Genomic DNA, 57,187 nt, shown 5'->3' with positions numbered 1-57,187 from the left:
GCTCCGTGAGACGGTCGTCGCCGATGATGTCGGCCGCGTGCGCCGCCAGCTCCGACACGTTGCCCCCGGGATCCGCCTCGTACTGATCGACGGACCACTCGTGGTTGGCCTGCACGACGAGCAGCGACTCGCCGTCCGGAACGTGCCCGGGCTTGCACTCCTCGCGGGAGATCCAGCCGACCGCGTGCTCTTTGTCCGTGTTCACGAGCCCGTAGTACGGCACGTCGAGCGTGAACGGGTAGCGGAGAACGGCGGTCCAGACGCTCCGATACGCCACGTCGGCGGCGGCCGCCCGGAGCGTCTCCCGAACCGGAGAGTCCCACGCCGCGCTCGCGAGCAGCTCGGCGGTCTGCGGGGCCGGCGGGTTCAAAAGCACCGCGTCGAACGCCCCCCACGTCTCGCCGTCGGTATCTGTGACGGTCCATCCGTCGTCGGTCCGCGCGAGGCGCTCGACCCGCGTTCGGCGATGGACGGTCGCGTCGGTTCGTCCGAACAGTCGCTTGGCGATCTGGGTGAGACCGCCGCGGTAGCTCCACTTGTGGTCGTCCGCGTCGCGTCCGGGCGACACCTCGCCGGACGCGTCGAACGTGTACACCGGCTCTGTGACGTCGACCATTCCGTCGGCGTCGAGGGTGTCCGTGACCAGCTCGACGACTCGCTCGTCGTCGGATTTGAGGTAGTTCGCGCCGTAGTCGTACGTCAGCTCGTCGTGTCTGCGGGTCGCCGCACGGCCACAGACGCCGCCGGATTTCTCGAGGACCGTCACGTCGGCGTCGGGCACGGTGCGGTCGACCACGAACGTCGCCGCCGCGGCCGCCGCTCCGGCACCGACGACCCCGATTTCTGTCATGCGATCCGTTGGGGACGGATCCACTTAACCGGAGAGCCGAACGAGTCGCATGCGCGCGGTGTCGAAACGCTTTGTGCCGCGGGGGCCTACGGACGCGTATGAGTTCGGTTCCCGAGCGGTCCGCGATCGACGAGGCGTACAAGTGGGAGTTAGAGAGCGTGTTCGAGAGCGACGAGGCGTGGGCGGCGGCGTACGAGGCCGCCACCGAACGGATCGAGGAACTGCGCGCGTACGAGGGCCGCATCACCGAGGGACCGGAGACGCTGCTGGAGCTCCTCGAGCTTCGCGAGGAGGTGTTCCGGGAGCTGAGCGAGATCGTCGTGTACGCGCAGCTTCGCAGCGCGGAGGACACCCGAAATCAGGAGTATCAAGCGATGTCCGCCAAGGCATCCTCGTTGCAGTCGGAAGCGTCGAGCGCGATCTCGTATCTCGAACCCGAGCTGCAGTCGCTTTCGGAGGCAGATATCGAGGCGTTCGTCGAGGAGGAGCCCGAACTCGCGACGTACGAGCACTACTTCGACGACGCGTTACGGATGAAACCGCACACGCGCTCGGCGGAGGTCGAGGAGGTGCTCGCGGAGCTGTCGGAGGTGACCTCCGCACCCGACGACATCTACTCGATGCTGACGAACGCCGACCTCACCTACGGCGTCGTCGAGGACCCTGACGGCGAGGAAGTGGAGATCACACAGGCGAACTTCACCAAGCTCCAGACGAATCCGGACCGCGAGTTCCGGCGGCGAGTCCACGAGCGGTTCTACGAGGAGTGGGCGTCCGTGCGAAACACGGTCGGGACGTCCCTCGAGAAGGCGGTCCGCAAGCACGTCGCGAGCGCCGGCATCCGGAACTACGACTCCGCGCGCGAGGCCGCACTTGACGGCTCGAACGTTCCCGTAGCGGTGTACGACACGCTCGTCGACGCGGTCGATGAGAATCTCGACGTGCTCCACCGGCATGCCCGACTCAAGCAGGCAGCGCTCGGCGTCGAGCAGCTCGAGAGCCACGACCTGTACATGTCGCTGACCGGCGACCAGGGACCGGATGTCGCGTACGACCAGGCGGTCGAGTGGACGATCGAGGCGGTCGCACCGCTCGGGGAGACGTATCAGGATCGGATGGCCGAGGGGCTCGACAGTCGCTGGGTCGACGTGTACGAGAACCGCGGGAAACGCTCCGGCGCGTTCTCCTCGGGCACCTACGACACCCAGCCGTTCATCATGATGAACTACCAGGACGACGTCGCCTCGATGTACACGCTGGCCCACGAGCTCGGCCACTCGATGCACTCGGAGCTCGCTGGCGACGCCCAGCCGTGGCACGACGCGAGCTACGACATCTTCGTCGCCGAGATCGCCTCGACGGTGAACGAGACGCTCCTCACCCACCACCTGCTCGAGACCGTCGAGGACGACGAGCTTCGCACGCACGTGCTCGACGAGTATCTCGAGCGCTTCCGGTCGACGCTGTTCCGTCAGACGATGTTCGCCACCTTCGAGCAGCGGATTCACGAGCACGTCGAGGAGGGAGGCGCGCTCACGCCCGACGCGTTCGACGATATGTACGCGGAACTGAAAGGGTCGTACTACGAGCCCGCCGAGCTCACCGGCGGGATCGAACGCGAGTGGGAGCGGATTCCACATTTCTACTACAACTTCTACGTGTACCAGTACGCGACCGGCATCTCCGCGGCGGCGGCGATCGTCGAACGCGTGCTCGAGGAGGGCGAGCCCGCCGCGGCCGACTACCGAGAGATGCTCCGGGCGGGCGGCTCCGACTACCCGCTGAACGTCGTCGAACTCGCCGGCATCGACATGGCCACTCCCGAGCCGATCGAGGCCGCCGTCGGGATCTACGACGAGTATCTCGACGAGGTGGCGGCGCTGCTCGGTCTGGAGTGACGCCACCCACGAAGGAAGCCTTTACCGCGTGGACCGCTTATGGACCCGCAAATGGTACTCGACGACCTCGGTAGCTCCCTGCGGGGCACGCTCGACAAGCTCCAGGGGAAAGCCCGGCTCGACGAGGACGACGTCGAGGAGATCGTCAAGGAGATCCAGCGGTCGCTGCTCTCCGCCGACGTCGACGTCTCCCTCGTCATGGATCTGTCCGACTCGATCAAAACGCGGGCGGTCGAGGAGGAGCCGCCCGGCGGCACCACGGCACGCGACCACGTCCTCAAGATCGTGTACGAGGAGATGGTTGCGCTCGTCGGCGACTCCACGGAGCTACCACTGGAGTCACAGACGATCCTGCTGGCCGGCCTGCAGGGGTCGGGGAAAACCACCTCCGCCGCGAAGATGGCGTGGTGGTTCTCGAAGAAGGGGCTTCGTCCCGCGGTCATCCAGACTGACACGTTCCGGCCCGGCGCGTACGATCAGGCGAAACAGATGTGCGAGCGCGCGGAGGTCGACTTCTACGGGGACCCGGATGGTGACGACCCCGTCACGATCGCCCGCGAGGGGATGGAAGCGACCGCCGATGCCGACGTGCACATCGTCGACACCGCCGGCCGACACGCGCTCGAAGACGATCTCATCGCGGAGATCGAGGAGATCGAGCGCGCGGTCGACCCCGACCGCTCGCTGCTCGTGCTCGACGCCGCGATCGGCCAGGGCGCGAAAGATCAGGCACAGCAGTTCGAGGAGTCGATCGGCATCGAGGGCGTCGTCATCACCAAGCTCGACGGGACGGCGAAAGGCGGCGGGGCGCTCACCGCCGTCAACGAGACCGACTCCTCGATCGCGTTCCTCGGCACCGGCGAGACGGTGCAGGATATCGAGCGGTTCGAGCCGTCCGGATTCATCTCCCGGCTGCTCGGGATGGGCGATCTCAAGCAGCTCTCCGAGCGCGTCGAGCGGGCGATGGCGGAAACCCAGGCGGAGGACGAAGACTGGGATCCCGAGCAGCTCCTGCAGGGCGAGTTCACCCTGAAGGACATGAAAAAGCAGATGGACGCGATGAACCGCATGGGGCCGCTCGACCAGGTGATGGATATGATCCCCGGGATGGGTGGTGGGATGATGGACCAGCTCCCCGACGACGCGATGGACGTCACCCAAGACCGGATGCGCAAGTTCGAGCGCATCATGGACTCGATGACCGAGGAGGAGCTGGAGAATCCGAAGATCGTCGGCCAGTCCAGAACCGAGCGGATCGCCCGCGGCTCCGGTACGGACGTCGAGACGGTCCGACAGCTGCTCGAACAGCACGGGATGATGGAGCAGACCATCAACCAGTTCCAGGGTATGGGCGACGGCGACATGCAGCGGATGATGAAGAAGATGGGTGGCGGTGGCGGCGGCCTCGGCGACATGATGGGCGGCGGCAAAGGTCCGTTCGGATAAGCCGGGCCGCTTCGTCCCCGCGAGCACTGCGCTAGTTGGTGCCGCGCTGCCGATTTCCACTCTTTTAACACTCCGAACGGTCAACACCCGCCGATGAACCTCCGGCGGCTCGCCGACTACGACGTTCTCGTTCTCGTCTCTCTCATCTGGTTTCTCGGGAAGTTCGTCCGATACGCGTTCCCGCCGCTGTTCGAGCCGCTGCAGGCCGCGTACGGCGTCAGCAACGCGGTGATCGGTGGCGCGTTCACCGGGTTCATGGTCGTGTACGCGCTGATGCAGTTTCCCAGCGGAGTGGTCGCCGACCGGGTCGGCGCGGTCCGGGTCGTCGTCGCGGGTGCGACGATCGCCGGCGTGGGTGCGCTCGCGCTCGTCGTCGACTCACCGTTCGTCGTGCTCGTCGCGGCGATGCTCGTCATCGGTGCCGGAACGGGGCTGCACAAGACCGTGGCGGTTCGACTGATAGCCCGCGTGTATCCCGCCCGGACGGGACGGGCGCTCGGCGCACACGACACGCTGGGCGCGTTCGGCGGGGTGGCCGCCCCGACGGCGGTCGTCGTCTTTCTGTCCGCGCCGCCCGCGCTTGCGTGGCTGCTCGACCGACTGCCCGGCGCGGACTGGCGCGGGGTGTTTCTGCTGACGGGAGTTGCCGCGCTCGTGCTCGCGGCCGCGTTCTGGCTCCGACTCCGCGGGCGGCTCTCCGGCACGGACGACGATGGGGACCGCGTCGGGGCTGAATCGGACGCCCCGCGCACGCGCGAGTACATCGCGCTGTTCGGCGACCGACGGTTCACGGCGTTCGTCCTGGTCACCGTCGGATTCTCCTTTGCCCACAACGGGCTGGTCGCGTTCCTTCCGCTGTATCTCTCCCGCGTGTCGGGGGTCGCGACGACGACGGCGAGCCTGCTGTACTCGCTGTTCTTCTGGGTGACGTTCGTCCAGCTCGTCACGGGCGACCTCTCGGACCGTCTCGGTCGGTTCCCGGTGATGGTCGCGACGCTCGGACTCGCCGGGGTCGCGCTTTTCGGGCTCGTGTTCACGCCGGGAGCGAGCCCGGTCGTCCTCGCCGCGCTGATCGCGGCGGCCGGCGTCGGCGGACACGGGTTTCAGCCGGTTCGGGGCGCGTACCTGCTTGAGCTGCTCCCCGAGCGGCTCGCCGGGGGTGGGCTCGGCGTCGTTCGGACCCTACTGATGGGCGCGGGTGCACTCGCGCCGGGCATCGTCGGAGTGATCGCCGACGTCTCGGATCTCGGCGTCTCGTTCGGGCTGCTCGCGGTGTCGATGTCGGTCGCGGCGATAGGCGCGGCGGTACTGTGGCTGACGGAGCCGTGAGCGAATCCGGGCCGTGAGCGAATCCGGGATCAGGGCCGGGAGGTACGGGCGTCCGACGGGAAGACCTCTTTCTGACCGATCAAAACCGCCTTATGTAACCTCTCCGTAAGCGCTCGTATGTACGACCCACTGGCGATCGCGCTCGCGGCGATCGCGACGCTGACCGTCGTCCTCGTCAGCTCCCTGAGGGGGACTGGGTGGGAGCCCAGGGCCGACATCTCGGACGAGATCATGGAAAAGCGTGCGGCCGCAGTGCCGGAAACCGAGTTCCCGGAGCCCGGAAACCGCGCCATCGGCGGCGGTGGCGGCGGTGCCGGCGCGATTCCCGCCGGCGGCGACGACGACGAGGGTGAACTCGAGGAGGGCGGCGGCGCATCCGCCGGTCCCGGCGACATCCCGGACGACGAGATCGAGTACTACGAGGTCGAGTTCCTCAAGGAAGGGGAGACGATCGAGCTCGCGAACAACGAGACGATCCTCGACCAGGGCGAGGAGAAGGGCTGGGACCTGCCGTACGCCTGCCGACAGGGACAGTGTGTCTCCTGTGCCGGCCACATCACGGACGGCCCCTCCGAGGAGTACATCGAACACGACAACCAGCAGATGTTAGAGGAGGCCGAACTCGAGGACGGCTACACGCTCACCTGCGTGGCGTACCCGCGCGACTCGTTCAGCATCGAGACCGGCGAAGCACCCTGACCTCACGCGCTCTTTTATAACCGCTCGGACGCGCTCCCGGCACCTCCCGTCTCGCTTGACCCAATGTATGCACTCGTACCACACGCTGACGAGTTGATCTTCACCGTCTCACAGTCGTCCGGCGTTCCCGCCGTGCCGATCGAGGAACCGGTGATAATCTTCGCTATCGCGTTGACGACGTTTCTCCTCGCACCGATGCTCATAGAGCGTGCGGGGCTTCCCGGTATCGTCGGGATCGTGCTCGTCGGGGCGGTGCTCGGACCGAACGGGGCGGGCGTCCTCGCGGAGACGGACGCGATCGTCTTACTCGGCAACGTCGGGCTCGTGTATCTGCTGTTCACTGTGGGGCTGGAGCTCGACCTCCGTGGGTTCCTCGCTGCACCAGAGAACGCGGCGCTTTTCGGGTTGACGAGCTTCTTCGTTCCGTTCACAATCGGCTCCACGGTCGGGATCTACGTCCTCGAACTCGACCCGTGGGCGTCGTTCCTGCTCGCGGCGGTGTTCTCCTCACACACCCTCCTCGCATACCCCGTCGCCAACCGGCTCGACGTGACGAAAAACCGGGCTGTCACCGCCGTGTTCGGCGGGATCCTCTTTACGGACACGCTCGCGCTCGTCGTCCTCGCGATCGTGCTCGGACAGGCGGACGGAGAGCTGACGCTGCTGCTTTTCGGCCAGGTGTTCGCGTCGATCGCCGTGCTGTTCGCGAGCGTCTGGTTTCTGCTCCCGCCCGTCGCGCGCTGGTTCTTCCGAAACACGAGCCAGGAGAGCTACTTCGAGTTCCTCCTCGTCGCGGCCGCCATCTTCGGAGCGGCGAGCTTCGCGGAGGTGCTGGGACTCTCCGACATCCTCGGGGCGTTCGTCGCCGGGATCGCGTTGAACCGGCTCGTCTCCCGTGGCGGGACGCTGATGAACCGGATCGAGTTCGTCGGCAACGCGCTGTTCGTCCCCTTCTTCCTCCTGTACGTCGGCATGCTCGTCGACCCTGGCGTCATCCTCGACGGGCCGCGGACCCTGTTCGTCGCTGGCGTGATCATCGGGACGATGGTCGTCACGAAAACTGGGGCAGCGGGGATCGTCTCCGCGATACAGGGGTACGACCGCAACGAGCTCGGCGTGGTCGTCGGGCTGTCGGTCGGACAGGCTGCGGCCGCGCTGGCGATCACGCTCGTCGGTTACGACGCGGGGCTGTTCGGCGCGGACGTGCTCAACGCGGTGGTCGTGATGATGCTCGTTGCGGCCGTCCTGAGTCCGTGGCTCACGGAGCGATACGGCACTCGGCTAGCGCTGGACGACGAGGTCGAGCCCGGCGAGACCGGTGCCGTCGACCCGCGGATCCTGTTACCGCTGTCGACGGACGCTGACCGCCAGCGACACCTGCTGGAGCTCGCGTTCGCGCTCAAAGACGACCGTCCGGAGAGTCCCGTCCATCTGCTCACCGTCGTCCAGCCGAGCGGATCGGGCGACGACGAGGACGCCGTCGGCGAGGCCGAGACGGGGCTGGAACGCGCCTCGGAGATCGCCGACGCGGCGGAGGTTCCGGTGCGGACGGAAACCCGCGTGAACCACAGCATCGCGTCCGGCGTCGTCCGGGCGAGCACCGAGACGCGAGCGGAGATGGTGGTGATGGGGTGGGACGCCCAGCGCTCGCTGAGCAACCGCGTGTTCGGCAGCATCATCGACCAGGTGCTCGGTCGGACGACCGCGCCCGTGCTCGTCGCGCGGCTCGGCCAGCCCATAAACACGACCGAGCGGATCTTCGTGGTGACGCCCCCGGGCGTCGACCATCACGAGGGGTTTTACGAGTCGGTGCACGTCGTGAAGCGGCTGGCGGAGCGCCTCGGCGCGGAGCTGCACGTGCTCGTCGTCGACGGCAACCCGCGGCAGTACGAGCGCCTGTTCGGGATGGTGGAGCCGGATATCGACGGGGGGTTCGAGAGCGTTCGGAGCTGGTCGGCGCTGGAATCGACGCTTCGCGACCGGACGACCGAGCACGATCTCGTGATGCCGATCTCACCGCGACAGGGAAGCGTCGGGTGGGATCGAGAGCTGTCGACGCTTCCGCAGCGACTCGACGAACTGTCGCCGCAGTCGTTCATCGTCGTGACGCCGCGGCAAGGGAAGCCGGGCTACGCCGCGAAGTTCCTCACGATCGAGTAAACCGCGGCGTCCCCGGTGGCTCCTCGACGCACCGCGACGACACGTTTTTTCACGGTCTCCGCTAACCCGTGGTATGTCCGTCCTCACGGCGCTCGTCGGGGGTATCGTGGTCGCCGCGGCCGTCGCCGTCGTGTATCTCGACGCGACCCGCGTCGGCGTCGACGCCGGAACCCCGGCGTTGTGGGCAGCCTTCGTCGGACTCACCGCCGGCTCGGGACTCCTTACGGCGCTCGTCGTTCCGGACGCACCGCTTCCGGGCGTGCTCGTGGTGGCCGCGCTCGGACCCCTCCTGTACGTTCTCGAGCGCGACGACAGCCGACACGGCGACGACGACCCGGACCCGACGCGACTCCCGTCCGCCGCGCGGACGGCATCCGACGACGGCGACTCGACCGGGGCGGCTGGCGACGATGCCGCCGAGAACCGATCACCGGATCGGTGAGAGCCGATCGCCGGGTCGGTGAGCGATAGCTAGGCGTCCAGTCGACGTCGAGTCGCGCCACGGGTGGCGAGTTTCACGCGTCGAGTCACACCACGACCGCACCGAACGGGCGGGCGGGCACCGCCTGCGTCCACACGGGTCCGGTTTCGAGGTCGACCAGGGACACCCGGTCGTCGTCGTAGTGAGAGACGAGCAGGCGGCCGTCGACGGGCGTCGCAGAGAGCCCCGGATCGCCGGCGTCGACGGCACGCCCGTCGAGCGAGCGGATCGCCGGATCGCTCGCGTCGAGCACCCACCAGGAGCCGTCGAGACGGAACAGGTCGACCGGTCGACCGAACCCGTCGTGCACTGCGTTGACCCCGAGCTGCGAGTCGAACTCGTGTACCGTCCCGTCCTCGCGGCCGGGGACGAGGACGCGATCGCCGGTCGCCACGAGGTCGTACGGGTCCGATCCCACCGCGGCAACCGCGCTCGGCGATGCGTCGCCGTCGACGTGCGGGTCGAACGCGACGACGCGGGGTCCGGACTGGTCGACCGCGTACCCTCGGTCCCCGTCGGAAGCGAGCGCGATCCCCTGTACCCGCGCGTCGGAACCGACGTCGACGGAGGCGAGGACGGCTCGGTCCCGGGGTGCGACCACGTCGACCGTCCCGTTCCGCCGCGTGCCGACCAGCACCGTCTCCCGGACCGGGTCGACCGCGAGTTCGTGCGGCTCCGCACCCACGGCGATCCGGTCGACGAGCGCCGGCTCGTCCGGGTCGATGACGGCGACCACGTCGCCGGCAGTACACGTGACAAACAGCTCGTCGCGGACGGCCGCGAAGTGCGAGGGACCGAGCACGCCGGTGTCGACCTGCTCGACTTCCCCGTCCGGTCGAACCGCTGTCACCGCCCGCTCGCCCATCGTGGCGACGAACGTGGTCCCGGCGGCGCTGGTCGCGTGCACCGGGTGGCCGCCGACCGGGATCGTTCCGAGGCGCTCGCCGGTTCCCACGTCGAGGAGTGCGAGGAGCCCGGCGGCCTGACACGGCACCGCCGCGATCCGGTTCGGGGATCGCCCGGCCGTCCCGTCGTCGCTCGCGGTCATCCCGTACAGGAGAAGTCGCCGCCGCCACCGTCGTCGACGGCTCCGTCCGTCTCGACGACCGCGGTCGTCCCCGTCTCGACCGGGTAGCGGCCGCGGTCCCCCTCGACGTTCGCCCACTCGCCGAAGCCGCCGTCGTACAGTCGAACGTCGTCGAACCCGATCGCCCGGAGCGTGAGCCACGTCGACGCCGGGTCGACGTTCTCGTCGCCGTACACGACGACGGTCCCGTTGCGGTCGAGCCCCGCTCGGCTCTCGTACAGCGTCACGAGCTCCCCCGGTTCGGGGAGCTGTCGCCCGGCGACGTTGCCGATCCAGTGGACGTTGACCGCTCCCGGGAGGTGGCCGTGCCGCTCGTGTGTCGGATCCATCGCGCCGGAGCCGGTCGCGGCGACGTACGCCTCCGTCACGCGGACGTCGACGAGCCCGGGTCCGTCATCGTTGAACGTCCCGACTCGGTCGGCGAGCCACCCGCGTGTCACCCACTGGTCGTCGTCCGGCTCCGCCTCGTACGTCACGGCGTCCGGGGTCGTTCGCGATCCGGTCCCGACGCGGCCGTTCCACGCGGGAAACCCGCCGTTGAGCACGTGGATCCCGCCGTCGTGACCCGCAGCCGTGAGCGCGAACGCGACCCGGGCGACCCGGGATCCGATGCTCGACCCGTACACGACGACGTCGTCGTCGTGCCGTACGCCGGCGTCGCCGAACGCCGCCGCGAACGCCTCGACGTCGGGGACGCGTCCGTCGTCAGCGTCCGCCCCGTCGTCAGCGTCGCGTCGAGCGGTGATCGCGTCGAGCGGGACGTGTCGTGCACCGTAGATCCGCTCGCGGCGGAACGCCTCCCGGCTCCGCGCGTCGACGACGACCACGTCGTCGCGGTTCCGTCCGAGCCAGTTCGCGCCGACGAAGTAGCCGACGTTGCCGCGGACCTCGCTCGCGGCGGCGACGTCCGCCGGCGTCGTCACGTCCAGACACCCGGCGACCGACACAGTGCCGGCGACCGACACAGTGCCGGCGACGCCTGCGCCCGCCGCGGCCTTCAGCAGCGCTCGACGGGTCGCGTCGCCGTCACCGGCGCGGTCGCGGGTGGCTGCCCCGGTCTCGCCGTCGGCGTCTCCCTCGTTGCGGCCCGTGCCGTCTTCCATACATGCGGGAGACGCCCCGTCGGGTAAAGTCACGTCCTTATCCGGTCTTTTGCCCCTGCACACGCGTTTCGGAAACACTTGCCCCTGACCCGGTCCGGATACAAACGGTACCTCCTTCGGCGGTCCTTTACGGTCCGGTCCGGACGTGATCGTAATGGCACTGTCCTCGACCGGCTACGTCCTCACGTCGGTGCTCGTCGGGCTCCTGTTCGGTGCGTTGTTACAGAAGTCGCGGTTCTGTTTCGTGAGCGCGTTCCGTGATTTCGTCGCGTTCAAGGACACGCGCGTGCTCAAAGGCGTGCTCGCGGGCGTCGCGGTGATGACGGTGTTCTGGAGCGTGCAGGCGACGTTCGGCTACTTCCGCGGATTCTGGACCCCGGCGTGGGGGGTCGGCTCCGTCCTCGGCGGCCTCGTCTTCGGGCTCGGGATGACGCTCGCGGGGGGGTGTGCGTCGGGAACGCTGTACCGTGCCGGGCAGGGGTACGTCCAGTTCTGGATCGTGCTCGCGTTCATGTTCGTCGGCTACGTGCTGTTCGCGTTCGCGTTCCCGACCGTCGAGTCGTTTTACTTCACGCCGCTGAACCCGTTCGAGGGGCAGACACTGTACCTCCTCGCGCCGTTCTCACCCGCGGTCACCGGCGTCCTCGCGGTCGCGATCGGCCTCCTCGTGTACGCGTACGTGACGGGCCGAGGGAAGCTCCCCGACGACCCCTCGGATGGCGCGAGCGCCGTCGCCGACACCAGAGCGAGTACGGCGCTCGCGGCGCGCCCGGTGAACGCGATCGGAGTCGGGCTCCGCGGCGTCGTCGACGAACTCATCGCCGTCGCCCGGGGGGTCGCAAGCGACGATCGACCGTTGACGAAGCGGCTGCGCGACCCGTGGGACGCCCGCCTCGCCGGCGTCGCGATGGCGATAGTCGCGGCCGGCTGGTTCTGGGTCCACGGCCACTGGGCGATCACCGGCGCGGAGGCACGCTGGGCCGGCTACCTGCTCGCGCTCACCGGCTACGACGCGGCCGGCGTGGAGTACTGGGGCTCCGTGCTGTTCTTCGACGGCGAGATCACCGTCACCGTCGACATGCTGATGATCGCGTCGCTCATCGTCGGATCGTTCGTCGCCGCGTACCTCTCCGGCGACTTCCGCGTTCGCACGCCGAATCGGGAACGACTCCCGAACTACGTCGCCGGCGGTCTGCTCATGGGCGTCGGCTCGCGGCTCGCCGCCGGCTGCAACATCGCCAACCTCTTTTCGGGGATCGCACTGCTTTCCGTCCACTCCTTTCTCGCGGGGGTGGGGATCCTCGTCGGCGTGTACCTGATGACCCACTACATGTACCGCGAGGTCGGCTGTGCGATCTGAGCGGTGACCGTCGTCCATCGCGACCGCGTACGCGCCTTTTTACCCCAACCGACGAAACGACCACGCATGGACGAACGCGTACGCGAGCACGCCGAGGTGCTCGTCGACTGGAGCGCGCGAGTTGCGGCCGGTGACGACGTCGTCGTCGACGTCGCGGAGGACGCACACGAGCTGGCGGTTGCGGTCGCCGAAGCGCTCGGCGAACGAGGAGCCACCGTCACGACCCTGTATGGCTCCGACGAGGTGTCACGGGCGTATTTAAAAGGCGTCGAAGCTGCCACTGACGAGGACGGCGGGTTCGATCGCGACGACGAGGATGCCGGTGGAGCGACCGCTCCGTTCGGCGACGAGCCGGCAGTCGATCTGGCGCTGTTCGAGGCCGCGGACGTCTACCTTCGGCTCGGCGGCGGCCGCAACACGACGGCGACGGCGGACGTCCCCGACCCGCTCCGGCGGGCGTACGCGACGGCCCGAACCGAGGTTCGCGAAGCACGCATGGACACCGACTGGGTGTCGACCGTCCACCCAACCCGCAGTCTCGCCCAGCAGGCGGGGATGGCTTACGAGGAGTATCGGGCGTTCGCGTACGACGCGATACTCCGCGACTGGGAGGCGCTGGCCGAGGAGATGGCCGAGCTGAAGCAGCGACTGGACGCGGGCGAGACGGTTCGGCTCGTCACCGAGCGCGAGGCTGCGCCGGACACGGACGTGACGATGTCGATCGCGGGCAGAACCGCGGTGAACTCCGCGGCGTCGGTGGCGTACGACTCACACAACCTTCCGTCCGGAGAGGTGTTCACCGCGCCGGCGGACACCGAGGGTGAGGTGTTTTTCGACGTGCCGATGACGATCGATTCCACGCGCGTGCGAGATGTCCACCTCGTCTTCGAGGACGGCGAGGTCGTCGATGTCGCCGCGAAGGCGGGCGAGGAGGCGCTGGCGTCGATCCTCGACACCGACCCCGGCGCGCGACGGCTCGGCGAACTGGGGATCGGGATGAACCGGGGGATCGACCGGTTCACGGATTCGATCCTCTTCGACGAAAAGATGGGAGACACCGTGCACATGGCGGTCGGTCGCGCGTACGACGCCTGCCTACCCGCGGGTGAGCCCGGAAACGACAGCGCGGTCCACGTCGACCTGATCACGGACGTGAGCCGGAACTCGCGGCTGGAGATCGACGGGAAGGTCGTGCAACGGAACGGACGCTTCCGGTGGGAGGACGGGTTCGAGGCGTAGCGGTGGCAGAACTGACAGCCCACCCACCTCACTGACCGGCCGGACCGGCAGCCCGGCCCCGCCGCTATCCGAGCGAAACCGGGGGCGAGAAGGCAGCGGTGGATGCGCTCGCCCCGCACTCTCCGGCGAAGGAACAATACTATATAAATCCACCGTCGGAGAGGACCTGCTTTTTAAGACGACGCGTGGACCACACCAACGCATGTTCGAAGAGATCCTCGAGAAGTTCGAGGGGTCCCCCAGTCAGCAGGCGGTGATCCGGCTGTTTTTGGAGCGTGGGTTCTCCGTCAACGAGGAAGGCCGGGTCGTCTCCGGCGGGATCGAGATCCCGTACACCGGCATCGCCCGCGAGCTCGACGTCGACCGACGCGTCGTCGACTCGACGACCGACGCCATCCTCGAAGATCCCGAGCTCAGACGCATCTTCGCCAACATCTCGTCGATACCGAGCCTGATGGATCTGGCGCCCGTCCTCGATCTGACCGTCCTCACGATCGAGGTCGCCGCCGCCGACGAGGCGGGGATCGTCGCGGAGGTGACCGGTATCCTCGCCGACCACGACGTCTCGATCCGACAGGTGTTGAGCGACGACCCCGAGTTCACCGACGACCCGAAACTGTACGTGATCACCGACGCCGAGCTCCCCGGCGAACTGCTCGTGGCGATCCGCGACCTCGGGTACGTTCGGCGCGTCGGGTTCTGAACTCCGGCGACTCGTGTGCACGACGGTGGCTGACGGCTGCACGCGGAAGATGAGTTCCAGTCACACGAGTCGACCCGTTCTCCCTAGCTTCTTCCGCGATAACGACCGAGGGAAGCGTACGGTCAGCGTGAGCGTGTTTTTACTTTCAGTAGGGTGTAAACGTAGCTTTATACGGGAAGCCGAACAAGCAACGTGTACATGCCTGAAGACGAACTCGAGGATCTCCCTGGCGTCGGTCCAGCGACGGCGGACAAGCTCATTGACACCGGTTTCGAGAGCTACCAGTCGATCGCCGTGGCGAGTCCCGGCGAGCTGTCGAACACCGCGGACATCGGCGAATCGTCCGCCGCGGACATCATCAACGCCGCCCGTGATGCCGCCGATGTCGGCGGCTTCGAGACGGGCGCGAGCGTGCTCGAACGACGCAAGGAGATCGGGAAGCTCTCCTGGCAGATCGAGGAGGTCGACGACCTGCTCGGCGGCGGCATCGAGACCCAGTCGATCACCGAGGTGTACGGCGAGTTCGGCTCCGGGAAGTCCCAGGTCACCCATCAGATGGCCGTCAACGTCCAGCTTTCGACTGAGAACGGCGGCCTCGACGGGGGCTGTATCTTCGTCGACTCGGAGGACACGTTCCGACCCGAGCGGATCGACGACATGGTTCGCGGGCTCGACGACGAGATCCTCGCCGAGGAGATGGAGCGCCGCGAGATCGACGGCACGCCGAGCGACGAGGCGGCGATGGAAGAGCTCGTCGAGGCGTTCCTCGACCAGATCCACGTCGCGAAGGCGTTCAACTCCAACCACCAGATCCTGCTTGCCGAGAAGGCGAAGGAGCTCGCGGGCGAACACGAGGAAAGCGAGTGGCCGATCCGGATCGTCTGTGTGGACTCACTGACCGCGCACTTCCGCGCGGAGTACGTCGGACGTGGCGAACTGGCCGAGCGACAGCAGAAGCTCAACAAACATCTCCACGACCTGATGCGGATCGGTGACCTGTTCAACACCGCCATTCTCGTCACGAACCAGGTCGCCTCGAACCCGGACTCCTACTTCGGCGATCCGACACAGGCGATCGGCGGCAACATCCTCGGACACGCCTCCACGTTCCGAATCTATCTCCGGAAATCGAAGGGGAACAAGCGGATCGTCAAGCTCGTCGACGCCCCGAACCTCGCCGACGGCGAGGCGATCATGCGCGTCGAGGGTGCGGGACTGAAACCGGAGTAATCCGTCTCGAGTCGCGACAGCGAGACGCGCGCCTTGCACGCCGGGAGCCCACGAACTCGCGCGTCGAGCGAGCCGGTCGCGAAGCGGTGGACGTTCGTCAAAATTCGCTTCGGACGCTCTGAAACACCCGTGTAGGCCGTACAGAGCCGATCTGTCTGGGGTTTTGATCTCGAATCACAGCCAAAAGCGGCCGCTACGGGCCGCGAGACCCGTCGCGAAAGGCGCGAGCCCCCGATCCGGGCAGAAATAACCGGCATCTGACACAACGTTCGTCAAGCGACGCAGCAATAATTGCGTGAAGATGCACGAGGGAAGGCCCTTAAACACATTAGATTACACCTTATATGTGACGTTCGCAGTATTATCGTAAACGAATGTTGTGAAACTCAACTCGACGATTTATATACTATCGTTTCCGGATGGGTAGACGTGATTCGCGATACGATCATGGACAAGAAAGGCGGATCAATGAACGAATATGAAGAAACAGCTAACGGCCACGAGGTGATCGGATGTTAGCGCCGACGCTTCTCGAACTGACCGCGGCCGACGTGGAAGCGCTCGTCACGGGCGTGAACATGACGTGGTGGTTGACGGTGACGTTCCTCATCTTCTTCATGCACGCCGGCTTCGCGATGCTTGAGGCCGGGCAGGTGCGCTCGAAAAACGTCGCGAACCAGCTGACGAAGAACATGCTGACGTGGGCGGTCGGCATCGGTGTGTTCTTCGTGATCGGAATGGGTATCTCGAACAACGTCGGCTCGCTACTTGCAGGTGGGGACACCTCCGCGCTGACGATGTTCGGCGAGTCCGCCGACACCGGCTGGACGCTGTGGCTGTTCAGCGCGGTGTTCGCGATGACGGCCGCAACGATCGTCTCCGGCGCGGTCGCCGGACGCGCCAAGCTCCGCGCGTACGTCGGCTACACGTTCCTGCTGGCCGCGGTGATCTACCCGGTCGTCGCGGGGATGGTGTGGTACGCGCCGGGAGCGGACGCCCCCATCCTCGCGAGCCTCGGCTTCGCCGACTTCGCCGGCGGGATGGTCGTCCACGGCGTCGGCGGCGTCGCCGGGCTCACCGCGGCGTGGGTACTCGGTTCGCGGATGGATAAGTACAACGACGACGGCTCCGCCAACGTCATTCCGGGTCACTCGATGACGTTCGCGGTGCTCGGAACGCTCGTCCTCTGTTTCGGTTGGTTCGGCTTCAACGTCGGCACGGCCGCAAACCCGCTGGCGGCGGACGGGACCTCGATCGCTCTTGCCGACTTCGCGTACGTCGGGAGCGTCGCGATGGTCACCGCCCTCGGGATGGGTATGGGTGCCGTCGGCGCGGCCGCCGTCTCGATCTACATAAACGGGAAGGTCGACACGCTGTACGTCGCCAACGGCATGCTGGCCGGACTCGTCGGTGTGACGGGGCCAACCAACCTCATCACGCCGACGGGGGCGCTGATGATCGGCCTCATCGCCGGCGCACAGCTCCCGATCGTCTTCCGCTTCGTCGAGAAGCGGCTCAAGATCGACGACGTGTGTGCAGTGTTCCCGGTTCACGGTAGCGCAGGGATGCTCGGACTGATCCTCTTCCCGCTGTGGTCGATCGAGGGCACCGCCATCGGCGGCGGCGTGATCGCCGGCGGCATCCTCTCGATCGAGGCGTCCGCGTTCGTCCCGCAGATCGTCGGCGTCGCGGTGATCACGGTGTGGACCGTGCTCGCGACCGCGGCGGTGTGGGGTGGCTTCAAGGCGGTCGGACAGGCTCGCGTCACGCCCGAACACGAAAGCGACGGGCTCGATCTGGCCGAACACGGCGTCGACACGTACCCCGAGTTCGGAAACCCGAACGTTGCGACCGACGGCGGCTCGTCGATCGTCGACACCACCGACTCCCCCCGTGCGGACGGCGGCGAGGAGCCCGGCTCGGAGATCAAGATGGTCACGGCGGTCGTTCGTCCCGACAAGCTCGGGGCGATCAAACAGTCGCTCGCGGAGATCAACGCTCCCTCGCTAACCGTGACGAACGTCTCCGGTCGCGGCAGCCAGCCCGCAAAGAAGGGTCAGTGGCGCGGCGAGGAGTTCACGGTCGACCTCCACCAGAAGGTGAAAGTCGAAGTGGTGGTCGCCGAGATCCCCGCTGACGAGGTTGCGGAGGCGATAAGCGAGGCCGCAAAAACCGGCGAACCCGGCGATGGGAAGGTGTTCATCCTTCCCGTCGAGGACGCACTGCAGGTCCGGACCGGCACGACGGGGCCGGAAGCGGTGTAGCCGAGACGCTCTCCAGCTGACTCGACGCCCCCCGTTTTGCGATCGACCGAACTGGTGAGCGACCGCGCGCAACGACCCGGTAACTACTTTCCATGCCGGGACCCAACGCCCGAGTATGAACCACGAGCGATCGCGGGAGCTGTACGACCGCGCGCTGTCGGTGATGCCGGGCGGGGTCAACTCCTCGGTTCGGGCAACGATGCCGCATCCCTTCTTCATCCAGCGGGGCGACGGCGGACACGTCGTCGACGCCGACGGGAACCGCTACGTCGACTGGGTAATGGGGTACGGGCCACTGTTGTACGGCCATGACGTGCCGGAGCCGGTGGAGTCCGCGATCCAGTCGCACGCCGCCGCGGGGCCGATGTACGGCGCGCCGACCGAGGTCGAGGTCGAACACGCCGAGTTCGTCGCTCGACACGTCCCGAGCGTCGAATCGATCCGGTTCGTCAACTCCGGCACGGAGGCGACCGTCTCCGCCGTTCGGCTCGCCCGGGGGTACACCGGTCGCGACAAGATCGTCGTCATGCAGGGTGGGTATCACGGCGCACAGGAGTCGACGCTCGTCGAGGGGTCGCCCGGCGACGTCCATCCCGCCACGGCGGGGATACCCGAGGCGTTCGCCGAACACACGCTGCCGATCCCGTTCAACGACGAGGCGGCGGCCAAGGAGGCGTTCGCCGAGCACGGAGACGACATCGCCGCCGTCCTCGTCGAGCCGATCCTCGCAAACATGGGGATCGTCATGCCCGTCGACGGCTACCACGAGACGCTGCGGGATCTGTGTGACGACCACGGTTCGCTTCTGGTGTTCGACGAGGTGATAACCGGCTTCCGTGTCGGCGGACTCGGCTGCGCGCAGTCGAAGTTCGGCGTCACGCCGGACGTGACGACGTTCGGGAAGATCGTCGGCGGCGGCTTCCCGGTCGGCGCGATCGGCGGCCGCGCGGAGATCGTCGAGTCGTTCACGCCCGCGGGTGACGTGTTCCAGTCCGGCACGTTCTCGGGCCACCCGGTGACGATGGCCGCCGGCAAGGCGTATCTGGAGTATGCGGCCGAAAACGACGTGTACGAACACATCAACCGGCTCGGACGCCAGCTCCGCGAGGGGATCGCGGAGATCTGCACCGAGCGGGCCCCGGAGTACACCGTCGTCGGCACCGATTCGATGTTCAAAACCGTGTTCACGCGCGAGGCCCCCGGCGACGTCGACGGCTGCTGTACGGGTGGCTGTCGGCAGGATCCGGACTGTGCCAGATACGACCTGTGTCCCAAAACCGGGTCGGACGTCGCAAGCGCGGAGACGGACCGCTGGGAGCGAGTGTTCTGGCAGGAGATGACGGATCGAGGCGTGTTCCTCACCGCCAACCAGTTCGAGTGTCAGTTCACCTCCTACGCACACACCGAGGCCGACGTGGAGACGACGCTGGAGGCGTATCGGGAGGTGCTGTAGCTCCGAGTCGCAAAAATAACGGGAACGCGGCTGCCGCGTCGGTGCCGCTTAAATGACGCGGTTCTGCAGGTAGTCGAGGTGCTTCGCGTTGTACACGATCTTGACCTCGTCGGCGTCGGGGCTGCCGATACAGGTCAGGCGGACGTTCTTCTCCTCGACTTCCTCGTCCGAGAGGATCTGCTGCATGTCCATCTCGATGTCGCCCTCCTTCACGATGGCGGCGCAGTTCGCGCACGCACCGGCGCGACAGGAGAACGGCCAGTCGAATCCTTGAGCCTCCGCTGCCTCAAGGATGTATTCGCCCTGATTCACCTCGAGCGACCCGTAGTCCTCGTCGCCGAGACCCGCGTCAGCGGCCTCCTCGAAGAGGTCATCGTCGTCGAGCGACCAACCGTGATCGTCGAGCACTTCGTAGTTGAGGTATTCTACCGTGGGCATCAAGCAGGAATTCGACGCCCTCCTCATTAGGCTTTGCTGTTCCTCTCGCGGAGTAGGAAGGATAGAGATGGACCAACAGACGGGTTGAGAACGGCTCACACGGGTACGTGGTCGGTCGCCCGTGCCTCCGGATATCGGTTCTGATACGGCGGGAGAAAACCTAAAGGGTGGACGACACCCATCAAAATTCGATGGAGGAGTCCGTGGTAGCCGACTTCATCGGCCGCATTCACACCCCCGATGTCGGGGGCGACGAGCCGGTGACGGGACGCGTGCTGTTGAGCCAGCGGCGGCTGGTGCTTGCGACGGCGGAGACGAAGACGACCGTGCCGCTGTCCAGCGTGTTCGACGTCGCAGTCGGGAACGTTCCGAACGACCTCCGATCGTTTTTCAGCGACACCGTGACCATCGCGTTCAACGGCGACCGTGGCCGCCGAACCGCGCACATCGAGGGGGAGCCGGACGACATGGACCGGTTCACGCGAGTGTTCTTTAAGGCGATCCTGCGGAACGTCACCGTTACGGTTCGTCATCCGGCCCGGATCGGGGGACGTGTGACGGACGCCAGCGACCAGACTGCCTCGGTGAAGCTCTCTCCCGGAGCGATCGGCTTCGTCGGGTGTCCGGAGCCGTTCACCGTCGATCTTTCGACGGTGGTCGATTACGAACGCACCGACCGAACGCTGGGCGGACGAACCCGCCCGGCGCTCGTGTTCGAGCACGTCCCCGAGACGCGTACCGTCGCGTCGATCACGACGGTGCCGGACGAGCGGACGCTCAACGTGCTCGGGCGATACATCAAACTGGAGTACGGCGAGGTGCTTGCGGAGATCGAGGAGCTCGACCCGACGGAAGAGCAGCTCGAGATCCTGGTGTCGATCTACTCCGCGGGCGGCGAGGCGAGCGTCGCCGACATCGTCACGGGAGATGCGACGCAAACTTCGATGATACTCGGCTCGCTGCGCGAGGAGGGGCTCGTCGCCGACGGCGAGCGCGGAACGACGCTGACGCGAAAGGGACAGATGGTGATAAACACGTACATGGAGTCGGTCAACGCTTGAGCGGAGCTGGCCGGTGAGAGTCCGGCGGGAAGTACGCGAGTGTCACCGTCAGCTGCGATACCTGCCCCGGGTGCGGCCACTTATGTAGGCGGACACGTACGGTAGTGCATGAGCGAGGAGCCATGCACCGACCGCCGATCACCGGTCGGCGAGCCGGTCGTCCGCGCGGACCCGGAAGTGACCGGTGACCGGGCCGACGAGGCCATCGGGTTCGACCCGAACGATCCCGACAGCGTCACCGAGGCCGCCGACACGATCAGGCGGTTTGCCACCGGCGACGTCGCGGGCGATGACCACGTGTTGATGCTTCGCGGCGCGGCGGCGTGTGCGGCACTCGTTCGCGGGACGGGGTCGTACAAGGCGGCCGCCGAGCGCGCCGGCGACGGCGTCTCCGTCGCGTTCATCCGCAAGTGGGCACGGGTCCACGACCTCCCGCAGGCGATCCGGCGACACGTCGCGCGAGGACGGATCGCACCCAGCGCGGCGAAACATATCGCTCGCGTCGGTGGCGATGACCGGTGTCTCCTCGCGTGGGCGGTGCTCGACGCTGACCTCACGGTTCGAGAGGTCCGAGCGATCGCCTCCACGATCAACGACGGAACCGACGCGGAGGCGGCGCTACGAGAGACCGGCGTCGACGTCGGCACGCTGTCGATGCGGCTTCCGACCGACGTGTACGTCGAACTTCGCCGTGAGGCCTCGATGCGAAACCTCGATCCGGGAGCAGTCGTCGGTGAAGCGCTGTCGACGTACTTCAAGGAGCGCCGCGAGACGCGCTACGACGACGCGACCGATCACCGGTAGGCTACAACGAGGACGGCCGCCGATCCGTTACCTGAAGTAGGGACACACAGTGCCACTCGGCCGATTCGAGCAGATCCGAGCTGAACACGAGCTATCTTGTAGCAACCACGGAGAGGATATTATTAGTCGTTTTTATGAAAACATGCAGACATTATACGGAACGTATGAAGGCTGCTGTGCTAGAGGAGTACGGCGAACCGCTCGCGATAGAAGAGGTCGACGAGCCACGCCTCGATCCGAATGGGGCGGTCGTCGAGATCGAGGCCTGCGGAATCTGCCGGAGCGACTGGCACGGCTGGCAGGGAGACTGGGACTGGCTCGGAATTCAGCCCCAATCGGGACAGATCTTGGGTCACGAGCCGGCCGGAACGGTCGTCTCCGTCGGGGACGACGTCGAGGAGATCCGCGAGGGCGACCACGTTGCGATCCCGTTCAACATCGCCGACGGGAGTTGTCCGGAGTGTCGTCAGGGGCATACAAACACCTGTGAGAACGTGATGCCGCTGGGCTTCGTCGAACCGGTACAAGGGGCGTTCGCGGAGTACACTCACGTGCCGGCGGCCGACACGAACCTGGTACAACTCCCCGACGGCGTCTCATCGACCGAGATGGCGGGGCTCGGCTGCCGGTTTATGACCTCATTCCACGCGCTGGCTCACCGTGCCGACTTGGACGCAGGCGACTGGGTGGCCGTCCACGGCTGCGGCGGGATCGGTCTGTCGGCGGTCCACATCGCCGACGCGCTCGGCGGGAACGTGATCGCGGTCGATCTCGACGACGACAAACTGGCGGCTGCGACCGACCTCGGAGCGGTCGAGACGGTCAACGCCGCCGACACTGAAGACGTACCCGGGGCTGTGCGGTCGATCGCGGACGGCGGGGCCCACCTCGCTGTCGACGCCCTCGGCATCGCCGAGACGTGCCGCAACTCCGTGATGAGCCTCGGTACTCGCGGCCAGCACCTCCAGATCGGCCTCACGACGCAGGAAGAGGAGGGTGAAGTGTCGCTGCCGACCGACGTGATGGTGATGAACGAGATCGAGTTCCTCGGCTCTCTCGGGATGCCTTCGACCCGGTACGACGAAATCTTCCGCATGGTCGCCACGGGTTCCCTCGAACCGTCGGCGGTCGTCTCCGAAACGGTCGGTCTCGAAGATGTCTCGACGTATCTTGACGACATGACCGACTTCGGCACCACGGGTATCCCGGTGATCACGGAGTTCTAGTGTCTCGACCGTGGACCGCTAGACTCCCCACAGGATCTCTCGGCCGATGCTCGCGAGTCGATCTGAGCGCACAGCGGCGGCCCCTGCGTTTTTCTACAGAAATAACAGGCAGAGTGCCTCGGGGCTTGACCCCAAGGTACTTCACCGTCCCCACCTGTCGGCGATCATGGTCCCAACAGTCCCCGCAATGGGTGGTGTCCCGGCCGGTCCGGAGCTGCTGATCATCGTCATCCTGTTCGCGTTCCTCCTCCTTCCCGTGGTTGCGATCGCGATCGTCGTCCTCCTGCTGCGGACGCGGTCCGACGGCGACGACGACGCGGAGCGGATCGCGAAGCTGGAAGCTGACGTGGAGCGACTCCAAGAGACGGTCGAGGAACTGCAACAAGAGGAGTTGAACGACGAGTGACGAGAGGAGTTGAACGACGAGTGACGAGAGGAGTCGAGCGGGACTCCGGATCGACGGCTACGCGACCGGCGTTCGCTCGACGACGGTCCCGTTGACGGTCGGGTACTGCTCGACGATCTCACCGCGGTCGAGATCGCCCGCCTCGACCATCTCCTCTAGGAGCCACCACGCGACCTCGACGTGGTTGGATTTGACCGTGTAGAACTCCTCGGGAACGCCCAGCGTCTCGAACCGTTCGGGATCGGCGAACGCTTTCCCGTACACGATCGTCCCGTCGTCCGTCACCTCGTCGAACTCGCGGCGGACGTTCCGTGCCATCCGCTTCAGTCGGTTGCGGTGTTGCGCGGCGTCTTTAAACACGGACGTACAGAAGTACACCTTCTCGTGGCTCCCCATCTCTTCGAGAATGGCCGCGTCTTTCGACCCTTCGACGGCGGACATATGTCCCTCCTGTAGCTCGAACCCTTCCTCCTGCATCCGGCGGTAGTTGCCGTCGCTCATCTCGAACTCGTTGACGTTACAGAACTCCGCCGCACCCTCGTCGAGGAACTCCAGAAACTCCGGCTCCGCGCGGATGCCCGGAATCTCGAATGCAGGGGTGAGCCCCTCCTCGCGAGCGATGTAGAGAATATCCTCCCATTCGGTGCCGTGCATCTCGCCCCACAGCTCCAGTGGCGGATGGAAACGGATCTCGTCGAGACCGGCCTCGCTCAGCCGACGCATGTTCTCTCGGCCGCCGGTGATACCCGTGTACAGATGGGTGTGGTGGTCCTCGCCGAACTCGTCTTTGAGGAGCTCGAGATAGCGAGTCGTCTTCGCCATCGCCTCCTGCGGCTCGCCGCCGGTGATCGAGGTGCCGAGCGCGTCCATCCGCTTCGCCTCGGCGATAACGTCCTCGTCCGACTCCACCCTCCGTTCGTTGGCGTACACGTCGGTGACGTTCTTCCGGTTCTCCCCGAGAGGGCAGTAGAAACAGTCCCGCTGGTCACAGTAGCCGTAGACGAAAAGCACCATCTTGCCGCCCTTGGCGCACTGTTCACAGCCCTTGGAGATCATCTACTACCAGTATCGGCTCGGGCCTCAAAAAGCGTCCGAAGCGTCGATCCGGGCGACAGCGACTGACACGGACCGCAGATCGGCCGAGCCGGCCCCGGAAGCGAACGCCCCGCGACCGAAAGCATATGCCGGCCCCTCGCATAGCATCGTCCGATGCTGCTCGTCCTCTGTGTCGATCTCGACGATGACCTCGGCCGGAAGACGGGCGTCGAGACGCCGGTGATCGGCCGAGACGCGGTCGAGGCGGCCGCCGTCGCGCTCGCGACGGTCGATCCGGAGGACTCGGACACGAACGTGTTGTTTCAGGGGATCAACGTCCACGACGAGCTGTCCGGTGCGGGAGAGGCCGTCGAGGTCGCCGCCGTTACCGGCGTCGAGGGGTCGGACGTGAAGGCGAACCGTGCGGTCGGCGAGGAGATCGACCGCGTCCTCGCCGAGCTGGCGACCGGCGAGGAGGTGTCGGCGATCGTCATCACCGACGGCGCACAGGACGAGTCCGTGCTTCCCGTGATTCGCTCTCGAATGCCGATCGACGGCGTACGACGAGTCGTCGTCCGGCAAGCGCAGGACCTCGAGTCTCTGTACTACACGATGAAGCAGGTGCTCGCGGACCCCGAGACTCGCGGAACGATCCTCGTCCCGCTCGGCGTGCTCCTGCTCATCTATCCGCTGGTCGTCGTCGCGAACCTCTTCGACGTCGCGGGCGCGGCCGTGTTGGGGATCATCTCCGGGCTCGTCGGCCTCTACTCGCTGTTCCGGGGGCTCGGGCTGGAGGACACGCTCGACGGGGCCGCCGACGCGATTCGAAACGTCCTGTACGCCGGGCGCGTGACCCTCATCACCTACGTCGTCGCGATCGCGTTGGTGGTCGTCGGCGGCGTGCAGGGGACCGAGACGGTCGCGGCGGTCCGTTCGGTCCACGACGGCCCGCTCCCCGCCGTCGCCGCGATCGCCGCGTTCGTCCACGGGTTCGTACAGTGGCTCGCGGTCGCCGGCGTCACCTCCAGTCTCGGCCAGATCACTGACGAGTACCTCGCCGGCCGGTTTCGGTGGCGATATCTCAACGCCCCGTTTTACGTCGTCGCGATCGGGTTGGTGTTGTACGCGGTGTCCGGTTTCTTCCTCCCGCCCGCACCGGGCGTCACGCCGCTGGATCTGGGGGAGCTCGCCTTAGTGCTTGCGGCCGGCACGCTCGTCGGCGTGTTGAGCACGCTGGCGTTCGCTATCGCCGAGTCGCGGCTCCCGTCGACCGAGCCCGCGTGAGCGAGCCGTCCACTCGTCCGTGTCTCACGTCCCCGACGGGAGCCGAAGCGTGAGCCCGATCACGGCGAGCATGATGATCGCGAGTGCGAGATACGCCTCGTCGAAGTAGCCGACGTCCGCCACCGCACCGAACACGACCGGACCGGTAGCGCCGAGCGTGGCAGTGGTCGTCCGGACGACCCCGAGACCGGTTCCGCGCATGTCGGGGGAGATCGCGTCGGAGAAATATGACTGCGTGATCGCACCCGAGCCGAGCATCGTGCTCACGAGAGCGGTGATCCCGACGATCGGGACCAGTCCCTCGACCGTGGGGAGAAGCAACAGCCCGACGACCGGTCCGGACAGGACCAAAACGAGCGAGCCACGGATCCCGATCCGGTCGTACACCGCGCCCGCAACCGGCTTGACCACGACGCCGACCGCGAAGAAGAAACTGAAAAGCAGCGCCGCAGTCGACGGCTCCATCCCCTTCACGTCGATGAGATACGTCGGATAGAACCCGGTGAACGCCTGCCAGACGAAGACGTACAAAAAGAAGATGAACGCGACGAACACCATGTTCTCGCGTCGGAGCTCCGCGACCACGTAGCGGACGGTGTCAGCCGACAGTTCGTCCAGTGCGCTGTCCGACGTTCCGGTGTCGGGCGGAAGCAGCAGCCACAGCGCGACGGCGGCGACGACGAGCAGCGGCACGATGAATCCGAGTCCAGCCTGCCATACGAAGACGGCCGCGATCGTCGCCGCGACCGGCGGCAGTACCGTCTGCCCGAGATCTCCCGTCGCCATCGTCAGGCCGAGAGCGCTCCCGATCCGGTCGGGATACAGCTGTGCGAGCGCGGTGATCCGGGCGATCGGGTACAGCGACTGCCCGAGACCGACGAGTGCGGTCGCAAGAAAGAGAATCGCGGCCGTCGGAGCGAGAGTGACCGCCGTAACGGCACCGGCGACGACGATCACGCCGGCGGTCATCACCGATCGCTCGCTGTGCCGGTCGGCCAGAATTCCGCCCGGGAGCTGCCCAACCGCAGAGCCGAGCCACAGAACGGTCACGAGCAGTCCCGAGACGGTGAGGCTGAGCTCGAACGACGACCGGAAGTACGGCAACAGGACCGGGTACATCATCCGCATGCCGAGGAGAAGTCCCCACGCACCCGCGATGACGAGCAGCGACCTGCCGGTCCCGCCGTCCCACAGCGCCTTCGCTTCTCGGACGATCGGATCGAACAGAATCATGGCGTGAGCGTACACGTTGCGCGTTCCAACGGGTCACGGTGGGATGGCCCGAAAACGCGGGGTCCGACCCCGCTACGTGTGCGAGCGGTCGGCGAGATCATCGGCCGACGAAGCCGTTCCGAGGATGATGCTACCGCGGCGTCCACTCCTCACAGGCGTCCATATCGTCCATCAGCTCGTCGTGGTGCGCACAGTAGGGCTGCATTCCGTCGTCGGTACGGACGTAATCGAACTGCGCACAGTTCCCGCAGTACGTGTCTCCGGGACCGCGTCGCGACGATCCCTGGCCGTCCGGAGAGGCGCCGTCCGGCGAGGCATCGTCGAGCGGTGAGGAGATCGACTCGGCCGTGCTCCCTCCGTCGCTGACCTCGGCCGATCCGCCGAGCCTCGGGGAAGACGTCGAGGAACTACGTGGTGTCGACGAGGCGAACGCGTCCGACGAGGTCGATGGAGTCGAGCGCTGCCGCGACTCGGTCGACGGCGAGCCAGCCGTCCCTCCGGAGCCAGTCGTCCCCCCGGTGCCGGTCGAGTCGTCAGCGTGTGGGCGATTCGTCTGCGTCTCGACGTCGCCGTCGGGCGTGTTGCCGAGCAGCCCGACGCCGCCGCCGCGCAGTCGGTCGCGTTCGACCTCGATCACCTTCGTTTCACCCTTGTGGGTCACCTCCATCGTAACGGTACCGCCGGGGTCGTTTCGGGTTTTGAAGTTGGCGACGCCGACGAACAGGCTCCAGAACGTCGTCGCCGTACCGAGGAAGTATACCCCGGCCGTCGGCAGCGTCAGGTCCGTCAGCTCCGGTCGCGGACCGCCGACCCAGTGGTACGGATACGCGTGAGCGAACAGCGCGACGCCCAACGCCATCACGGCGGCACCGACGACCGCCGCGGCGCGCGTGGGACGGTCGGCAGGCAGCACGCTCATCACGCCGAGCATGACGAGCGGGACGCCGAGACCGCCGAGCACGCCGCCGTACCAGCGCGCTTCACCCGAACTGTACGTTCCGCCGCCGAGCACCTCCGCGGCCATGAGAATACCGACGACGAGCAACAGCGTCCCCCCCGCGAACAACCCCACGCCGAGGTAGAGCCGACGCGGATCGACCTCGGAGCGCCCCTGACCCCCGTACGTCTCCGAGAGACTGGTCATACCCCGAGTACGTGGTCCTCCCTGAAAACAGTATGTCAGACGTTCCCCTCAGACGTTCGCCAGGAATGCTCGAAACGCGAACCCGTCACGACACGCCGTTCCCTCGATCGTTGACAGCGATCGTGAACGCACCCCGGGGTCAAGCCCCGGGGCAGTCGCCTCGTACCGCTTGTACAACAGCCCGTGACTGTCATCTCTCCGATCGTTCCGGAGCGGGGGTGACCGTGCGGCGGGATCGGTCGGTCGCTATCGAAAACATCGGTCGGTCGCTATCGAAAACGTCGGTCGGTCGCTATCGAAAACGTTACACGCGGGCGAGCGGAACCGCGGTGTATGAGCGATACCGACGAGGAGGCGGCCGAGGAGGCCGAGCCGGCCGTCGAGCTCGGCTCCGGACCCGACGTTGACGGCGAGCCGGTCGCCCGCGTCGCCTCCCGGCTCACGTGGCCCGCGAAGAAAAGCGACGTCCGAGCCCAGGAGGGCGACGCCGTCATCAGAACGCCCGAGGGGCCCCGAGACGTCGACGACGTGTTGGCCGAAAGCGACGTGCCGCTGTTCGAGAGCCGGTCGGAGTTCGTCGCGGCGGTCGAGGACGTCGTCGGACGCGGGCCGGTCGCGACGGAGTGACGACCCGAGACGCCTCACGGAAACACGCAGACGCGAGCTGAAAAAGCAGTACTGTTTTGCAACCGCCGTCGCAAGTTCGAGTAATGGCGGAACGGCGTTCGTCGGAGACCGAGGATCGAAAGGACGACCACATCCGGATCGTACAGGAACGGGATGTCGAAAGCTCCGGGACGGGGTTCGAGGATATCATGCTCGTCCACGAAGCGCTGCCGGAGCTCGACTACGACGCGATCGACACCTCCATCGAGTTTCTGGGACACGAGCTAGCCGCCCCGATCTTCATCGAGAGCATGACTGGGGGGCATCAAAACACCACGGCTATCAATCGTGCACTGGCTCGCGCCGCCGGTGCAACCGGTATCGCGATGGGGCTTGGAAGCCAGCGAGCGGGCCTCGAACTCGACGACAGCGGCGTCCTCGAATCATACACCGTCGTACGCGACGTCGCCCCGGACGCGTTTATCTACGGCAATCTCGGCGCTGCACAGCTTCGAGAGTACGATCTCGACACGGTCGAGCGGGCGGTCGAGATGATCGATGCGGACGCGCTCGCAGTCCACCTGAACTTCCTACAGGAAGCCGTCCAACCCGAGGGCGACGTGAACGGCCGGGACTGTCTGGCAGCCATCGAACGCGTCGCCGGCAACCTCTCGGTCCCGATCATCGTCAAGGAAACGGGCAACGGGATCGCCGGGGGAACGGCGAAGAAACTCGCAGCGGCGGGCGTTGACGCGATCGATGTCGCCGGGAAAGGCGGCACGACGTGGTCCGGGATCGAGGCGTATCGCGCAGCGGCGGCGAACGCACCGCGACAGGAACGGATCGGCACGCTGTTCCGGACGTGGGGGATCCCGACCGCAGCGAGCACGATCGAGTGTGTAGCCGAGCACGACTGCGTGATCGCGAGCGGCGGCGTTCGAACGGGGCTGGACGTAGCGAAGGCGATCGCGGTAGGCGCACGCGCCGGCGGCTTGGCGAAACCGTTCCTGCAGCCGGCTACTGCCGGACCGGACGGCGTCATCGAGCGCGTGGAAGACCTGATCGCCGAGCTGCGGACGGCGATGTTCGTCACCGGCTCGGGGTCGATCGCGGAGCTTCAGCGGGCTGAGTACGTGCTACGGGGAGAGACGCGCGAATACGTTGCACAGCGGACGACCGGAGAAGCGGTCGGCCGCGACCGCGGTGGCTTTTAGGGCGGACCCGCCCAACGTGAGCCATGACAGTTCCGTTCGATCCCGCAGCGTTGGACCCCGAGGAGTTCGGCGAGAGACGAGCCACGCTCTCGATGGATCACGAGACGGCCATCGAACACGTCCGGACCGTGTGTACGGAGGAGGGGTTCGGCGTCCCCGTCGAGTTCTCCCCGTCGGAGCTGTTAAACGAGAAGGTCGACGCCGACCGCGACCCGTACTACGTGCTGGGTGCATGTAACCCGGCGATCGCCGATCGCGCGCTCTCCGCGACCGACGGGCGGATCGGTGCGTTGTTCCCATGCAACATGGTCATCCGGGAGATCGAGCCCGGGAAGCAGCTCGTGTATCACATATCTATCATGAAGATCGCACGACTGCTCGGGCTCGACGCCGACGAGGAGGAGATGGAGGCGATCGTCGCGGAAACCGGTAGGCTGGCCGAGACGGTGTACGACCGACTGGAAGCGGAGTAGCGAACGCGTCCCCCGATGGCGACGGCGGTATCGCTCACTCCCCAACAGCGAAGCCGCTCGCGAACACCCGACAGATCGTCGGACCGTTCCAACAGGCCGCGCTCGTGTGGTTCGGCGGGAGGTTTGGGGCACCGCCATTTCTTTCGTTCCCCCGCCCGTGGTCGGTGACATGGAGGTCCTCGTCTTCGGAGCCGGGGCGCTCGGAAGCCTCGTCGGCGGGCTGTTGGCCCGGACACACGACGTGACGCTCGTCGGTCGCGACCCGCACATGCGGCGCGTGCGGGAGGACGGGCTGCAGATCGACGGCGCGGTCGACGCCCACGTTCATCCCCGAGCGGTGACCGATGGCTACGGCCGCTCGGCGGATCTCGCGCTCGTAACGACGAAGGCGTACGACGTCGACGACGCCGCGAAAACGCTCGCAACCGGCGAGTACGAGGCGGTCTGCTCGCTCGCCAATGGACTCACCGAGGAGCGGCTCGTCGCCGCGCTCGACACCCTCGTTCTCGCGGGAACGGTGACGTACGGCGCGCGTCTCGCCGGACCCGGCCAGGTTTCGTGTACCGGCGTCGGGGATGTCGTGGTCGGGTCCCTGTCGCGCGGCCCGCACCCGGTCGCCGAACGCGTCCGAGCGGCGTTCGACGAGGCGGGTATCATGACGACGGCGGCGAGCGACATGCCTCGGCGTCGCTACGAGAAACTCGCCGTCAACGCGGGGATCAACGGCCCCTCCGCGCTCGCCCGGGTGACGAACGGGGCGACGCTGGGCGGCCCGGCCGGCGAGGTCGCGCGCGAGACTGCCCGGGAGGTCGCCCGGGTCGCCCGTATCGAAGGCATCGATCTCACGGAGGACGAGGCGGTCATCGCGGTCGAGCGAGTCGCCGAGGACACCGCGGCCAACCACTCGTCGATGCGCGAGGACGTCGAGGCGGAGAGACGAACCGAGGTCGACGCGATCTACGGGGCGGTGATCGACCGCGCCGACGCGACGGCCGTGTCGGTGCCGACATGTCGGACGCTCGCCGCGCTACTCCGCGGCTGGGAGGCCGAACGAGGGATCCGTCCGACCCGATAGCAAGCGAACTGTCGGCTGGGGGGTCGCGAGACAGATAAACGAAGTGGGACAGCTGTGTCCGAGAGGCGATGTCAAAGCGGCCTCAACACCACTCCTCGAGCACCGTCGCGTCGGTCTGATCGACCGACATCCACGCGTTCTCGCGGGAGACGTCCGCGATCACGAGCTCCGGTCGGGACTGTGAGGAATCGATGGACGCCATTACGTCCGGAGACGGCGACGTGGTCGGCTCCCCACCGGTCGGAAGATCCGACGACCGACGGTCGGGGTCCGGTTCGTCCCAAGGAGTGGAACTCCGTGACATGGTACACCGTAGCCAACTGCGAGTAATAAGGGTTCCGAATCAGTTCTCAAACCCGAAAACTGATCCACGAACGTGTTTCTGTACCACATGCTAGCTTACATTCGATCACTCTACACCGCTCTTGCGTCCGCCACAAAAAATTCGCTGCCGAGAGCTGTTGATTCATAAACACGCGGCCAAACGCCCGCCGGTCCGACTCGATATCGGTTTGCGGCCCGCTTCGCAGTATACAAGAGGTGGCACGGCAAAAGACGGGTCATGAACGTGTCCGACGCCATGACGCCGCGAGCGGATCTCGTCGTCGTCGAGATTCCGGGGAGCCGAAACGACGTGTTAGAGTACATTCAGGAGTACGGGTTCTCCTCCGTTCCGGTCGTGAAGGAAGCTGACGGCGAGGAGGTGTACCGCGGACTCGTTTCGCGTGACGACCTCATCGAGCAGCCGGACGAGGACCAGCTCGCGCTGTTGATGCGGGAGGTCCCCACGGTCAACGCGGACGATGATCTCAGGGCGGCGGCAGAGACGATGGTCACCGAGCGGGCCCGCCGGCTACCGGTCGTCGACGGCGACGCACTCAGGGGGATCGTGACGGTCACCGACGTGGTTCACGCGATCGCTCGCGGCAACGTGAACGGCGAGAAGGAGGTCGGCCCGCTCGCGACGCGGTCGGTCAACACCACGTACGTCGGCACGCCGCTGCCGGTCGCCGAACGCGAGATCGGCCTCGCGGACGTTCCGTACGCCGTCGTCCTCGGCGACGATGCGCGGATGACGGGTATCCTCACCGAAGTGGATATTCTCGAAGTCGCCCGCGTCGTCGAAGGAGAGGCGAGCACGGGTGACTCCATCGCCGAACAGGACTCCGAGTGGTCCTGGGAGGGTATCAAGGCGATCGGTGCACGATACCTCCCGACGCGAAACGTGGAGATTCCGGCCGAGGAGACGCGTCACTTCATGACGAGCGATCTCGTGACGGTGTCGGGAACCCGCACGGCACGGGAGGTCGCACAGGCGCTGATCACGAACGACGTCGAGCAGATCCCACTCGTGAGCGGCGGCGAGCTCGCCGGTATCGTTCGAGACGTCGACCTGCTGGAGGGTATCTGAATGGCGCGCGGCGACCTCGTCGAGCTGGCGAAACGGCGGGGGTTCTTCTTCGGATCGAACGGGGCGTACGGGGGCACCGCCGGCTTCTACACGTTCGGCCCACAGGGCGCAGCGCTGAAACGGAACGTCGAGGACGCCTGGCGCGACCGGTTCACGATCAAGGAGGGGAACCGCGAGATCGAGTCGCCGACTATCATGCCCGAGCCGGTGTTCGAGGCGTCGGGACATCTCGACGGCTTCGACGACATGCTCGTGGAGTGTGGTGAGTGTGGCGCCTCTCACCGCGCCGACCACCTCGTCGAGGCCGCGACGAACGTCGAGGACGCCGAGGCGCTCCCCGGCGAGGAGGTCGAGGCGCTGATCGCCGACCACGAGATCGCCTGTCCGTCGTGCGGCACGCAGCTTGCCGGCGAGCCGGTCGAGGATTTCAACCTGATGTTCGCGACGGAGATCGGCCCGGGCGACTCCCAACCCGGCTACCTCCGACCCGAGACCGCACAGGGGATCTTCGTCGAGTTCCCGCGACTGAAAGAGTACGCCCGCGGAAGCCTCCCGTTCGGGATCACCCAGATCGGTCCCGCGTACCGTAACGAGATCTCCCCGCGCGGCGGCCTGCTCCGCCTCCGGGAGTTCACCCAGGCGGAGTTGGAGCAGTTCATCGACCCCGAAACTGACGAGCCGCCGATCGAGCGAGTCGCGGACGTCGACGTCCGTTTGTATCCGGCGACCGAGCAGAACGCAGACGACGGCGAGTACCTCGACACGACGGTCGGCGAAGCAGTTTCGAGTGGCGTCATCGGCTCCGAGTGGGTTGGGTACTACCTCGGCGTCGCGACGCGGTGGTACGACCGGATCGGCGTCGATATGGACCGGTTCCGGTTTCGTCAGCATCTCGCGGGTGAACGCGCCCACTACGCTGCCGACTGCTGGGACGCGGAGTCGGAGGTCGACGGCGACTGGATCGAGATCGCCGGCTTCGCCTACCGGGGCGACTACGACCTCTCGAAACACGACGAGTACGGCGACGACGCGTTCACCGTGTTCAAACGCTACGACGAGCCGAAGACGGTCGAGCGCGCGACCGTCGACCCCGACATGTCCGTGCTCGGCCCCGAGTTCGGCGGCGACGCCGCCGCGGTCGCCGAGGCGCTCGAGACGCTCGCGGAGCGCGATCCGGGCGCGTTCGACCACGACACGATCGAGGTCGAGGTCGGCGACGGAGACGACGCCGAGACGTACGCGGTCGACGCCGACGTGGCGGGTTTCTCGATCGAGGAGGTGACCGAAACGGGCGAGCACATCACGCCACACGTCGTGGAGCCGTCGTTCGGTGTCGGTCGCACCGTCCAGACGCTTCTCGCGCACGCGTACCGGACCGACGAGGTCGACGGCGAGACGCGGACGTACCTCGCCCTGGAGCCGGCGGTCGCGCCGCGTGACGCTGCGGTGTTCCCGCTCGTAACGAGCGACGAGCGCCTGATCGAGCTGGCCGACCGGGTCGCGACCGACCTCCGGGAAGCGGGCCTCTCCGTGGCGTACGACGACTCCGGCTCCATCGGCCGTCGCTACCGCCGTCAGGACGAGGTCGGGACCCCGTTCTGCGTCACCGTCGATCGCGACGGCGTCGAACGCGAGGGCGCGGAGACGGTGACGGTCCGCGAGCGCGACTCGGCCGCACAGGTCCGCGTGCCCGTCGACGACCTCGCGGACGAGCTTGCCGCGCTGCGGGCTGGCGAACCGTTCGAGACGTGTATCGACCGATACGGCTCCGTCGACACCGACGTGGAGACGAGCTAGCGGGGAGCGACGGAACCGTGTCCCGTTCCGCGGCGGACTGGCGCGAGCGCGTCGAGTTCGAGCGCCGGCTGGTCCACACCGGCGGGACGCTGTACCCCGTCCCGTACCTGCTCGGCTGGCTCTCGTGGACGGAGACCGCGCTGGTTCTCCTCCTCGGCGTCGCGATCGTCGGCGTGCTCGAGTTCCTTCGGCTCGTCGTCGGACTCGATCACGCGATCTATCGCGCGCTCACTCGAGAGTACGAGTCCGACGGCGTCGCGGGCTACGCGCTGTATCAGGCGAGCATGGCCGGCGTCGCGCTGCTCGCGACGACGAGCGCGGTGAGCCCGTCGCTCGCGATCCCCGCGATGTGGATGCTGTCGCTCGGCGACCCGGTGAGCGGGGCGCTCGGTGACAACGCGGCGACGGAGCCGAAGCGACCCGCCGTGTGGGTCGCGATGTTCGTCGTCTGTCTCGCGCTGGCGGCCCCGTTCACCGTCCCCGCGTTCGGATGGACCGTCGGCGTCACAGTCGCGGTCGCCGGCGCGGTCGGCGCGACGATCGCCGACGGCCTCCCGCCCGTGATCCGCGGCGTCGCCGTCGACGACAACCTCACGATCCCGCCCGCCGCCGTCGCCGCGATGGTCGCCGTGGTCGCCGTGGTCGGGTGACGCGGGGGGTTTCGCTCGACGGCCTGCAGGCGCGTGAGAGGGGGGTCGTGCCGGCTCAGAGTAGCCCGGCGAAGACGGTGTTGAACAGCACGCCGACCGTGATCCCGATCGTCACGACCGTCGTCGCGTAGATCGCAAGCAGTCGCCGTTCGAACAGCTTGTTCAACAGGATGAGATTCGGGATGCTGATCCCGGCACCGCCGATCACGAACGCGATCACCGTGCCGATCGGGATCCCCGCCTCGGTAAGCGAGTGCGCGATCGGCAGCATACCGCTGATACTCACGTACACCGGTGCGCCGGCGAGCGCCGCGAGCGGCGTCGCGAGCGGGTTCCCCGGTCCCGCGATCCGCTGGAGGAGCTCCGCTGGCACCGCTCCGTGGATCAGCGCGCCGATCGCGATCCCGACGACGATGTACGGGAGCGTGTCGCGGAAAAAGGAGAGCGCGCCCGCTCCCGCGGCGGTCACGCGATCCTTGTGGCTCCGGTTCGTTGCCGTCGTCCCACACTCGCTGCAGTCAGACGCGCCGTCGTCGCCGGCAGCGGCGGTCGCGGACGGTCCGCCGTCGGTCGCTATCTCCCGGTCACCCGTCGTGATACGGACGTCTTTCACGTGGCCGTCGAGATCGAACGTACCGATGACCAGGCCCGCAACGATCGCCGCGAGTAGCGCGGTCGTCACGTACGCGACGGTCACGCCGGTCCCGAACAGCCCGAACAGCAGGAACACGGCGATCCAGTTGACGATCGGCGAGGCGAGCAGGAACGAAAAGGCCATCCCCGTCGGCGCGCCGGCACCCAGCAGGCCTGCCAGGATCGGGACGGTCGAACACGAGCAGAACGGCGTCACTGCCCCGAGCCCCGCCGCGAGGACGTTCCCGCTCCCGTGGTCGCGCGAGCGAAGCATCGCCTCCACGCGCTCGGGCGGAAGATACTCTTGAGCGAGTCCGACGAGAAACGACGCGCCGACGAAAAGCGGTGTGAGGACCATCGCGAGATGCAGGAAGTAGTCCCACGAGTCCAGCAGCGCCGCTTCGGTCCCCGGCGGGATCATCGGTCCTCACCTAACGCCGCGGCCAGATCGAGCAGCTGGAGGCTCGCCGTGTCCGCGATCCGGTAGTACGTCCACTTACCCTCCTTGCGCGTGGCGACGATGCCGGCGTCGCGGAGTTTCCTGAGGTGCGATGCGACGGTCGACTGCGGCGCGTCGAGGACGGTTTCTAACTCGCAGGCGCAGAGTTCGCCCTCCCGGAGCGCGTGGACGATCGCGAGCCGTTTCTCGTTGGCCAACGCCTTGAACGACGACAGCTCCGCCTCGATGACCGCGTCGTCGGCGCGCCGCGTCGCCGGGAACGACCCCTCACAGCAGGCCGCTCCGTCCATCCGTCGGAGCGTTCCGCTCGCGGACTCGGTGTCCGCTTGACCCACCTCGTTCGATTCGTTCGACATCTCCGATCAGTCCGCCGCGCGGTCGGCACTCTCGTTCGGTGCGTCCTCCTCGGTGTCGTCGGCGTCTCTTTCGGTGTCGTCGGCGTCTATCTCCTCGATCTGCATGTTACAGCAGCTCTCGTCGTCGTTCGATTCGCCACCGAGCAGTCGGCTGAGTATCGACATACACATCGATAAATCTCGATGTGCCTTAATACGTTTGATCTACCGTTCAATCGTATTCGTCGTCGAGTCGGAGCCGCGGTATGAGTAAACGAGATACGAACGGTGCCGGCTATAGATCCGGATCGGTGTCCGTACCGGTGATTTACACATCGGCTGTCAAACCGTACGAACGCTCGTTTTGACGTATTTTCGGGTTTCGTATCTCGTCTCGTGCGGATGGGTTCGGTAGTCGTCGTCACAGGTGCTGGGCCTCGAAACGGCCACTGCGGTTTACTCGATCGGTACGATGCATATCGAAATACCCGGTCGCACTCTCCGATCGAATGGACCGTAAAAACGGGATTCGACGATGGATCCTACGCGAAGAGAGCACGCGCCGGCGCGACGACGGATCGAGACGTGTCTCGACCGCCTCGAAAGCGGATCCGGACTCGGAGCCAGCCAGTAGAATTGTGTATCGCGGTATGAGGTTTATCACTGCTGCCAACGCGACACCCGCTCGCCTTCGTCACGACCGGAAAGTCGTCGCACTGCGTGTAGATCCGGCCCGACTCTCACCGGGGGATCGACCGACTTTTTCCGTTCGCACGCCGAGTACGGACATGGCCGACGAGTTCGATCCGGAGAAGTTCGAGGAGAAGTACGTCCACTACTTCCAGGAGCTCCAGCGAGCGTACAAGAACGCGTTCAACCGGATGAACGAGCGGTACGACTCCGAGCTGATCCACGGGATCGACCAGATGGTGCTCAACGAGTCCGAGCCGATGTACGAGGACGGCGAGTTCCACGTCGAGCTGCCCGAGAACCCGCGAGAGCGCTTACAGGGCGTCCTCGTCGACGACGAGACGTTCGAGGAGACGCTGGAGACGTACGTCGAGGAGATCGAGTCGGAGCTCCATCGAACGCTCGGGGTCGACCGGCCGGAGTAGTCCGCAAGCGCCGGTTCCGCGGGAAACGAGGTCGAACCAAACACATAAGCCCTGCGACCGCCAACCGTGAGGCATGAGCACGGAAACGAGCGACGCGGACAACGACCTCCGCGAGCGGATCACGAACTTCCTGCGGCGCAACTTCCCGCAGATCCAGATGCACGGCGGGAGCGCCGCGATCAGCCACCTCGACCGCGAAACCGGCGAGGTGCACATCCAGCTCGGCGGTGCCTGCTCCGGCTGTGGTATCTCCCCGATGACGATCCAGGCGATCAAATCGCGAATGGTCAAGGAGATCCCCGAGATCGAGACGGTCCACGCCGACACCGGCATGGACTCGGGAGCCGACGGCGACCTCGGCGGCACCGGCGGCACCTCGCCCTCCTTCCCCGGCGAAACGACCGACGGCGACGACGACGAAGGGCCGCAGGCCCCGTTCTGACGTAGACCCCTTTTCGAGGCGACTCGATCCTCCCAGCGACGGCGCTCGACACGTCGGACGACGATCGCGGGGTGTTACGCCCGGTTTCGAGCGCTGAACCCGCGATATCGACGGTTCGAGCCCTCCTCGAAGCGATCCGTCAGAGAGGCGTCGTTCGACTGCTACGCATCCATAAATCATATGGCGCGATACAAAATCAGCCAACAGTTCGATCCACGGCGATCCATCGACTGCTCCCGTCCGGTCGCGTGAGTGAGCTTTTTGGCCCCGTGGACCGTCAGCGGTTCCTATGCACTACCGGGAAGTCCAGCCCACGGCGGAGTACGTCGCGCGATTCGAGACGGGAGCCGACTGGCGGGCGGAGATCGAGGAGCTCGCCCGCGAGGAGAACGTCGAAGCTGGCTGGTTCACGGCGCTCGGAGCGGTCCAGGACGCCGACGTCTGGTTTTACGACCAGGAGGACACCGAGTACCAGTCGGTCACGTTCGACGAGCCGCTGGAGGTCGCCGCCTGCGTCGGCAACGTCTCGCTGCTCGACGGCGACGTGTTCGCGCACACCCACGCCGTGCTCTCTCGACCGAGCGGCCAGGCGCTCGCCGGACACCTCGACTCCGCGACCGTCTGGGCCGGAGAGTGTCATCTCCGCGCGTTCACGGAGCCGCTGGAGCGCGACCACGACCCGGTGACCGATCTCGACCTGTGGCTCTGATGCGCGGGATAGGAGACACCGTGGGGCGGAAGACGAGGATGAACACACCGTGGGGCGAAAGACGAGGATGAAACCGGATGACGAGCGTTACTTCGCGCGCATCGAGGAGCGGCTCGACGAGGCGTTCGAGGTCGCGGAGGCGGCGAAGGGACGAGGAAAAGACCCCGAACCGGAGATCGAGATCCCCGTCGCTCGCGACATGGCCGACCGCGTGGAGAACATCCTCGGGATCGACGGCGTCGCGGAGCGCGTCCGCGAGCTCGAGGGTGAGATGTCCCGCGAGGAGGCGGCGCTGGAGCTGGTTACGGACTTCGTCGAGGGAACCGTCGGGGAGTACGACTCCCGTGCTGGCAAGGTCGAGGGTGCGGTTCGGACGGCCGTGGCGCTGCTTACCGAGGGTGTCGTCGCCGCGCCGATCGAGGGGATCGACCGCGTCGAGTTGCTGGAGAACGACGACGGGACGGAGTTCATCAACGTGTACTACGCGGGACCGATCCGGTCGGCTGGCGGCACCGCACAGGCGCTGTCGGTGCTCGTCGCTGACTACGCGCGGTCGCTGCTCGGTATCGACGAGTACAAGCCGAGATCCGAGGAAGTCGAGCGCTACGCCGAGGAGATCGCGTTATACGACACGGAGACGGGGCTCCAGTACACCCCGAAGGACAAGGAGTCGAAGTTCATCGCGAAGCACATCCCCATCATGCTCGACGGGGAGGCGACCGGCGATGAGGAGGTGTCCGGCTTTCGTGACCTCGAACGCGTCGACACCAACTCCGCACGCGGCGGGATGTGTCTCGTCGCCGCCGAGGGGATCGCACTGAAGGCTCCGAAGATCCAGCGATACACCCGCGATCTCGACGAGGTCGACTGGCCGTGGCTGCAGGATCTGATCGACGGAACGATCGGAGCGGATGAGGAACCCCACGCGACCTCCAGCGGAGCGTCGGACGACGCCGGAAGCGGTAACGGGGACGCCGGAAGTAGCAACGGGGACGGCGAGGAGGACGGCACGGAGGGGGACATCGAAGATGGCGACGTGGACGCTGGAGCCGGGCTCGATGGTGGCAGCGGGGCCGACGGTCCACCCCGGGCGGAGCCCTCCGAGAAGTTCCTCCGCGACCTGATCGCGGGACGCCCCGTGTTCACGCATCCGTCGGAGCCCGGCGGATTCCGGCTCCGATACGGTCGTGCCCGGAACCACGGGTTCGCGACCGGCGGCGTCCACCCGGCGACGATGCGCGTCGTCGACGACTTCCTCGCGGCGGGCACGCAGATCAAGACGGAGCGACCGGGGAAAGCCCACGGGGTCGTGCCGGTCGACTCCATCGCGGGCCCGACGGTGAAACTCGCCAACGGCGAGGTGCGCCGGATCGACGACCCCGACGAGGTGCTCGCGGTCCGTAACGGCATCGAGCGCATTCTGGACCTCGGGGAGTATCTCGTCAACTACGGCGAGTTCGTCGAGAACAACCATCCGCTCGCGCCCGCCGCATACGCCTACGAGTGGTGGATACAGGAGTTCGAGGCGGCCGGCGCGGACGTGCAGGCGCTCGCGGACGACCCCCACGTCGACCTCGAGCGGCCGGAGCCCGACGCGGCACTCGAGTGGGCCGAGTCGTACGACTGTCCGCTCCATCCGGAGTACACGTACCTCTGGCACGACCTCACGGTCGAGGCGTTCGAGGCGCTCGCCGCGGCGGTCGCCGGCGGCGAGGTCGTGGAGGGGACGCTGACGATCGAGCACACGGAGACGACCCGCGAGGCGCTGGAGACGCTGCTCGTCGAACACACCCAGACGCCCGACTCGCTGCGCGTGCCGGAGTGGCGACCGCTCGCGCGCTCGCTCGGCGTCGACGACGGGCTTCGCAGGGAGTGGGAGTCGTTGTCGCCGGCGGCGCGGTCGTGGGACGGGGGCGAGAACGCGATGCAGGCGGTAAACGAGGTCGCGCCGTTCGCCGTTCGCGAACGCGCGCCGACTCGCGTCGGCAACCGAATGGGCCGCCCGGAGAAGTCGGAGAGCCGCGACCTCTCGCCGGCGGTTCACACGCTGTTCCCGATCAACGAGGCGGGCGGGCCGCAACGCGACGTCGCGGAGGCTGCCCGGCAGATGGACGACCGCGGACGCCGCGGGCGGCTGGATCTGGAAGTGAACAACCGACGGTGTCCGAGCTGCGGTAGCCACACCTACCGCGCCGACTGCCCGGACTGCGGGACACACACCGAGCCGCACTACGAGTGCGGCGACTGTGGCACGGTGTGTGAACCCGACGGGGCCGGCCGCGTCGAGTGCCCACACTGCGAGTGGGAGGTGACGGCTGCGACGCGCCAGGAAGTCGATCTCAACGAGGCGTATCACGACGCACTGGAGACGGTCGGCGAGCGGGAGTCGGCGTTCGACATTCTCAAAGGCGTGCAGGGACTCACCTCGACGAACAAGACGCCCGAGCCGATCGAGAAGGGTGTGCTCCGGGCGAAAAACGGCGTGACGTCGTTCAAGGACGGGACGGTTCGATACGACATGACCGACCTCCCGGTGACGGCGGTCCGCCCCGAGGAGCTCGACGTCACCGCCGGCCACTTCCGGGAGCTGGGATACGAAACCGACATCGACGGCGAGCCGCTCCGGCACGACGACCAGCTGGTCGAGCTGAAGGTGCAGGATATCGTGCTTTCGGACGGCGCGGCCGAGCATATGATGCGGACCGCCGACTTCGTCGACGACCTCCTCGAGCAGTTCTACGGGCTCGACCGGTTCTACGAGCTCAACGAGCGCGACGACCTAGTCGGCGAGCTCGTGTTCGGGATGGCCCCGCACACCAGCGCCGCGACCGTCGGCCGCGTCGTGGGGTTCACGTCGGCGGCGGTGGGGTACGCACATCCGTACTTCCACGCCGCGAAGCGTCGGAACTGCGACGGCGACGAGGATTGCGTCATGCTGCTCATGGACGGCCTTCTCAACTTTTCGAAAGAATACCTTCCCGATCAACGCGGTGGGAGCGTCTCGGAGGACTCCCGACTCGTTGCTCGCGATCCACAGGGACGGATCCGATTCCTCACGTTCGATGAGTTCTGGAACGAACTCGAGTCACCCATCGAGTTCGACGGGAAGTTTACAAAGCGAACGTGCATGCACGAAGGGTGGCAGACGTACACGTTCGACGAGAATCACGAGTCGAACCTCCAGCCGATCGAGAAGGCGATCCGATACCCCGCTGACGACGATGAGATGCTGCTCAGGGTCGAGACACAGTTCGGTCGGTCGCTCGATATCACCGCGAACCACAGTCTGTTCCGATACGACGACGGCATCGAAGAAGTGGCCGGTGATGACCTCGCGGTCGGCGATCTCATTCTTGCCCCCAAGCAACTCGACGTCGAGACACAGTCGGGGACCGTGATCGACGTCGCTGAATGTGTCGACGATCCGTACGTGTTCATCGATGAATCGGTCGAATCGTATCTCCGAGAGGTGTGGGACGAATCCGAGTGGGGGAGTGACGCACGCGCTGCCTTCGACGGTGGACTCTCCTACCGACTCTCGAAAAAGAAAGTCGCCCTCCGAACGCTCCGTGATATCGAGGGCGTATCGCGAAACCGGCGTGCCGACTTGGACCCACAGATCGGTCGAAAGGGCTCTTCGAAGGGAATCACGCGTTACATTCCGATGAATGACGACTTTTCGTGGCTCCTTGGACTGTTCGCCGCTGAAGGTTCAACGTCGTCCGTTCGACCGACGATTACCAATGCCGACGAGGAGATCGTTCGGCAGACCGAGCGCGTCATCAAAGACACGCTCGGTAGGGAACCGTCGATACGATGGTCGAACAAGGCGTACGAAATCGGATTCCCGACTGTGTTCGAGGATGTGCTGTTCGAACTGGGATTCCGTGACGAGGAGTCGTACGACTCGAGCGAAAAGGTCGTCCCCGAACCGATTCGACGCGGTGACAGATCGGTGGTCCGATCGTTCCTCCGTGGGTTCATCACCGGAGACGAGAGCGAAACGAGCGACGACAACCAGACGACGATCGCGTTCCACACGACGAGTGAAGACCTCAAAGACGGGATCGTGTTCCTGCTGCATCGGCTCGGCGTCGTCGCGAACGTCTCGACACGTGATCGAGAACCGCCTCGACAACGGATCTACACCGTTACCGTCTCTGGGGGTGCCTCGGACAATCCCCTTCGACGCATCCTCGACGGTGAAGATCCGTACCAACCGAAGAACCTCACGGTTGGCATCCCCGAGGAACTCTTCGAGCTCCGACGAATGGACGTCCCCGACATCGCCGATATCATTCCGAAATACCTCAAGCGGCGTAAAAACATCAGTCTCGAAAAGCTCGAGTCGATCGTGGAGACGCTCGATGGACGTGATCTCTCTACCGCTGCGCGTGAGAGGCTCGACGCGATCCGTCCGCTCGTCGACGGTGACCTCACGTACCTCCGGGTCACCGACATCGAGCCCGTCGAGTACGAGGGTCGTCTCTACGACTTACAAGTCGGCGGAGAACCGGTGTTCACGGCAAACTGGCTGTATGCTCACAACTCGATGGACGCGCCCCTGGTGATGTCCTCCCGGATCGATCCCTCGGAGATCGACGACGAAGCGCACAACATGGATATCGTGCGGCAGTATCCGCTGGCGTTCTACGAGGCGACACGCGAGATGGCGGATCCGGGCGAGGTAGAGGAGCTCATCAAACTGGGCGAGGACACGCTCGGGACCGACGAGGAGTACCGCGGCTTCGACCACACCCACGACACGACGGACATCGCGATAGGGCCGGATCTATCGGCGTACAAGACGCTCGGGGACATGATGGAGAAGATGGACGCCCAGCTCGAACTCGCCCGGAAGCTCGATGCGGTCGACGAGACGGACGTCGCAGAGCGAGTTATCGAGTACCACTTCCTACCGGACATCATCGGGAACCTGCGCGCCTTTTCCAGACAGGAGACGCGCTGTCTCGACTGCGGCGAGAAGTACCGTCGGGTGCCCCTAACCGGCGACTGCCGGGAGTGTGGCGGTCGAGTGACCCTCACCGTCCACCAGGGGTCGGTGAACAAGTACGTCGACACCGCGATCGAGGTCGCCGAGCGCTTCGACTGTCGGCCGTACACCAAACAGCGGCTGTACGTGTTAGAGGAGGCGCTGGAGTCGATATTTGAGGATGACACGAACAAGCAGTCCGGCATCGCCGATTTCATGTGATCGCGCACGCCGGCCTGCTGTTCGGACGCCGTGTATGACGCGTTCGAGAGTTCGGATGACGTGCGTAACGACTCGTGACGCCTACTGCAGCACCGCTCAATACAGACATCGCGGCGATCGATACCGGGCGTACGTCTCTTATTAGGGTGACTGGGTTGTTTATAAGGAATCATGTAAGGGGATCGGATTTGGTTTATAAGTGAGTCGCGGGAGCGATAGCTCCGCGACGAACGATCTGAAAGCCCCAGCCGCGACGGCTCGCGCGCCTTGCTGCGCTCCTCGGTCGCTCGCGGTGCTCGCTCCCTGTGGTGCTTACAGCGGCGGGCATCGCCCTCGCGGCTGCCCCTTTCAACCCCACCCGACCGCACCGCAACCGCACCTCACGCCTCCCCAGCCTCGTCGGCGGCTCGCGCGTTCCGCGCTCGCCGCCGCCTCCCTCGCACGCGCTTGCTCGCGGCTTCGCCGCTCGCGTTCGAGGGCTCCCGTTGGTCGCCCTCGCGCCTCGCGCCCTAAAAAGGGCGCTCGGAGGCGCGCGCCGACCGCCCGCCGTTACCTGATACATGAATCATGCTCTGCTGTGTGGTTGCGGTGGCGCGCGCCGCGAGCGGGCCCGAGGCCCGTGAGCGAGCGCGCGAGGGAGACCGGAGGGGCCGCCGAGCGGTGCCGGCGGCCCCCTCCGGTCGAGGCTGGGGCGGTCCGAGGCTGCGGGGCGGTCGGGTGGGACTGGAAGGGGCAGCAGCGAGGGCGACGCACGGCGACGAAAGCACTGCAGGGAGCGAAGCGACCGAAGCGCGCAGCGAGCCGCGCGAGCCGTCGCGGCTGGGGCTTCCGAGGGAGTCTCCTCTCCACCGCTCACTTATATACCGCTCTTCTCCACATCGAGTGAGCCTTTATAACCATCTACTCGGTCTTATACTGCACAATATACGCCCGACATCGAACACGGGGGTTGCCGATGGGATCGTCGACTCGGCAGCGGACGGCACGTTCCGTGACGCGTCAGCGCTATCCGCCGTCGACGAAGTCGCCGAGGTTCGCCTGCAGTCCGGCGACCATCGACGACTTCCGCCGGAGCCGGGCGAGCGGGACGGGGAGATGGTCGGCGACACCGCGAACCGCCGCACCGAACGTTTCGGCCGTGCCGTACGCTCCCTCGAACGCGTTGCGGACTGCCTCACGGACCTGCCAGACGCCGACCGGGCCCCAGTAGTCGTCGGAGACATGCCGGATCACGAGCGCTTTCGCCTGCCGGTCGCGCTCGTTGAGCTGTTCAAGCACGCCGAGTCTGGCCGCGTAGTACGCCCCAGCGGTCTCCTCGACGTAGCCGGTTCGTCCCTCCTGGCCCTCGCTCGCCGCCGCGAGATACGTCCCCGCTTCCGGGTCCGGGTTCCAGATCGAGCCAGGCGCTTTCAGTTCGACGAGCTCGTACTCCCACCGTCCGGGCGCGAGTATCACCCAGAACGCGTTGCCGAGGTACTCGTTGCGATGGACCTCGATCTCGTCGACCGTCGGTGAATCCCGAACCGTCCCGCGGAGATACTGCCCGACCGTATCGTCGACGGCGGTGATCGACCACCGGGTGGGAACCAGCCGACGGTTCTCACCTCGCCCGAGCGCGCCAGCGGAGAGGATCGTGTTGATCTCGTACACGTCGAAGCCACGGCGGTACAGGTACGTCATCGCCCCTTCTGCACGCCAGTCGTCGTCCTCGAGAGTCTTTTTCACCGGTCGCGGCACGTACGGGTTCTCCCCGAGTTCGGCGCGTCTCGCGGTCGCTCGCGGCCCGGTCGGCGTCTTCACGTCCTGCACGCCGATGTCGAAGTCGAGCTCCGGGGAGCCGTCCAGTCCGATCTCGACGTCGACGGGACGGTCCGCGATCGCGACCTCGCGCTGCACGCCGAGCCAGCCGTCCCACGCGTCATGGACGCTGGCCTCGGCCCCGCCGATGACGTCGCTTCCCGCCCCCACGTCGTCGACGTCGGTGATCCGACTGGAGTTGAGCAGACTCGTCCGGCGGTCGAACACGTCCGCGATCGACACGCCCTCCTCGTACCACGCCGCGGACGTCTCGAACCGGCCGGCTTCCGCCTCGCGACCGACCGGCGAGAGCAGCCCGGTCGAGACGTTGGGATAGTTCGACCGCCCGACGAAGATCGACGGCGAGACGCTACCGACGACCGCGTCGTCGCTGACGTGATCCTCGAACCGCCGCTTGAACGAGTCGAGGTGGTCGACGATCCCGTAATCCTTCTCGCGCGCGAGCCGCCGCCGCTCGGCCCGCTCGTTCGTCTCGAACTCGAGGAACTCGTCGAGCCGCATTCACCGACCGTTGGGGCGCCGCCGGCTTGAACGTTGCTCGCGGCGGACGGTTGCAAGGTCACGGGATGCCTGCCGTGGAGTTTGACCGCGAGGTGGCTCGTCAACCGGTACCGCTCCGAACCGTCTCCGAGCACTCCGCGCCGCGGCGTCACCCGTGAATGCCCATCGCTTCGATCTGCTCTTGGTACCGGTTGCGGATGGTGACTTCCGTCACCTGTGCGACGTCGGCGACCTCGCGCTGCGTTTTCTTCTCGTTACACAGCAGCGAGGCGGCGTAGATCGCCGCCGCGGCGTACCCCGTCGGGGACTTTCCCGAGAGTAACCCCTTTTCTGCGGTCGTTTCGATGATCTCGTTGGCTTTCGACTGGACCTCCTCGCTCAACTCGAGTTCGGAGGAGAACCGAGGCACGTACTTTTTCGGATCGACCGGTCGCATCTCCAGTCCGAGCTCCTGTGAGATGTATCGGTACGTCCGTCCGATCTCCTTGCGGTCGACACGCGACACGTCGGAGATCTCCTCGAGCGAGCGGGGGATCCCTTCCTTGCGACAGGCGGCGTACAGCGCAGCGGTCGAGACGCCCTCGATCGACCGCCCGCGAATGAGATCCTCGTTTAACGCCCGTCGATAGATGACGGAGGCGACTTCCCGGACGGACCGGGGGACGCCGAGCGCGCTCGCCATACGGTCGATCTCCGAGAGCGCGAACTGGAGGTTGCGCTCGCCCGCGTCCTTCGTCCGGATCCGCTCTTGCCACTTCCGGAGACGGTGCATCTGCGAGCGCTTCTTCGAGGAAATCGACCGTCCGTACGCGTCCTTATCCTTCCAGTCGATCGTCGTCGTCAACCCCTTGTCGTGCATCGTTTTCGTCGTCGGTGCGCCGACACGGGATTTCGACTGCCGCTCCGAATGGTTGAACGCGCGCCACTCCGGGCCGGGATCGATCTGTTCCTCCTCGACTATCAGTCCCGTCTCCTCGTGTATTAACTCCCCATCAGCCGTTCGGGTGAGCTCCTCCGGGTCGAGCTCATCCGGATCGATGTCGTCGACGTCGACCTCCCGTTCTTCTTCATCCCCCTGCGTGCGCTGCCGGTCGTGATCCCGCTGCCGGGTTGGCCGTGTCATCGCATTTATATACTAACCCAGTCGACGAAGTTAAAAGTTTTCGGCGGGCTGACGCTCGTCGCTCGACGCCGCTTTGCGACCGATCGGCACGGGACCACCGGACCGTAACCGTCTTAAGTATCTTCGTGGTACGTGTAGATGAGTCCTGGTAGGGTAGTGGACTATCCTCTTGGCTTGCGGAGCCAGGGACCGGAGTTCAAATCTCCGTCAGGACGCTCACTGTTTGCGAGTGTTGAGCAACGCGAAGCGCCCGCTGCGTCGCTCGGCACGACCCGCTATTTTATACCCGATACCGCGGCCAGACCGGCCGTGTTCCGCTCCACGACCGTACGGGGGAACGCGGGTGTGCGGTGTGGTCCCGTGCGGTATCGCCGTCGCTGCCGGCCGGCTTCGTAACGATGACCGATCGAGTCGGGACGCGTCGTCACCAACCGGCCGACGGCCACACGCACCGCCTGTTCGCCCCTTCCAACCGGCTCGCGTCCCGCTGTGGGCGATGTCTCCGACGTCGCCGCCGCTCGTGTGCCGGCGTCGCTACCGCGGCGTGAGACGGACGAGTCGGTCGTCCCCGTCCTCGGGGAACGGCTCCTCCGCCCGACCGTCCCGATTGGAGGTGATCGCGTACACCTCGCCGTCCGGCCCCTCTTCGACGTGTCGGATCCGACCGAGTTCATCCTCCAGAAGGCTGTGTGAGACGGCGTCGTACTCCTCGTCGGTCCAGTCGGCGTCGTGTCGAACGCCGCTCGTGTCCTCGGGCGGCGTTCCCCCGCCCGGATACACCGTCACGACGTTCAGCTGCTGGGAGATCAACCCCCCGACGAGCAGCCGATTCCGCCATCCGTCGGCCACCGTCCCCGTATAAAAGATGCAGCCGGAGGGTGCCCACGTCGTCCCGGTTCCCGTGTGTGCGACCGGGCGATCGTACTCGGTTCCGGGATACGTGTCGGCGTCGCGACCTCGTTCGCCCTCCGGCCCCCAGCCGTGATCGCCACCCGGACGAACCACCTGCACTTCGTCGCGTGCGGCGGGGCCGTGATCGGTAACGATCGGAGTTCCGTCCGGCAGAAACGAGATCCCCTGCGGATTTCGGTGACCGGTGGAGAACACGCGGTCGTCTCCGCCGAGCTCCGGGTTGTCGGCGGCGGGACTCCCGTCCGGTTCCAGACGAAGTACTTTCCCCGCCAACGAGTTCGGGTCCGATGTGACGGCCGGATCGTCCGCATCGCCGGTCGTTACCCACAGGTAGTTCGCCGGCCCGAACGCGATCCGCGACCCGTTGTGGATGATCTCGTGACCCGGGATCGACTCCACGACCACCGTCTCCGTCTCCTTCGGGTTATCGGCGTCGACATCGTAGTAGACGACCCGGTTTCGGAACTCGTCCGAACCGGCCTCGTAGGTGTACACCGCGTACACGAGCGGAACGTCGGGATAGTTCGGGTGGACCGCGAGCCCCATCAGCCCGCCCTCGCTCCCGCCGTCCCACCAACCGATATCCTCCTGTTCCGGCGTCACTGCATCCGCATGGTCGATTATCTCCGGCGCCGCCACCTCCGCGAGCTCGTCCCCGTCGTACCGCGTGATCCGCCCGACACGCTCGGAGACGAACAGGTCTCCATTGGGTGCGAACGCCAGGTCCCACGGCACTTCCAACCCTTCGATAACCGTTTCCACCTCCGCGTCGAGCGCTGGCGGTTCGGTCGGATGCTCCCAGTCCGGATCGTATCCGTCCCACGACTCGATATCGTGGGTGACGGAGAGGTCGTACGTCGGATCCGCGACCGGCGTCGCAGTGGACGAATCCTCGTCTGCACCGGCATCATCGTCGTCGTTCAGTCGATCGTCATCATCGAGACAGCCGGCGAGACCGGTGACGCCGACGAGTCCGGCAGCAAGCACTCGTCGTCGATCGGGGTACATGATGTCGAGTTAGGACAGCAGTGAGTAAAACGTGCTGCTGTTGAGTCTCGAGAAAATCGCGTCAACGATGATCCGGTCTCGCGTCAGCGAGCGGCGGCAGCGACGCGCTCGCGTTCCTCTTTCTGCGAGATGGAGTACGTCTGTACGTCGTAGTCAGCTGCCCCGATAAGCTCCTGTGCGAGAGCCTCGGCCGCAGAGGTGGAGGATTTGTACGTCGCGTTCGCGACGCCGTCAGAGATGAACAGCAAGGCTTGATCGACGCGACGCTGGGGTGCGACGTCGACCGCCTTCGGAACGGAGATACCGCCGTACTTCAGTCGGACGGTCTCCTCGCGCGGAGCTGCGTTCTCGACTGCGGTAACGAGCACCTGCACCGGGTTCTCCTCCGTCCGGTCGTGGATGATGTCGAACGCGTCGCGAACGATCCGCGTCGCCTGTTGTTTCTTCCCCGTGTTCTCGTCAGTCTGCATCAGACGGTTGATGAGTCGTTCGACGATCGAGATCTCGGATTTCTTGAACTGCTTGGAGGCGTGACGGCCCATCGTGTGCGCAATGGGGGTCACGTTCATATACCGCTTCGTCGACGGGTCCTCGTAGGAGATCTCCGTGACGTCCCAAACACCGAACAGCTTCGCGTTCGCGTTCGCCGCCTCGCTCGCTGCGGGTGCGTCCGGCTCCGGTTCGTCCGCTGCGACGTCCGCGTCGTCGCCGGACTCCGCTTCGGCTTCTTCCCCGCTCATCGGACCGGCTTCTCCGCGTTCCCGCGAACCAGTTCGATCATCGAGACGCCGTTGACCTTCTCGACTTTGTAGTTGACGCCGGAAAGGTCACCCATCGCGCGACCCTTCGCGCCACCGATTCCGGCGATCGTGACCTCGTCGTGCTCGTCAATAAAGGATATCGCACCGTCACCGGGACAGAACGCGGTGACCTGCTTCCCGTTTTTGATGAGCTGCACGCGAACACACTTTCGGATCGCCGAGTTCGGCTGCTTTGCCTCGATTCCGACCTTCTCAAGGACGATGCCACGCGCTTGGGGGGCACCTTCCAGCGGATCGGACTTCTTTTTGAGCCCGCGCTCTCTCCGAGCGTACTCGGAGTCGGACCAGCGACGTTTCTGCCGGTCCTGCTTGAGCTTACGGGCGGCGTATTTGCCGTTCGCCATCGTACCTCCCCTTCCCGACGGAGCTACTTAAGCATCCCTTTTTCTCTCCCGAGAAACGGCCTCAGATCCGTCGAGAGGTAGTCATCCAGTGATCTGAGCGCGTTTTCTCCTCGATCCGCGACCGCTCACGCCCGCTGAGCCGATAAGCCGCGCCGAGAATCCGTCGTTTCCGTCCGTTCCCGGCTACTCCCGGAGCTCGTCCACCCAGTCCGGCTCCTCGACAGCCGTTTCGCCGATTCCTCGGAACGCGAGGTCGATATCGACGACGGCGTCCTGTCCTCGATGGACCCCGTCCCACCGCTGTTCGAGACTCGCAACGACGCCGGCCGCTCTGACGTGCATCGTCGCCTCCGCGGAGACGACTTCCTCGGGAACGTCCGTGGCTCCCTCGAACGCGTCGGCGACGAGCCGAACCGCCGGTTCGCCACCGGACTCGGCGGTCCGGTCGTCGACGGTCATGTTCCAGCCGCCGACGCCGCCGACGCCGGCCAACGACTCCTCTCGCATCGCCTCACGAAACTGCTGATCCGATCGCTCGACCGTCCGTCTGTCCGTCGAGACGTCGCCACCGACTTGCTCGCGAATGAACCCCTCTTCTCCGTCGATGTAGAGCTCGAAAACGTCCCGTTCGCTCGTCTCGGTGGACTCCTGTCTGAGATACTGTCTTCCCAGATCGGCATCGAACCGGGCTTCGTACTCCTGTGAAGGGAGCCACGGGCTCGGCCGTTCGTCACCGGCGTGTTCGGTGTCGGCCGTCGAGAACAGCTCGAAGCTTCCGGCGTCGACGAGGGCTTCGGCGTGGCGGTCCGCCAGCACCTCCGCCTCCAGATCGTCGCCGTCGAGCCATTCGACGTCCGTGATACCGGACTGTCCGTCACCCGTCGGAGCGCTACAGCCCGCCAATCCGCCGAGTCCGACGCCGAACCCGGCGAGCAGTCGCCGGCGCTGCATGTTCATGGCCGACGGAACGAGACGGGGCGTGAAAAGGAGCGCGGGTTCGTGGCTGCAGTAACCATCCACGGCAGTCGACTGCCGCCGGCTACGTGAGCTGAATGTCGTCGATATCGTGATGACGCTTCGCAAGCGTCCTCGCCGTCTCGATGTTTCGTCCGTCCGCACCGATCGCGACGCCGCGGTCCGGTTCAGCAACCTCGACGTACGCGACGCGGTCGTTCTGCTCGGAGACGGTGACGGCGTTCACTGCCGCCGGAGCGAGCGCGCTCGCCACGAACGCCTCCGGGGTGTCGGCGTCCTCGACCAGCTCGATCGATCTGCCAAGCTCCCGCTCGGCCGCCGCGACCGTTGCCCCGTCCTGTCCGATCGCGGCGGCCATCTCGCCGGCCGGAACGAGAAACACGAGCCGGTCACTCTCCACGAGGCAGTCCTTCGGGGCGACGTCGGTCAACTCGTCGAACCGGCCGATGTACCGGCGTGCCTCGTCGGAGAGCTCGACGCGCATCAGTCGGTCCGTTCGTCGACGGGCGTTCCGCCGTCGGTGGTCGCATCATCGGACGTGTCGCCGCCGTCGCCGAGCATCCGCGACCCCATCCGAAGGTCGACGTCACCCGTTCCGAGCGAGATCGGCTTGCCGGCGATGACGTTCTCGATGACGCCGTCGAGCTCGTCGTATTCGCCGTGGATCGCGGCTTCGAGTAGGTGATTCACCGTCACCTCGAACGCAGCGCGCGCGAGCACCGAATCCTTCGATCCGGAGATACCGTGTCGACCGATGGATTCGATCTCACCGTTGTTCGTCATGATGTCCGCGACGAGCATGAGATGTCGGACGTTCACATCGTCGAGCCCCTGCTCTTCGAGCGTGTTCTTCGTCTCGTCGATGATCGTCTCGCGGGCCGCCTCGACGCCGAGGTTCCGATAGATCTCGTGGATGTTGTTACACGTCGTCCGTGAGGCGTCGACACCCTCGATGTCGAGAACGTCTCCGAACGCGGAGCCCTCGGTGTAGAGGACGAACTGCTCTTCGCCGTCGATCTCCTCTTTCCGGATCACGACGCGTTCGATCTCCTCTATCCCCTTGAACACGATCTCGCGAAGGCGTTCGACCAGCTGTAAGAGCTCGCGGTAGCTCGGTTCGCTGGGGCCGAACTCGATCACCGTTCCCGACTGGCGGGTGTCCACGTCGAGCGCGTCCTCGATCGTCTCGGCGATGCGTTCCGCGATCTCCGATGGGTCCGCGTACGTCGGCCACCGCTCCAACAGGGTGTCGTCGTTGAGGTCGATCCGGACGAGCATATCCGCGACGTTCGTCGAGACGTCCCCGAGCGCGAGGATGCGCGTCGACTCGATCGACCAGACGACCTCGTGGGCTTTCTCGCGGTTCGTCGCGTACTCGCCCTCGAGATGGACGGTCATCATCGGCGTGTCCGGCGTTTTCCGGGCGTCCACCAGCTCGATGAGCCGCGGGAGCCCCTGCGTGACGTCGATCTCTGCAACGCCAGCGTAGTGGAAGGTGTTCATCGTGTTGTGTGTGACTATACCCTCCGCGGTGGTGAACGTCTCGAGCCCCTCGACGGAGAAGTCGTACACGTGCTCGTGGTCGCTCTCGACGATATCAACCGACTCGATGCGGTCCCACACGACGTCACCGTCGACTGCCTGACGGAGTTCCGCGAGCGACTTGGAGTCGACACCGGCCTCGTCGGCCTCCGCAACGAGCCGACCGAGCCGACTCCGACCTATCCGCTGTCGCTTCGACGCGGCGTTCACCTGACGGCTCGGAATGCCAGCATCGGACGCGACCTCACGGAGCGTGTCGCCGAAGTTTGGAATCTGGTCCGTCGCGTCCGGGCCGCCCTCGTCGATGTCGGCCGCGGTAGCGTCGAGTTCGTCCCCACGCTCGCCGACCATCCCGATCCGTTCCGCGAAGCGGCCGACGTGCTTCTTCGGCACGCGGAGCGTCCGCGACGAATCCTGTTCGCCGAGCGTCGCATACACGTCGAACCGCGCGAGCAACAGCGCGATGCCGGCGGTGAGTCGGTCACTCGTCGAACTGGACCGAACTGCGCCTTCCGCGACGTTTCCGTCGCCGCTGAAGTATCCACGGAGCAATCCGCGGACGAAGGCGTCCGTCGCGCCGAACGCGAAGCCGGGAACGACCTTCTGGCCGTTCTCCACGCACGCGGCACGGAGGAAGTCTGCGAGGATCGTCCCGTTCACGCGAACGTCGTAGCCGCGGGCGAACCCGCTGTCGTTCTCGTACTCGTTCACCGAGAGATCGAACCGGTCGGCGAACGCACGGACGCCGTCTTGGAACGTCTCGTCGACATTCGAGACGGAGACGTAGTGCTCCGCCAGCGACCCCTCGGCGAGCCACGCACCGACGAAGAATCCGGTCTCCGTGTCGAGCGGGAAGCGCTCGGGTAATCCGACCGTCCCGCCGGTCGGATAGACGGTGTCCTCGTCGATCCGTCCCGATTCGAGGGCGTCTCGCTTGTTTCGGAGCTGATCTTCTCCCACGGGAGCGGTGTCGACACCGCCGTCGGTGAGTGTCGACGTGTACCAGTACTCGCTCGCGGGCAGATACTCGCGGAGGTCGATCTGATCGGTTTCGCCTCCGTCGAAAGAGGCGACCACCGGCAACCAGTCGCCGGCCTTGAGGTCGTCGCCGGCGACCGGGACGACCTCGTTGTCGCGCCGGGTAACGAACGAGTGGGCCTTCGTCGCCCTAATCGTCCGTCCCGATTCGAGCTCGAACCGGAGGAGTTCGTCCGGCGTCTCGTGGCGACTCACTTCTTCAACGTCCTTCCAGCGAACGCGTTCGTCGTCGGACAGGCTGAGCGTCTCTAATCCGTCCGGCGAGAGGGCGACCTCGTGATCGCCGACGGAACGACTCTCACTGGAATCAACGACGTCGTCGACCAGCGCGCCTATCTCGACGGTATCCGTCTTCCCGTTTTGCCGGATAACGACGCGCTCGTCGTAGGGGACACTCATCTGCGTCCCCGGTTCACCGATCGACTGTGCAGAAACGGTCCCGACGGGGTCCAACGGGTCAACCCGGGTCTCGATGTATCGGTTCTCGACGCCCGTCGCGATATCCGTCACGTGTTCGATCGTGACGCCGCCGTACTCCTCGGCTTTCGCCTCGATCGTCTCGTACACCTGCGTTTTCAGCCGCGTCGGGAGCTCCGTCGACTCCACCACCGCCTCCATGTCGTCCGTTACGTGTTCGTACTCAGTCATCTGATTCCACCTCCAGGCCGCCGGCCTTGTTCAGGCCGGGTCCGGCGTGCTCCGAGAGGTTCGTCGGCGGCGCGCGCTCGCCGAGGAAGCGCTCCTTCTCCGCGGCGGAGTCGAACTCCGCCTGCAGGACGCGGTCGGCGATCCCGTCGATGTCGATGCCGTCTCCCTCGCCGGAGGACACCTTCACCGGCGAGGTGCCGTCCTCGCCGAACTCGAACTGGATGATCGTGCCCGACGTGTCACGAACCGTTCCGTCGTACTGTGCTTCCAGTTCGGAGAGCGCGTTGATGAGCCGCCGCTGGAGGTAGCCGGACTTCGAGGTCCGGACCGCCGTGTCGACGAGCCCCTCGCGGCCGCCCATCGCGTGGAAGAAGAACTCCTCCGGCGTGAGTCCGCCGCGATAGGAGTTCTCCACGAACCCGTGCGCCTCCGCTGAGAGGTCGTGGGGTTTGTAATGCGAGAGCGTCCGGTCCTCGTAGCCGCGGTTGATCCGCTCGCCGCGAACCGCCTGCTGGCCCACGGAGCCGGCCATCTGCGTGAGGTTCAGCATCGACCCACGCGCACCCGACCGGGCCATCACGACCGCCGGGTTGTCGTCGCCGAAGTGCTGATCCGCGATCTCACCCGCGGAGTCTCGGGCCTTTCCGAGCGTCTGCATGATCTTCATCTCCAGCGTCTCGTCGACGCTCCGCCCGGGGAGCGACTCGAGCTCGCCCGCTCGGTACGTCTCGATCAGCTCCTCGACCCGGTCGTACGCGTTCTCGATCGCCTCGTCGACCTGCCGCTCCGCCTCCGGCGGGATCGACTCGTCGTCGATCCCGATCGAGAAGCCGAAATGCATGATCGCTCGCATCGCCAGCGCCGCGATCTCGTTGATGAACACGCGCGCTCGCGTCTCACCGTACACCTTCGTGAGCGTGTCGACGACCTCGCCGCCGAACGCGCCGACCGCGTCCTCGTCGATCGTCCCCTCGACTAGCTGCCCGTCCTCGATACGGACGACGTCGCCCGTCGAGGAGGTGAACTCCAGCGAGAGGTCGTCGGGCAGCAACTCGGAGAACAGGGTTCGACCGGTCCAGAACTCGTTACCGTCCTCGTTCACGCCGTTCGGTTCGGGGAGCTCGTCGACTCGCGTCGCACGGAGCAGGTCGAGCGCCTGCGTCTCGGTGAACTCGGGATTCGAGTGCGTGAGCAGGTACGTCCCGGAGATGTGGTCCTGGATGGCTCCGATGATGTTTCCGCCGAACCGGGGGCTCAGGATCTGCTCTTGGACGCGCATGAGCACGCGCGCCTCGGCGCGTGCCTCCTCGTTCTGAAGCGCGTGCATGTTCATCTCGTCGCCGTCGAAGTCGGCGTTGTACGGCGGACAGACGACGGTGTTGAGCCGGAACGTCTTATACGGCATCACGACGACCTCGTGGGCCATGATCGACATCCGGTGCAGCGAGGGCTGCCGGTTGAAGATCACGATGTCGCCGTCGACGAGGTGGCGATTCACCTCCCAGTCCGGCTCGATCTTCTCGGCGAGCTCTTCGCAGTTCTTCTCGGTCACCTTTAGCCGACGCCCGTCGGGGCGACGCACGTAGTTCGCGCCCGGATGGCTCTCTGGGCCGTTCCGAACGTACTGGCGCGCCTCCTCGACGTTCCGCTCGGTCACGTTGAGCGTCTGCGTCATCTCCGTGGCGACGCGATCCGGCACGCCGACCTCGTTCAGACTCAGCGTCGGGTCCGGCGAGATGACGGTCCGTGCGGAGAAGTTGACGCGCTTCCCGGACAGCGACCCGCGGAAGCGACCCTCCTTGCCTTTCAGGCGCTGGGAGAGGGTCTTGAGAGGTCGTCCGGAGCGGTGGCGTGCGGGCGGCGTCCCGGAGATCTCGTTGTCCACGAACGTGGTGACGTGGTACTGGAGCAGCTCCCAGAGGTCCTCGATGATGAGCTGTGGTGCGCCGGCCTCGCGGTTCTCCATGAATCGCTGATTGATCCGGATGATGTCGACGAGCTTGTGCGTCAGATCGTCTTCCGATCGCTGCCCGTTGTCCAGCGTGATCGACGGTCGCGTCGTCACCGGCGGGACGGGTAGCACCGTCATGATCATCCACTCCGGCCGCGAGTTCTCGGCGTCGATGCCGAGCACCTCAAGATCCTCGTCCGGGATGTCCTCGAACCAGTCGCGGATATCCGAGGGCATCAGCTTGTTCATATCCTCCTCGGTGAGGTCGACGTCGAGCGCCGACTCGACCGCGCGGCGGTCCTCCTTGCGCGGGCGGAACTCGCCGGCCATGATCTGGTTGATCCGGTCCAGTGCGATCCCCGTCTCGTCCGCCAGCTCCCGTGGCGAGGTTCCGGGGTCGTCAGCCTCCTCGTCGGGCTGCATCGCGGCCGCGATGCG

At 66.1% G+C, this 57,187-nt stretch carries 48 protein-coding genes and 1 tRNA gene (2 of these 49 only partly in view); 29 read left to right on the top strand and 20 right to left on the bottom strand.

The genetic code is table 11. The features are described from left to right. A protein-coding gene (locus ACYQ0R_RS14015; protein ID WP_459824932.1) for an NAD(P)/FAD-dependent oxidoreductase crosses the window boundary here: on the bottom strand, window positions 1-850 show its 5' portion. Its footprint begins 188 nt before the window's first position; the window shows 850 of its 1,038 coding nt (coding positions 1-850); its start codon is at window positions 848-850; its stop codon lies beyond the left edge, outside the window. A 98-nt stretch (window positions 851-948) separates the two neighbouring features. On the opposite strand from ACYQ0R_RS14015, the gene pepF reads away from it, so the two are divergent. The 6 genes from pepF (at window position 949) to ACYQ0R_RS13985 (ending at window position 8,824) form a co-directional block, all read left to right on the top strand. Next, window positions 949-2,748 carry an oligoendopeptidase F gene (gene pepF, locus ACYQ0R_RS14010; protein WP_459824929.1) on the top strand — a complete coding sequence of 600 codons (1,800 nt, stop codon included), beginning with the start codon at window positions 949-951 and terminating at the stop codon, window positions 2,746-2,748. 51 nt (window positions 2,749-2,799) lie between these two features. Next, window positions 2,800-4,194: a signal recognition particle protein Srp54 gene (locus ACYQ0R_RS14005; RefSeq protein WP_459824926.1), complete on the top strand. Its 1,395-nt coding sequence runs from the start codon at window positions 2,800-2,802 to the stop codon at window positions 4,192-4,194. A gap of 93 nt (window positions 4,195-4,287) precedes the next feature. Then, window positions 4,288-5,523: an MFS transporter gene (locus ACYQ0R_RS14000; protein ID WP_459824923.1), complete on the top strand. Its 1,236-nt coding sequence runs from the start codon at window positions 4,288-4,290 to the stop codon at window positions 5,521-5,523. Between the two features lie 117 nt (window positions 5,524-5,640). Next, window positions 5,641-6,222: a 2Fe-2S iron-sulfur cluster-binding protein gene (locus tag ACYQ0R_RS13995; protein WP_459824920.1), complete on the top strand. Its 582-nt coding sequence runs from the start codon at window positions 5,641-5,643 to the stop codon at window positions 6,220-6,222. A 63-nt stretch (window positions 6,223-6,285) separates the two neighbouring features. After that, the gene (locus tag ACYQ0R_RS13990; protein WP_459824918.1) at window positions 6,286-8,382 is read left to right on the top strand and encodes a cation:proton antiporter domain-containing protein; all 2,097 of its coding nucleotides are present in this window, start codon (window positions 6,286-6,288) and stop codon (window positions 8,380-8,382) included. Between the two features lie 73 nt (window positions 8,383-8,455). After that, window positions 8,456-8,824 (top strand): hypothetical protein, encoded by a 369-nt coding sequence (locus tag ACYQ0R_RS13985; protein ID WP_459824916.1) that lies wholly within the window; start codon window positions 8,456-8,458, stop codon window positions 8,822-8,824. A gap of 85 nt (window positions 8,825-8,909) precedes the next feature. Here the strand turns inward: ACYQ0R_RS13985 and ACYQ0R_RS13980 are convergent, their stop codons facing one another. Both ACYQ0R_RS13980 and ACYQ0R_RS13975 read right to left on the bottom strand, forming a co-directional pair. Continuing rightward, window positions 8,910-9,911: a YncE family protein gene (locus ACYQ0R_RS13980; protein WP_459824914.1), complete on the bottom strand. Its 1,002-nt coding sequence runs from the start codon at window positions 9,909-9,911 to the stop codon at window positions 8,910-8,912. Continuing rightward, window positions 9,908-11,053, bottom strand: coding sequence for a sulfurtransferase (locus ACYQ0R_RS13975; protein WP_459824911.1), 1,146 nt, complete (start codon window positions 11,051-11,053; stop codon window positions 9,908-9,910). The genes ACYQ0R_RS13980 and ACYQ0R_RS13975 overlap by 4 nt, the downstream gene beginning before the upstream one ends. 154 nt (window positions 11,054-11,207) lie before the next feature. On the opposite strand from ACYQ0R_RS13975, the gene ACYQ0R_RS13970 reads away from it, so the two are divergent. The 6 genes from ACYQ0R_RS13970 (at window position 11,208) to hemL (ending at window position 19,302) form a co-directional block, all read left to right on the top strand. Beyond that, window positions 11,208-12,413: a YeeE/YedE family protein gene (locus ACYQ0R_RS13970; protein WP_459824909.1), complete on the top strand. Its 1,206-nt coding sequence runs from the start codon at window positions 11,208-11,210 to the stop codon at window positions 12,411-12,413. A 66-nt stretch (window positions 12,414-12,479) separates the two neighbouring features. After that, complete coding sequence (locus ACYQ0R_RS13965; RefSeq protein ID WP_459824906.1) at window positions 12,480-13,652, top strand: aminopeptidase; 1,173 nt, start codon at window positions 12,480-12,482, stop codon at window positions 13,650-13,652. A 202-nt stretch (window positions 13,653-13,854) separates the two neighbouring features. After that, a complete protein-coding gene (trpY, locus tag ACYQ0R_RS13960) occupies window positions 13,855-14,355 on the top strand; it encodes a TrpY family transcription regulator (RefSeq protein ID WP_459824904.1) in 501 nt (166 codons plus the stop codon). 198 nt (window positions 14,356-14,553) lie between these two features. Further along, window positions 14,554-15,585: a DNA repair and recombination protein RadA gene (gene radA, locus ACYQ0R_RS13955; RefSeq protein ID WP_459824903.1), complete on the top strand. Its 1,032-nt coding sequence runs from the start codon at window positions 14,554-14,556 to the stop codon at window positions 15,583-15,585. Between the two features lie 512 nt (window positions 15,586-16,097). After that, the gene (locus tag ACYQ0R_RS13950; RefSeq protein WP_459824901.1) at window positions 16,098-17,849 is read left to right on the top strand and encodes an ammonium transporter; all 1,752 of its coding nucleotides are present in this window, start codon (window positions 16,098-16,100) and stop codon (window positions 17,847-17,849) included. 115 nt (window positions 17,850-17,964) lie between these two features. Further along, window positions 17,965-19,302, top strand: coding sequence for a glutamate-1-semialdehyde 2,1-aminomutase (gene hemL / locus ACYQ0R_RS13945; protein WP_459824899.1), 1,338 nt, complete (start codon window positions 17,965-17,967; stop codon window positions 19,300-19,302). A gap of 48 nt (window positions 19,303-19,350) precedes the next feature. Here hemL and fer read toward each other — a convergent pair whose 3' ends face one another. Continuing rightward, window positions 19,351-19,740: a ferredoxin Fer gene (gene fer, locus ACYQ0R_RS13940; protein WP_459824898.1), complete on the bottom strand. Its 390-nt coding sequence runs from the start codon at window positions 19,738-19,740 to the stop codon at window positions 19,351-19,353. Window positions 19,741-19,931: 191 nt separating this feature from the next. Here fer and ACYQ0R_RS13935 point away from each other — a divergent pair, with 191 nt between their 5' ends. From ACYQ0R_RS13935 to ACYQ0R_RS13920, 4 genes are all read left to right on the top strand, one after another. Then, window positions 19,932-20,801 (top strand): CheF family chemotaxis protein, encoded by an 870-nt coding sequence (locus ACYQ0R_RS13935; protein ID WP_459824895.1) that lies wholly within the window; start codon window positions 19,932-19,934, stop codon window positions 20,799-20,801. Between the two features lie 108 nt (window positions 20,802-20,909). Next, window positions 20,910-21,605: a DUF7119 family protein gene (locus tag ACYQ0R_RS13930; protein WP_459824892.1), complete on the top strand. Its 696-nt coding sequence runs from the start codon at window positions 20,910-20,912 to the stop codon at window positions 21,603-21,605. Between the two features lie 164 nt (window positions 21,606-21,769). Continuing rightward, the gene (locus tag ACYQ0R_RS13925; RefSeq protein ID WP_459824890.1) at window positions 21,770-22,831 is read left to right on the top strand and encodes a zinc-dependent alcohol dehydrogenase family protein; all 1,062 of its coding nucleotides are present in this window, start codon (window positions 21,770-21,772) and stop codon (window positions 22,829-22,831) included. Between the two features lie 166 nt (window positions 22,832-22,997). Next, window positions 22,998-23,237 (top strand): preprotein translocase subunit TatA, encoded by a 240-nt coding sequence (locus ACYQ0R_RS13920; protein ID WP_459824888.1) that lies wholly within the window; start codon window positions 22,998-23,000, stop codon window positions 23,235-23,237. Window positions 23,238-23,294: 57 nt separating this feature from the next. On the opposite strand, the gene ACYQ0R_RS13915 is transcribed toward ACYQ0R_RS13920, so the two are convergent. Further along, the gene (locus ACYQ0R_RS13915; protein WP_459824886.1) at window positions 23,295-24,293 is read right to left on the bottom strand and encodes a radical SAM protein; all 999 of its coding nucleotides are present in this window, start codon (window positions 24,291-24,293) and stop codon (window positions 23,295-23,297) included. 153 nt (window positions 24,294-24,446) lie between these two features. On the opposite strand from ACYQ0R_RS13915, the gene ACYQ0R_RS13910 reads away from it, so the two are divergent. Beyond that, a complete protein-coding gene (locus ACYQ0R_RS13910; protein WP_459824883.1) occupies window positions 24,447-25,556 on the top strand; it encodes a DUF373 family protein in 1,110 nt (369 codons plus the stop codon). 24 nt (window positions 25,557-25,580) lie between these two features. On the opposite strand, the gene ACYQ0R_RS13905 is transcribed toward ACYQ0R_RS13910, so the two are convergent. Together ACYQ0R_RS13905 and ACYQ0R_RS13900 are read right to left on the bottom strand one after the other, a co-directional pair. Next, window positions 25,581-26,789 (bottom strand): MFS transporter, encoded by a 1,209-nt coding sequence (locus tag ACYQ0R_RS13905; RefSeq protein WP_459824880.1) that lies wholly within the window; start codon window positions 26,787-26,789, stop codon window positions 25,581-25,583. A 130-nt stretch (window positions 26,790-26,919) separates the two neighbouring features. Further along, window positions 26,920-27,933 carry a cell division protein CdpA domain-containing protein gene (locus ACYQ0R_RS13900; RefSeq protein WP_459824877.1) on the bottom strand — a complete coding sequence of 338 codons (1,014 nt, stop codon included), beginning with the start codon at window positions 27,931-27,933 and terminating at the stop codon, window positions 26,920-26,922. 333 nt (window positions 27,934-28,266) lie between these two features. On the opposite strand from ACYQ0R_RS13900, the gene ACYQ0R_RS13895 reads away from it, so the two are divergent. The 4 genes from ACYQ0R_RS13895 to ACYQ0R_RS13880 all read left to right on the top strand — a co-directional run bounded on the left by ACYQ0R_RS13895 (window position 28,267) and on the right by ACYQ0R_RS13880 (window position 31,301). Next, window positions 28,267-28,560 carry a DUF5789 family protein gene (locus ACYQ0R_RS13895; protein ID WP_459824875.1) on the top strand — a complete coding sequence of 98 codons (294 nt, stop codon included), beginning with the start codon at window positions 28,267-28,269 and terminating at the stop codon, window positions 28,558-28,560. Window positions 28,561-28,643: 83 nt separating this feature from the next. Next, a complete protein-coding gene (gene fni, locus ACYQ0R_RS13890; protein ID WP_459824873.1) occupies window positions 28,644-29,753 on the top strand; it encodes a type 2 isopentenyl-diphosphate Delta-isomerase in 1,110 nt (369 codons plus the stop codon). A gap of 23 nt (window positions 29,754-29,776) precedes the next feature. After that, entirely contained in the window at window positions 29,777-30,226 is a 450-nt protein-coding gene (locus ACYQ0R_RS13885; protein ID WP_459824870.1) for a DUF302 domain-containing protein, read from the top strand. Window positions 30,227-30,395: 169 nt separating this feature from the next. Further along, entirely contained in the window at window positions 30,396-31,301 is a 906-nt protein-coding gene (locus ACYQ0R_RS13880; protein WP_459824868.1) for a ketopantoate reductase family protein, read from the top strand. A gap of 82 nt (window positions 31,302-31,383) precedes the next feature. Here the strand turns inward: ACYQ0R_RS13880 and ACYQ0R_RS13875 are convergent, their stop codons facing one another. Further along, complete coding sequence (locus ACYQ0R_RS13875) at window positions 31,384-31,605, bottom strand: DUF7556 family protein (protein WP_459824866.1); 222 nt, start codon at window positions 31,603-31,605, stop codon at window positions 31,384-31,386. 258 nt (window positions 31,606-31,863) lie between these two features. Here ACYQ0R_RS13875 and ACYQ0R_RS13870 point away from each other — a divergent pair, with 258 nt between their 5' ends. The 3 genes from ACYQ0R_RS13870 to ACYQ0R_RS13860 are packed head-to-tail and all read left to right on the top strand — an operon-like array spanning window position 31,864 to window position 35,159. Beyond that, complete coding sequence (locus ACYQ0R_RS13870) at window positions 31,864-32,712, top strand: CBS domain-containing protein (RefSeq protein WP_459824865.1); 849 nt, start codon at window positions 31,864-31,866, stop codon at window positions 32,710-32,712. Beyond that, entirely contained in the window at window positions 32,713-34,509 is a 1,797-nt protein-coding gene (gene glyS, locus ACYQ0R_RS13865) for a glycine--tRNA ligase (protein ID WP_459824863.1), read from the top strand. Between the two features lie 17 nt (window positions 34,510-34,526). Further along, complete coding sequence (locus ACYQ0R_RS13860) at window positions 34,527-35,159, top strand: dolichol kinase (RefSeq protein WP_459824861.1); 633 nt, start codon at window positions 34,527-34,529, stop codon at window positions 35,157-35,159. A 55-nt stretch (window positions 35,160-35,214) separates the two neighbouring features. On the opposite strand, the gene ACYQ0R_RS13855 is transcribed toward ACYQ0R_RS13860, so the two are convergent. From ACYQ0R_RS13855 to ACYQ0R_RS13845, 3 genes are read right to left on the bottom strand one after another with little or no spacing between them, the layout of a single operon-like run. Next, entirely contained in the window at window positions 35,215-36,213 is a 999-nt protein-coding gene (locus ACYQ0R_RS13855; RefSeq protein ID WP_459824859.1) for a permease, read from the bottom strand. Next, a complete protein-coding gene (locus ACYQ0R_RS13850; RefSeq protein ID WP_459824857.1) occupies window positions 36,210-36,608 on the bottom strand; it encodes an ArsR/SmtB family transcription factor in 399 nt (132 codons plus the stop codon). Before ACYQ0R_RS13850 ends, ACYQ0R_RS13855 begins: the two co-directional genes overlap by 4 nt. A 6-nt stretch (window positions 36,609-36,614) precedes the next feature. Further along, entirely contained in the window at window positions 36,615-36,773 is a 159-nt protein-coding gene (locus ACYQ0R_RS13845) for a hypothetical protein (RefSeq protein ID WP_459824854.1), read from the bottom strand. A 602-nt stretch (window positions 36,774-37,375) separates the two neighbouring features. Here ACYQ0R_RS13845 and ACYQ0R_RS13840 point away from each other — a divergent pair. The 4 genes from ACYQ0R_RS13840 to ACYQ0R_RS13825 all read left to right on the top strand — a co-directional run bounded on the left by ACYQ0R_RS13840 (window position 37,376) and on the right by ACYQ0R_RS13825 (window position 44,068). Next, the gene (locus ACYQ0R_RS13840; RefSeq protein ID WP_459824851.1) at window positions 37,376-37,702 is read left to right on the top strand and encodes a DUF5783 family protein; all 327 of its coding nucleotides are present in this window, start codon (window positions 37,376-37,378) and stop codon (window positions 37,700-37,702) included. Window positions 37,703-37,775: 73 nt separating this feature from the next. Further along, window positions 37,776-38,144 carry a NifU family protein gene (locus tag ACYQ0R_RS13835; RefSeq protein ID WP_459824849.1) on the top strand — a complete coding sequence of 123 codons (369 nt, stop codon included), beginning with the start codon at window positions 37,776-37,778 and terminating at the stop codon, window positions 38,142-38,144. 289 nt (window positions 38,145-38,433) lie between these two features. Next, on the top strand, window positions 38,434-38,853 hold the full coding sequence (locus tag ACYQ0R_RS13830) for a PPC domain-containing DNA-binding protein (protein ID WP_459824847.1): 420 nt from the start codon (window positions 38,434-38,436) through the stop codon (window positions 38,851-38,853). Between the two features lie 67 nt (window positions 38,854-38,920). Beyond that, on the top strand, window positions 38,921-44,068 hold the full coding sequence (locus ACYQ0R_RS13825) for a DNA polymerase II large subunit (RefSeq protein ID WP_459824844.1): 5,148 nt from the start codon (window positions 38,921-38,923) through the stop codon (window positions 44,066-44,068). Between the two features lie 1,005 nt (window positions 44,069-45,073). Here ACYQ0R_RS13825 and nreA read toward each other — a convergent pair. Then, the gene (gene nreA, locus ACYQ0R_RS13820) at window positions 45,074-46,387 is read right to left on the bottom strand and encodes a DNA repair protein NreA (protein ID WP_459824842.1); all 1,314 of its coding nucleotides are present in this window, start codon (window positions 46,385-46,387) and stop codon (window positions 45,074-45,076) included. A gap of 148 nt (window positions 46,388-46,535) precedes the next feature. Further along, the gene (locus ACYQ0R_RS13815; RefSeq protein ID WP_459824839.1) at window positions 46,536-47,510 is read right to left on the bottom strand and encodes a transcription initiation factor IIB; all 975 of its coding nucleotides are present in this window, start codon (window positions 47,508-47,510) and stop codon (window positions 46,536-46,538) included. Window positions 47,511-47,652: 142 nt separating this feature from the next. Between ACYQ0R_RS13815 and ACYQ0R_RS13810 the strand changes: the two genes are divergently transcribed. After that, window positions 47,653-47,725: transfer RNA gene (locus ACYQ0R_RS13810), tRNA-Arg, on the top strand. Between the two features lie 319 nt (window positions 47,726-48,044). Here the strand turns inward: ACYQ0R_RS13810 and ACYQ0R_RS13805 are convergent. The 7 genes from ACYQ0R_RS13805 to ACYQ0R_RS13775 all read right to left on the bottom strand — a co-directional run. Continuing rightward, window positions 48,045-49,430 (bottom strand): PQQ-dependent sugar dehydrogenase, encoded by a 1,386-nt coding sequence (locus ACYQ0R_RS13805; protein WP_459824837.1) that lies wholly within the window; start codon window positions 49,428-49,430, stop codon window positions 48,045-48,047. A gap of 83 nt (window positions 49,431-49,513) precedes the next feature. Then, a complete protein-coding gene (locus ACYQ0R_RS13800; RefSeq protein ID WP_459824835.1) occupies window positions 49,514-50,170 on the bottom strand; it encodes a 30S ribosomal protein S7 in 657 nt (218 codons plus the stop codon). Next, window positions 50,167-50,595, bottom strand: a complete 429-nt coding sequence (locus ACYQ0R_RS13795) for a 30S ribosomal protein S12 (RefSeq protein WP_004048726.1) — start codon at window positions 50,593-50,595, stop codon at window positions 50,167-50,169. The genes ACYQ0R_RS13800 and ACYQ0R_RS13795 overlap by 4 nt, the downstream gene beginning before the upstream one ends. Window positions 50,596-50,778: 183 nt before the next feature. Then, window positions 50,779-51,552 (bottom strand): hypothetical protein, encoded by a 774-nt coding sequence (locus ACYQ0R_RS13790; protein ID WP_459824831.1) that lies wholly within the window; start codon window positions 51,550-51,552, stop codon window positions 50,779-50,781. A gap of 82 nt (window positions 51,553-51,634) precedes the next feature. Continuing rightward, complete coding sequence (locus tag ACYQ0R_RS13785) at window positions 51,635-52,054, bottom strand: NusA-like transcription termination signal-binding factor (RefSeq protein WP_459824828.1); 420 nt, start codon at window positions 52,052-52,054, stop codon at window positions 51,635-51,637. Then, window positions 52,054-54,768 carry a DNA-directed RNA polymerase subunit A'' gene (locus ACYQ0R_RS13780; RefSeq protein ID WP_459825783.1) on the bottom strand — a complete coding sequence of 905 codons (2,715 nt, stop codon included), beginning with the start codon at window positions 54,766-54,768 and terminating at the stop codon, window positions 52,054-52,056. Before ACYQ0R_RS13780 ends, ACYQ0R_RS13785 begins: the two co-directional genes overlap by 1 nt. A 22-nt stretch (window positions 54,769-54,790) precedes the next feature. Next, on the bottom strand, window positions 54,791-57,187 hold the 3' portion of the coding sequence (locus ACYQ0R_RS13775; protein WP_459824825.1) for a DNA-directed RNA polymerase subunit A'. It continues 537 nt past the right edge of the window; the window shows 2,397 of its 2,934 coding nt (coding positions 538-2,934); the start codon falls outside the window, past its right edge — the gene reads right to left on this strand; the stop codon is at window positions 54,791-54,793.

The sequence above is a fragment of the Halorubrum luteum genome, assembly GCF_054652935.1.
The sequence above is the reverse complement of the archived record's forward strand: the minus strand, read 5'-3'. Positions and strand labels throughout refer to the sequence as shown.

Excerpts from the sequence above, each read along its gene's own strand:
- ACYQ0R_RS13825 (WP_459824844.1), top strand. The coding sequence starts at position 38,921 with ATGAAACCGGATGACGAGCGTTACTTCGCGCGCATCGAGGAGCGGCTC.
- fer (WP_459824898.1), bottom strand. The coding sequence starts at position 19,740 with ATGCCCACGGTAGAATACCTCAACTACGAAGTGCTCGACGATCACGGT.
- ACYQ0R_RS13885 (WP_459824870.1), top strand. The coding sequence starts at position 29,777 with ATGACAGTTCCGTTCGATCCCGCAGCGTTGGACCCCGAGGAGTTCGGC.
- radA (WP_459824903.1), top strand. The coding sequence starts at position 14,554 with ATGCCTGAAGACGAACTCGAGGATCTCCCTGGCGTCGGTCCAGCGACG.
- ACYQ0R_RS13795 (WP_004048726.1), bottom strand. The coding sequence starts at position 50,595 with ATGGCGAACGGCAAATACGCCGCCCGTAAGCTCAAGCAGGACCGGCAG.
- ACYQ0R_RS13845 (WP_459824854.1), bottom strand. The coding sequence starts at position 36,773 with ATGTCGATACTCAGCCGACTGCTCGGTGGCGAATCGAACGACGACGAG.
- ACYQ0R_RS13920 (WP_459824888.1), top strand. The coding sequence starts at position 22,998 with ATGGTCCCAACAGTCCCCGCAATGGGTGGTGTCCCGGCCGGTCCGGAG.
- trpY (WP_459824904.1), top strand. The coding sequence starts at position 13,855 with ATGTTCGAAGAGATCCTCGAGAAGTTCGAGGGGTCCCCCAGTCAGCAG.
- ACYQ0R_RS13790 (WP_459824831.1), bottom strand. The coding sequence starts at position 51,552 with ATGAACATGCAGCGCCGGCGACTGCTCGCCGGGTTCGGCGTCGGACTC.
- ACYQ0R_RS13910 (WP_459824883.1), top strand. The coding sequence starts at position 24,447 with ATGCTGCTCGTCCTCTGTGTCGATCTCGACGATGACCTCGGCCGGAAG.
- ACYQ0R_RS13950 (WP_459824901.1), top strand. The coding sequence starts at position 16,098 with ATGTTAGCGCCGACGCTTCTCGAACTGACCGCGGCCGACGTGGAAGCG.
- ACYQ0R_RS13990 (WP_459824918.1), top strand. The coding sequence starts at position 6,286 with ATGTATGCACTCGTACCACACGCTGACGAGTTGATCTTCACCGTCTCA.
- hemL (WP_459824899.1), top strand. The coding sequence starts at position 17,965 with ATGAACCACGAGCGATCGCGGGAGCTGTACGACCGCGCGCTGTCGGTG.
- pepF (WP_459824929.1), top strand. The coding sequence starts at position 949 with ATGAGTTCGGTTCCCGAGCGGTCCGCGATCGACGAGGCGTACAAGTGG.
- glyS (WP_459824863.1), top strand. The coding sequence starts at position 32,713 with ATGGCGCGCGGCGACCTCGTCGAGCTGGCGAAACGGCGGGGGTTCTTC.
- ACYQ0R_RS13895 (WP_459824875.1), top strand. The coding sequence starts at position 28,267 with ATGAGCGATACCGACGAGGAGGCGGCCGAGGAGGCCGAGCCGGCCGTC.
- ACYQ0R_RS13805 (WP_459824837.1), bottom strand. The coding sequence starts at position 49,430 with ATGTACCCCGATCGACGACGAGTGCTTGCTGCCGGACTCGTCGGCGTC.
- ACYQ0R_RS13870 (WP_459824865.1), top strand. The coding sequence starts at position 31,864 with ATGAACGTGTCCGACGCCATGACGCCGCGAGCGGATCTCGTCGTCGTC.
- ACYQ0R_RS13780 (WP_459825783.1), bottom strand. The coding sequence starts at position 54,768 with ATGGAGGCGGTGGTGGAGTCGACGGAGCTCCCGACGCGGCTGAAAACG.
- ACYQ0R_RS13835 (WP_459824849.1), top strand. The coding sequence starts at position 37,776 with ATGAGCACGGAAACGAGCGACGCGGACAACGACCTCCGCGAGCGGATC.
- ACYQ0R_RS13965 (WP_459824906.1), top strand. The coding sequence starts at position 12,480 with ATGGACGAACGCGTACGCGAGCACGCCGAGGTGCTCGTCGACTGGAGC.
- ACYQ0R_RS13925 (WP_459824890.1), top strand. The coding sequence starts at position 21,770 with ATGAAGGCTGCTGTGCTAGAGGAGTACGGCGAACCGCTCGCGATAGAA.
- ACYQ0R_RS13980 (WP_459824914.1), bottom strand. The coding sequence starts at position 9,911 with ATGACCGCGAGCGACGACGGGACGGCCGGGCGATCCCCGAACCGGATC.
- ACYQ0R_RS13900 (WP_459824877.1), bottom strand. The coding sequence starts at position 27,933 with ATGACCAGTCTCTCGGAGACGTACGGGGGTCAGGGGCGCTCCGAGGTC.
- ACYQ0R_RS13855 (WP_459824859.1), bottom strand. The coding sequence starts at position 36,213 with ATGATCCCGCCGGGGACCGAAGCGGCGCTGCTGGACTCGTGGGACTAC.
- ACYQ0R_RS13880 (WP_459824868.1), top strand. The coding sequence starts at position 30,396 with ATGGAGGTCCTCGTCTTCGGAGCCGGGGCGCTCGGAAGCCTCGTCGGC.
- ACYQ0R_RS13840 (WP_459824851.1), top strand. The coding sequence starts at position 37,376 with ATGGCCGACGAGTTCGATCCGGAGAAGTTCGAGGAGAAGTACGTCCAC.
- ACYQ0R_RS13905 (WP_459824880.1), bottom strand. The coding sequence starts at position 26,789 with ATGATTCTGTTCGATCCGATCGTCCGAGAAGCGAAGGCGCTGTGGGAC.
- ACYQ0R_RS13985 (WP_459824916.1), top strand. The coding sequence starts at position 8,456 with ATGTCCGTCCTCACGGCGCTCGTCGGGGGTATCGTGGTCGCCGCGGCC.
- ACYQ0R_RS13930 (WP_459824892.1), top strand. The coding sequence starts at position 20,910 with ATGAGCGAGGAGCCATGCACCGACCGCCGATCACCGGTCGGCGAGCCG.
- ACYQ0R_RS14005 (WP_459824926.1), top strand. The coding sequence starts at position 2,800 with ATGGTACTCGACGACCTCGGTAGCTCCCTGCGGGGCACGCTCGACAAG.
- ACYQ0R_RS13850 (WP_459824857.1), bottom strand. The coding sequence starts at position 36,608 with ATGTCGAACGAATCGAACGAGGTGGGTCAAGCGGACACCGAGTCCGCG.
- ACYQ0R_RS14000 (WP_459824923.1), top strand. The coding sequence starts at position 4,288 with ATGAACCTCCGGCGGCTCGCCGACTACGACGTTCTCGTTCTCGTCTCT.
- ACYQ0R_RS13935 (WP_459824895.1), top strand. The coding sequence starts at position 19,932 with ATGGAGGAGTCCGTGGTAGCCGACTTCATCGGCCGCATTCACACCCCC.
- ACYQ0R_RS13975 (WP_459824911.1), bottom strand. The coding sequence starts at position 11,053 with ATGGAAGACGGCACGGGCCGCAACGAGGGAGACGCCGACGGCGAGACC.
- ACYQ0R_RS13800 (WP_459824835.1), bottom strand. The coding sequence starts at position 50,170 with ATGAGCGGGGAAGAAGCCGAAGCGGAGTCCGGCGACGACGCGGACGTC.
- nreA (WP_459824842.1), bottom strand. The coding sequence starts at position 46,387 with ATGCGGCTCGACGAGTTCCTCGAGTTCGAGACGAACGAGCGGGCCGAG.
- ACYQ0R_RS13815 (WP_459824839.1), bottom strand. The coding sequence starts at position 47,510 with ATGACACGGCCAACCCGGCAGCGGGATCACGACCGGCAGCGCACGCAG.
- ACYQ0R_RS13970 (WP_459824909.1), top strand. The coding sequence starts at position 11,208 with ATGGCACTGTCCTCGACCGGCTACGTCCTCACGTCGGTGCTCGTCGGG.
- ACYQ0R_RS13830 (WP_459824847.1), top strand. The coding sequence starts at position 38,434 with ATGCACTACCGGGAAGTCCAGCCCACGGCGGAGTACGTCGCGCGATTC.
- ACYQ0R_RS13995 (WP_459824920.1), top strand. The coding sequence starts at position 5,641 with ATGTACGACCCACTGGCGATCGCGCTCGCGGCGATCGCGACGCTGACC.
- fni (WP_459824873.1), top strand. The coding sequence starts at position 28,644 with ATGGCGGAACGGCGTTCGTCGGAGACCGAGGATCGAAAGGACGACCAC.
- ACYQ0R_RS13785 (WP_459824828.1), bottom strand. The coding sequence starts at position 52,054 with ATGCGCGTCGAGCTCTCCGACGAGGCACGCCGGTACATCGGCCGGTTC.
- ACYQ0R_RS13875 (WP_459824866.1), bottom strand. The coding sequence starts at position 31,605 with ATGTCACGGAGTTCCACTCCTTGGGACGAACCGGACCCCGACCGTCGG.
- ACYQ0R_RS13915 (WP_459824886.1), bottom strand. The coding sequence starts at position 24,293 with ATGATCTCCAAGGGCTGTGAACAGTGCGCCAAGGGCGGCAAGATGGTG.